Consider the following 54,383-nt stretch of genomic DNA (forward strand, 5'->3'; position numbering starts at 1 on the left):
TCGACCCGAGCCAGCAGCCGCTCTTCCCGCTCGTTAGTCATTACCACTCCCGCTGCACCGCGCACAAAAGCGTCATTGTCCGTCAATGCCTGCGGTGCAACAAGCACGCCGCCACCTGATACCATGAGCCATTGCCCATAACAGCCATAACGAGCCCGTGATGAACCAACCCTGGAGCCCTGAAAGCTGGCGCGCCCTGCCCATCCAGCAGCAGCCGAGCTACCCCGATGCCGCGCACCTGGCCAAGGTCGAGCAGACCCTCGCCAGCTATCCGCCGCTGGTGTTTGCCGGTGAAGCGCGCGAGCTGCGCCGGCAATTCGCCGAGGTCACCCAGGGCCGGGCGTTTCTGCTGCAGGGCGGCGATTGCGCCGAGAGCTTTGCCGAGTTCTCCGCCGCGAAGATCCGCGACACCTTCAAGGTGCTGCTGCAGATGGCCATCGTCATGACCTTTGCGGCCGGTTGCCCGGTGGTCAAGGTCGGGCGCATGGCCGGGCAGTTCGCCAAGCCGCGTTCGGCCGGTGACGAGACCATCGGCCAGGTAACCTTGCCAGCGTATCGCGGCGACATCGTCAACGGCATTGGCTTCGACGCACCCAGCCGCATCCCCGACCCCGAGCGCTTGCTGCAGGCGTATCACCAGTCCACCGCCAGCCTCAACCTGTTGCGCGCGTTCGCCCAGGGCGGTTTTGCCGACCTGCATCAGGTGCACAAGTGGAACCTCGACTTCATCGCCAACTCAGCCCTTGCCGACAAGTACCACCAGCTCGCCGACCGTATCGACGAGACCCTGGCGTTCATGCGCGCCTGTGGCCTGGACAGCGCGCCGCAGCTGCGCGAAACCAGTTTCTTCACCGCCCACGAAGCGCTGCTGCTGAACTACGAACAGGCGTTTGTACGCAGCGACAGCCTGACCGGCGATTTCTATGACTGCTCGGCGCACATGCTGTGGATCGGCGATCGCACCCGCCAGCTCGATGGCGCGCATGTCGAGTTTCTGCGCGGTGTGCACAACCCGATCGGGGTCAAGGTCGGCCCGAGCATGGACCCTGAGGAGTTGATTCGGCTGATCGATGTGCTCAACCCGAGCAACGATCCAGGCCGTCTGAACCTGATCGTGCGCATGGGCGCAGGCAAGGTCGGCACACACCTGCCGGGGCTGATCCGTACGGTAGAGCGCGAAGGCCGCCAGGTGCTGTGGAGCTGCGACCCGATGCACGCCAACACGATCAAGGCCAGCAGCGGCTACAAGACCCGCGACTTTGCGCAGATCCTCGATGAGGTGAAGCACTTCTTCCAGGTTCATCAGGCCGAAGGTTCGTACGCTGGCGGCATTCACATCGAGATGACCGGGCAGAACGTCACCGAGTGCATTGGCGGTGCGCGACCGATCACCGAAGACGGCTTGTCCGATCGCTACCACACCCACTGCGACCCGCGGCTGAATGCCGACCAGTCGCTGGAGTTGGCATTCCTCATCGCCGAAACCCTCAAGCAGGTCCGTCGCTGACCTGCTCCCGCGCAGTCACTGCCAGCCAGTGACTGCGCGACCGGCTTACAGCTCGTAAGCCAGCAGCACGGCGCACACCACCAAAAAGCCACAGAACATCATGCGCAGCACGCGCTCGGGCAAGGCGTGCGCGAGCTTCACGCCCCAACTGATGCTGAGCAGCCCGCCCACGGCCAGGGCAGCGCCCATCTGCCAGTCAACACTGTGGTGCAGGCCGTAGGTGAGCAAAGTCACCGAGGTGCTCGGTGCCGCCAATGCCAGCGACAGGCCCTGGGCGACTACCTGAGTGGTGCCGAACACACTGGTCAGTACCGGTGTGGCAACCACCGCGCCGCCAACCCCGAACAGCCCGCCCATGGTCCCGGCAAAACAGCCGAGCACACCCAGCCACGGCCACGGATAACGCAACTGGCTGCTGGCCGGTGCGGTGCGCATGAACATCCGCGCCAGGTTCCACACCACCAACGCCAGCAAAAAGCCGACAAAGCCCAGGCGCATCGAATGGGCATCGATGCCGACCGCCCAGATCGAGCCCAGCCAGGCGAACAACAGACTGCACAGCGACAACGGCAAGGCGTAGCGCAGTTCGATGCGGTTGCGCTGGTTGTAGCGCCACAGCGCCAGCAGCACATTCGGCACCACCATCACCAGCGCGGTGCCTTGCGCGAGTTGTTGGTCCAGACCGAACAGCACGCCCAATGCCGGGATCGCGATCAAGCCGCCACCGATGCCGAACAACCCGCCCACCGTGCCCAATGCAGCGCCCAGTACGATATACAGCAACCACTCGATCATCAGGGCCTCATCTGCCTGTTACACAATGTGTACATGCTAACCACTGCGGGCTGGTAGGGAAACGCACAGCAGCGCACAATGGCTTTGCGTATCTCGCACAAGCAGAGCCTGAATGAACCCCGATGCCCTTACCGAACAGCTGAGCCTGTTCCTCGACGTGCTCGACACCGGCAGTTTTTCCGCCGCGTCCAGGCGCCATCCTCTGACCCCATCAGCCGTAGCTCGGCGCATCGACAGTCTCGAGGCAGCAGTGGGCAGCCGGCTGTTCGTGCGCAGCACCCATGCCGTACGCGTGACTCCCGCCGGCAAGGCCTTTGCCGAACGCGCGCGACGCATCATCGAAGAGCTGCGCCTGGCCCGCGCCGAAGCGGTCTCGCTGAGCAACGCCCCTGAGGGGCTGATCCGCATCGACGCCCCGGCCGCCTTCGGCCGCCTGCACCTGGCCCCGGCGATTGCCGACTTTCTCGCGGCGTATCCCGGGCTGGACGTGCGCCTGCGCCTGATCGACAGCTTCGTCGACCTGCACGGCAGCCACCTGGGCGAGGTAGATCTGGTGTTGCGCGCCGGCCCCTTGGCCGACACCCGCCTGGTTGCTACACCACTGGCCTATATGGTCCGCGTGGCCTGCGCCAGCCCGGCGTATCTGACCAACCGTGGCCTGCCCAACTGCCCCAGCGAACTAGCAGAGCACGACGGCCTCGACTGGGACGGCCTGGCGCCACCGTTTGCCTGGCGCTTCAACGTCGACGGCCAACTGCGCCTGTATCGGCCCAGCCGCATGCGCATGTCAGCCAACAACGCCGAGACCCTGCTGTGCGGCGCCCTGGCCGGTTTGGGAGTGGCACATCTGCCGACCTGGCTGATCAGCGAGCACCTGCTGCGCGGCGACCTGGTGCCGTTATTCTGCCAAAACGGCCTGCCTGCAGCCGAGACCAGCGGTATCTATGCATTACGCCTGGAACATGAAACGAACTCTCGCAGCCGCTTGCTGCTCGAATTCCTCAAGAGCCGGTTCAGTCCGTTGCCGCCGTGGGATCTTGCCCTGCGCAGCGAATTACGCTGGTAGTGAGCGCGCCAGCTATCAGCGTGCTAGATTTTAAATCTGAAGAATTCAAGGACCTGCATGAACGCCGACACTAAAGCCCCCTGCGACGAGCTGCTGCTGAACAACCAGGTCTGTTTTGCCCTGCACTCGACCTCGTTGCTGATGACCAAGGTTTACAAGCCCTTGCTGCAGGCGCTTGGCCTGACCTATCCGCAATACCTGGCGATGCTGGTGTTGTGGGAGCAGGACGGCCTGACCGTAGGTGAGATCAGCAATCGCCTGCTGACCGACCCTGGCTCGCTGACCCCGCTGCTCAAACGCCTGGAAAGCGAGGGCCTGCTCAAGCGCACCCGCAGCCGCGAGGATGAACGGGTGGTACTGGTGCAACTGACCGACAAGGGCCATGCCCTGCATGAGGATGCCAAGCGCGTGCCGCAGTGCATTCTGCAGGCCAGCGGGCGCAGCCTGGAGCGGCTGCAGCAGTTGCAGGCCGAGCTGTTGGACCTGCGCGCCAGCCTGCAAAAAGCCGTATAGCAACTAGGCTGTGACAGCATCTCCGACAAACGGCCAGCTATTTATCTTGCGCACTAACTAATTGCGCGCTAATTTAAATCCCACACCAACCAGCGCCACGGCGCGCAGCACATTACGCGAGGCTAGTCATGCAAAAGGTCACTCCGCTGTACATTGCCCAAGCCACTTCTACCGGTGGTCGTGATGGCAAATCCCGCTCGGACGACGGCAAGCTCGAAGTCAAATTGAGCACGCCGAAAGAGCTCGGCGGCGCCGGCGGTGAAGGCAGCAATCCCGAGCAGCTGTTCGCTGCCGGCTACTCGGCCTGCTTCATCGGTGCCCTGAAGTTCGTCGCGGGCCAGGCCAAGCAACCGTTGCCAGCAGACACCACGATCACCGCCAAGGTCGGCATTGGCCAGATTCCCGGTGGCTTTGGCCTGGACATCGACCTGGAGATCAACCTGCCCGGCCTGGAACAAGCCGCAGCGCAGGAGCTGGTCGACAAGGCACACCAGGTCTGCCCGTACTCCAATGCCACCCGCGGTAACGTCGATGTACGCTTGCATGTGAACGTCTGAGTAATCTTCAGGCATAAAAAAACCCGGCCAGCGCCGGGTTTTTTTGCGTTCGGCAGAAGTGATTACTTCTTCGAACGGCCTTTGAAGCTACCGTCACGGGTGTCGATATCGATCATTTCGTCGATTTCGATGAAGTCAGCAACCTGAACTTCAGTACCGTTGGACAGCTTGGCAGGCTTCATGACCTTGCCCGAAGTGTCGCCACGCGCCGAGTTCTCGGTGTAGACAACTTTACGGCTGATGGTGGTCGGCAGTTCAACCGAAACCAGACGGTCTTCGAAGAACACCGCTTCGCAGACGTCTTCCATGCCTTCTTCGATGTACGGCAGAACGGCCTCGATGTCTTCGGCGTTCAGCTCGTACATGGTGTAGTCGCTGGTGTCCATGAAGGTGTACGAGTCACCGCTGATGAACGACAGGGTCGCTTCTTTGCGATCGAGGATCACGTCGTCCAGCTTGTCGTCTGCACCGTATACGGTTTCAGTCTTGTAGCCGGTCAGCAGGTTTTTCAGCTTGGTCTTCATGATCGCGCTGTTACGGCCCGACTTGGTGAACTCAGCTTTCTGAACCAGCCACGGATCGTTATCGATGCGCAGAACGGTACCGGGTTTGATTTCTTTACCAGTTTTCATTGCGAAATATCCGAATCTGGATGGATTTATAAAAATCGAGGCCGCGTATCATAGCGAATTTCGGCAAAAGTGTACTAGCGCTGTGGCGAGGTCCGGCTGAGCGGCTTGCGCGACAGCCCATTCGCGGGCATGGGTTTGCAGTTCGTCCCAGTATGGCTGCAGCGCTTGCCAGGCCTGGCCCATGTCGCCGTCGATGTTCCATGCCCGCCACAATGCGGTCAGCGCCACGCTGGCCGGGTCTGACAGACCCTGGCGATAGAGCGCCAGGAACGCTTCGAGTTTTTCCCAGTGGGCATTCTCGTCCTGGACGTAGATATGCCACAGCATCGGCACGCCGGCCCACTGCGCACGCACGAACGAATCTTCACCGCGCACGGCATTGAAGTCGCAGGCCCACAGCAGCTTGTCGTAATCACCCTGACTGACGAATGGCACCACCTGCACAGTCAGCGCGCCGCGCTGATGCAGCGCACCCGGCGCCAACGTGGCAACCTCGAGCCAGGCCGCCAGGTCCGCCAGAATTCGCCCCTGTGGCACCAGCAGGTGAGTCGCTTGCGCCCCTGCCGCCAGCGCCTGCAGCCAACTGCCCAACTGGCGGTTCTCATAAGCGAACAGCGACAGCAGCCGGCTGCCGGATGCGACCTGCACGCCCAGCCCTGCCAAAAACTCTGCCCGTTGCTTTGGCGCTGACTGCAGGCTGTCGCGGCTCGCCAGCAAACCGGCCTCGCGCAGCAGGCCGCCGGTCCTGGCGGTGAAACCCGGGAAGAAAAACACCTTGCGCAGGCCGTTGGGCTGGGGCGACGGCAAACCGTGGCAACCCTCGACCCAGTCTTCGGCGCTCAGGTACTCGAGGTTCAGCCACAACGGCGGCGTCGCTTGCGCGCTCATCGCTTCAATGTAGGCCGGGGGCAGTTGGCAGGCAAAAGCACCGATCACCACCTCGGCTGGTGTAGTGGCCGGCCATGCCGCCGGCCAATGGCGCACGTCGACCCCCTCGTGCCACTGCTGCTCGGCGTTGGCGTCAGCGGCTGGGCACAGTGGCACGAAGGCGTTCAGGTCGTCGACCCACAAGCGAACAGCCAGGCCATGTTCAGCCACCAGTTGCCGGGCCAGGCGCCAGGTCACGCCGATATCACCGTAGTTATCCACAACGGTGCAAAAGATATCCCAGCTGGCTTTCATCGCCGCTCCCATGCTGCGCGGTAAAACCCGCGATTTTGCGGATAAACGCCTGCCGACAAAAGCACCGCGCTGAATATTTGTCGGCGGCCATGCGACAATGCTCGCCACCCCGCCCTGCCAGGAGGCCGCCATGTACCGCCGCCGTGAACTGAAGATTACCCTCAAGCCCGTGCAACTGGTGCTGTGTATTGCCTTCGGCCTGTGGCTTGGCGCCGTCGCGATTGCCGTGAGCCTGTGGCTGGCGGCGCGGTTGTGGCCCGAACAGGTGCAGCCGGTCGCTCAGGTGCTGGCACCGGCAATCGTAGCGCCAGCACCGGCCGCAGCCGGCGATGCCCAGGCGCAGATGTTCGAGCGCTACAAGGACATTCTGCACAACCAGGAAGCCGAGCAGGCCGCCGCAGCCGCGCAGGGCAACCCGCGTAACCTGAACAAGCCCAAGTGCCAGTTCTGGCTGCAGCAGAATCGCACCGCGCCGACCGACAAGAGCCAGGCCAACGTACTCGAGTTCTGTTACTGATGCTGAACAAGAATGAAGTCCTCAGCGCCATCGTCACTGCCCTCGAAGCCGACGTCGAGGCACTGCGGCGGGCCGCGCAGATCGCCTATGAAGCCGCCACCGCCGAAGAGAACAAGGCCGAGAACAAGTACGACACCCTCGGCCTCGAGGCTTCTTACCTGGCAACCGGCCAGGCCCGTCGCGCTGCCGAGATCCGCCAGGCGCTGCTGACCTATCAACAGTTGGTGCTGCGTGACTATGACCCCGCACGCGGCATTCAGATCAGCAGCCTGGTCACGCTCGAAGACGAACAAGGCGATCAGCGTCGGGTGTTCATTGGCCCGGAGGGCGCCGGCCTGAAGATTGGCCACGGGCCGCAGCAGGTGACCGTGATCACCCCGCGCTCACCACTGGGGCAAGTGTTGATCGGCAAGCGGCTGGACGATGAAGTGAGCCTGGTGGTGGCAGGCGTGGCCCAGGTGTCCGCCGTGGTTGCTGTCGTCTAAAGCAGCTCCAGCGCATCAAAGGCGCTGGCCAGGCCCTGCTCGGCAAACTGCTCGACGACAAAGTCGATGAACGCGCGGGTCTTGCCCGGCAGCAGCTTGTGCCCAGCGTAGTAAACGCTGATGTTGCCATCGTCCACGTACCAGTCCGGTAGCACCCGTTGCAGCAGGCCAGCGCGCAGGTACGGCACGGCAAACGGCAGGCTGACCAAGGCAATCCCCAGGCCTTGCTGGGCCACCGCGCAGGCAGCATCGGAGTCGCTCATGGTCATGGCCTGACGCAACTGCAGCGGTCGTTGCTCACGCCCGCGACTGGTCAATGGCCAGGCCCGCACGCGGCCGGTCTGCGGCGAGCGGATAAGAATGCCGGGCAACTCGAGCAGATCTTCCGGCTGATTGATCGCGGCGCGCCCTTGAATAAACCCAGGCGCCGCGACCAGCACCCGATGCGCTGGAGTCAACCGCCGCGCCACCACCCCCGGCGGCAGCTCGAAGCCGCCGCCGATGGCCGCATCGAAGCCCTGGCCGATCAGGTCGACCTGGCGGTTGTCGAAGTGCCAATCCGGCGTGATCGCCGGGAAGCGCTGCAAGAACTCACCCAGCAGCGGCAGCACGTACAGGCGGCCGAACACCGTGCCCATGCTCACCCGCAACAGCCCCGCCGGCTGCCCCTGCGCGCTGGCCAGGTTGGCCATTGCCGACTGGATAGTGCCGAAGCTGTCCTTGACCTCGCTTAAAAAGCGTTGGCCGGCTTCGGTCAGGGTCAGCTTGCGGGTGCTGCGCTGAAACAGCCGCACACCCAGGCGCGACTCCAGCTGGGCAACGTTCTTGCCCACTGCGGCCGGAGTCAGGCGCAGCCGCCGAGCCGCTTCGGCGAAGCTGCCAACCTCGGCGCTGCGGATAAAGCATTCCAGCGTACTGAATGACTCGATGGCCATGATTAGCAACCCAGGGTTTACTCTGCTGATCGTGATTAGCATCTTATCAGTAGCTAATCGGCAGCGGATACTGCGCCCATGCCAAGGCCTTTCGCCTTGCCCACTAGCAGGAGTTCGCCCATGTCCAGTTCCCTCATCCTCACCGGCAAAGTCGCTTTGGTCCAAGGCGGTTCGCGTGGCATCGGTGCAGCCATCGTGCGCCGTCTGGCGCTGCAAGGCGCACACGTCGCGTTCACCTACGTCAGCTCCGCCGGGCCTGCCCAGGCCCTGGCCGAAGAGATAAATAGCGCCGGCGGCAAGGCCTTGGCGCTGCGCGCAGACAGCGCCGATGCCAGCGCCGTCCAGCAAGCGGTAAAGAACACCGTGGAGACTTTCGGCCGGCTGGATATCCTGGTCAACAACGCCGGCGTGCTCGCCGTTGCACCTGTCGCCGAGTTCGATCTGGCCGAGTTCGACCGCATGCTTGCGGTCAACGTGCGCAGCGTGTTCGTAGCCAGTCAGGCTGCAGCGCCGCACCTGGGCCAGGGCGGGAGGATCATCAATATCGGCAGCACCAATGCCGAGCGCATGCCGTTTGCCGGCGGCGCCCCGTATGCCATGAGCAAGTCAGCGCTGGTTGGCCTGACCAAAGGCCTGGCACGCGACCTCGGCCCGCAGGGCGTGACCGTCAACAACGTGCAGCCAGGGCCAGTGGATACCGACATGAACCCGGCCGATGGCGACTTTGCCGACAGCCTGATCCCGTTGATGGCCGTCGGCTGTTATGGCCACGCCGAGGAAATCGCCAGCTTTGTCGCCTATCTGGCCGGCCCCGAAGCGGGCTACATCACCGGCGCCAGCCTGACCGTGGATGGCGGCTTTTCGGCCTGAGTACCTGCCCCGTTGCGCCAGACAGCGCGACGGGGTCGCCTGGTAATCGCTACCATGCAGCAATTGAATTGGGATGGGGCCAACGCAGCCCCAATACTCGATGTACTTTTTACTGCCAGCAAAGGACCTGCCATGCCCTCCCCGACCTTGAGGCGCGCCCTCATCCTGCTGATGGCGACCGCCACCGGCCTGGCCGTTGCCAGCAACTATTACGCGCAACCTTTGCTGCACAGCATCGCCGAACAGTTTGGCCTGAGTACGGCCAGCGCCGGCACCATCGTCATCGCTGCGCAGCTCAGTTACGGCGCCGGCCTGCTGCTGCTAGCGCCGCTGGGCGACATGTTCGAGCAACGGCGGCTGATCGTGTGCATGATTGCCATCGCCACGGTCGGCCTGGTCATCAGTGCCTGCGCTCCGAACCTGGCCTGGTTGCTGGTCGGCACCACGCTGACCGGATTGTTTTCGGTAGTGGCGCAGATTCTGGTGCCGATGGCCGCCAGCCTGGCCGCCCCCGAACAACGCGGCCGCGCGGTCGGCACCTTGATGAGCGGGCTGCTGCTGGGGATCCTGCTGGCGCGCACCGCTGCGGGCTTCATGGCCGAGCTGGGCGGCTGGCGCAGCATCTATGTGCTGGCGGCAGTGTTGATGGCGATCAGCGCCATCGCGCTATACCGCAGCCTGCCGCAGCACAAGAGCCACGCTGGGCTGAAATACCCGGCACTGATTGGCTCGGTGTTTCGCCTGTTCGCCGAAGAGCCGGTGCTGCGCCTGCGCTCGTTGCTGGGGCTGTTGGCGTTCAGCCTGTTTGCGTTGTTCTGGACCCCACTGGCGTTTTTGCTGGTGCGCGAGCCCTACCACTATGGCGAGGCGGCCATCGGCCTGTTTGGCCTGGCCGGGGCTGCCGGTGCCCTGGCAGCGAACTGGGCCGGGCGCCTGGCCGACCGCGGCAAGGGTGCCCTCGGCACTACCGTGGGCCTGAGTGCGCTGGTGCTGTCGTGGCTGCCACTGGGTTTTGCCGAACAGTCGCTGGTGGCCCTGCTGATCGGTGTGTTGTTGCTTGATCTGGCGGTACAACTGGTACATGTCAGCAACCAGAACGCCGTGATCAGCCTGCGTCCCGAGGCCCGCACCCGGCTCAATGCCGGCTACATCACCTGCTACTTCATCGGCGGCGCGCTGGGCTCACTGCTGGGGACGCAGTTGTTCGAGTACAGCGGCTGGAAAGCCATCGTCGTCGCCGGGATCCTGATCGGCACGCTGGCCTTGCTGGTGTGGGTTCTGGCCGAGCGCAGGCGCAAGCTGCAGCCGCCGCGCCCGTCGGCTGCCGCGAGCTGAATTATCTGCCAGCTCAATCGTTTCTCTGAACGGGCGCCTCTGAAATAGGGGCGCCCGGCGCTGCTGCGCCTGCTACCATGGCGCCCCTTTTTCGCCTGCCTGGCGCAATACCAGCAGGCTGCCCGCTGCCGCTGCCACGCCTCGCCTGCCCTCGGCGCAGCGGTGCCGCGCGCGCGTTTTTCCAGGAGCCCTGCATGACCTCGCTTCGCCCTCGCCTGCCCCTGAGCCTGCTCAGCCTTGGCCTTGCTCTGCACAGTGGCCAGGCGTTGGCTGACGGCGTGACCCTGGCCCCGCTGCAGGTGACCGATGTCTCGGCCAGCGACGGTTATCAGGTGCGTCAGGCGCAGGTAGCCGGCTGGCAGCCAGCGGCGCTGCTCGACACCCCGGCCTCGATCAGCGTGTTCAGCCAGCAACTGCTGGAAGACCGCCAGGTGCGCAAGCTCAGCGAAGTGCTGCAAAGCGATGCCTCGGTGGGCGAAAGCTATGCGCCGATTGGCTACTACGAAAACTTCAACGTGCGCGGCTTCGAGCTCAATGCTGCCAGCAGCTACAAGATCAACGGCCAGACCATCGCCGGCGAGCAGAACGTCGCACTGGAGAACAAGCAGCAGGTGGAACTGCTCAAGGGCTTGTCGGGTTTGCAGAGTGGCGTCTCCGAGCCGGGCGGCCTGATCAATTACGTGACCAAACGCGCCGCCGATGTGCGCAGCGTCAGCGTCTCGACCAACGAACACGGCGAGCGCTATCTGGCCACTGACGTTGGCGGCTGGTTCGGCAGCGAGCGCCAGTTCGGCCTGCGCGCCAACCTCGCCCACGAGGACATTCGCTCGTATGTCGACCACGCCGACGGCAAGCGTGATTTTGCCTCGTTGGCGTTTGACTGGCAGATCAGCAGCAACGCCACCTTGCAGCTGGACGCCGAGTATCAGCACCGCGAGCAGCGCTCAGTGCCGGGTTATCAGCTGCTTGGTGGCAGCGCAGTGCCGCATGGGGTCGATCCGAGTGATCGGCTTGCTTATCAGCAATGGGCCAAGCCCGTGCAGAACGATTCGCTGAACCTTGGCGGGCGCTTCGAGTACCGCTTCAATGACGACTGGAGCGGCACGCTGAGTGCTTCGCGCAGCAAGGTGGTGATCGACGATTACAGTGCGTTTGCCTGGGGTTCGAGCGAAGGCGCGTTCTTTGCCGGCAATGGCGATTACGACATCTATGACTACCGCAGCCCGGACGACACCCGTCGTACCGATGAGGCGCAGGCAATGCTCAATGGTCGCTTCGATGCCCTGGGCCTCGGCCACGAATTGACCGTAGGTGCCAGTGCGCAACGCCGTACCCTCGACCAACGCCCGTACTACAACGAATGGCTCGGCAGCGGCAATATCGATACCGGCGCGCCGCCACTGGAACCGTCGAGCAAGGCCGTTGGCGCCAGCGAGCGCCGCCTCGACAGCCGCCAATACGGTGTGTTCTTCAGCGACCGCATCACCTTCAACGAGCAGTGGCAAACCGTGCTCGGTGCCCGCGAAGTGCGCCTGGATGAGAAGACTTGGGACGAGACTGGCATTGCGGGCCGCCACACGCAGCAGTATCAACTGCTGCCAAATGCTGCGCTGATCTACAAGCCGCAGCCTGACACCACCGTCTACGCCAGCTACTCCAAAGGCCTTTCGGCCGGGGGCACGGCACCGTGGTTCACCAGCAACCTGGGCGAAATCCTCGCCCCGACGCTCTCAAGGCAACTGGAACTGGGCATCAAGCATGACTGGCAAGGCATGAGCTTCAGCGCTGCGCTGTTCCAGATCCGCCAGGCCTACCAGTATGCTCGCCCTGAGGTCGGTGGCTTTACCTACGTCCAGCAAGGCCAGCAAAAAAACACCGGCCTGGAGCTCGGCGCCAGCGGTTGGGCCACCTCGAAGTTGCAACTCCAAGCCAGCGTCGCAGCTATTCGCGCGCGGGTCGAAGACAGCGGCACCGACGCTTACGAAGGCCACCAGGCGATCAACGTGCCGAAGGTGCGCGCCGCGCTGCACGCCGAATACACCCTGCCGGTGCCAGGCCTGGCCCTGCTCGGCGGCGCCCGTTACAGCGCCAGCAAGTACGCCAGCCAGGCCGGTAACGTCGAAGTCGGCGGCTACACCGTGTTCGATCTCGGCAGCCGCTACCGCACAGCCATTGGCGGCTATGACACGGTACTGCGCCTGACCGTCGACAACCTGTTCGACAAACGTTACTGGCGCGACACCGGTGATTATCTGGGCGACAACTATCTGTTCCAGGGCGCCCCGCGTACGGCTCGGTTGTCGGCTTCGGTGAGTTTTTAACCCAGCGTCTACCTGCACGCGGTCATCAACCGCGTGCAGGTGAAGTACAGCCCGCTAAACCGCGCCCAAAACAAAAAGCCCCCGAACTTTTCAGTTCGAGGGCTTCTCGTAGAATGTGGCGGTGAAGAAGGGATTTGAACCCTTGATACGATTTCTCGTATACACACTTTCCAGGCGTGCTCCTTCGACCACTCGGACACTTCACCGTTTCTCTTCAAGCTATTCAGCCTGTCGAGGCGCGCTAATTTAGTCGAAGAGCCGGCTATTGGCAAGCGCTTTTTTCAGAATTTTCATGCGCTTAAGCAAACCCGAGGATCGCTGCAGGGGCCGATGGCAAAGCTGCCATTGTACCCGGCGCTTTTCCCGCGCAACGGCGGCCACGGCCGCAACCCGTGGCCGCGATGGCCGCAGCTGACTGGCCGGTCAGCCTTGCTGCTTTACCTGCGCAGCTGCGCTGGGTAACGTCATCGCCACGCCACTTAAAGGACTCTGCCATGAACGAGCTGATCACTTACCACGCCGAAGACGGCATCGCCACCTTGACCCTGAACAACGGCAAGGTCAACGCCATCTCGCCAGACCTGATCACCGAATTCAACGCCGCCCTTGATCGTGCGGTAGTGGAGCGCGCTGTGGTGATCATCACCGGTCAGCCCGGCATCCTCTCCGGCGGCTACGACCTCAAGGTAATGACCTCGGGCCCACAGCAGGCGGTCTCGCTGGTCACCGCAGGCTCGACCCTGGCCCGCCGCCTGCTCGCGCACCCATTCCCGGTGATCGTCGCCTGCCCCGGCCATGCCGTGGCCAAGGGGGCGTTCCTGCTGTTGTCGGCCGACTATCGCATCGGCGTCGAAGGGCCGTACAAGATCGGCCTCAACGAAGTCGCCATCGGCATGACCATGCACCACGCCGGCATCGAACTGGCCCGCGATCGCCTGCGCCGCTCGGCCTTCCACCGCTCGGTGATCAACGCCGAGATGTTCGACCCGCAGGCCGCCCGCGAAGCTGGCTTCCTCGATGCGGTGGTACCCGCCGAGCAATTGCTTGAAGCCGCCACCAGCGCAGCCCATACGCTGAAAAAACTGAACATGAATGCGCACAAGAAAACCAAGCTGAAAGTGCGCAAGGACCTGCTCGATGCGCTCGACGAAGCGATCATCCTCGACCAGGACTTTGCCCTCTGAGCCCGCGCCGAGGTTGCCTGCGCGGCGCAGACCGACCAAGCTGTCCGACATAGTCAACCGAACAAGCGGACAGCCATGGGTCGAGTCGTCGCAGCGGCGGTGTACAGCGCCGGAAGAAAGGTCACCAACATCAGCATCGACGAGGGCAGTGAGTGGGCGAAAAAGCCCGGCCACTTCGTCTGGATCGGCCTGGAAGCGCCCAGCGCCGAAGAGCTGGCCAGCCTGCAGTGCCAGTTCAACCTGCATGAGCTGGCCATCGAGGACGCGCTGGAGAAACACAGCCGGCCCAAGCTGGAAACCTTCGGCGATGCGCTGTTCATCGTCACCTATTCGCCGGTGCGGCAGGACGGCAAGCTGGAATTCATCGAAACGCACATCTTTGCCGGCAACGGCTACATCATCACCTGCCGCAACGGCCACTCCAAATCCTACGCGCTGGTGCGCCAGCGCTGCGAAGCCCGACCGTTGCTGCTCGATCACGGTGAAGACTTCGTGCTGTATGCCCTGCTCGACTTCGTCACCGAGAATTACCAGCCAGTCAGCGAAGCGATCCACGGCGAGATCGAGGAGCTGGAACAGAGCGTGCTCAGCAGTTCGCTGATGGAAGACGACATCCGCCGCCTGCACAGCCTGCGCCGCGACATCCTGCGCCTGCGCCGCTACGTGGCGCCGATGGTGGAAATCAGCGAAGAGCTGCAGCGGCTGAGCTTCCCCTTCATCGACAAAAACATGCGCCCGTATTTTCGCGACGTGCAGATCCACGTCACCCGGCAGATGGAAGACCTGGTGAGCATTCGCGATATCGCCAGCCAGACCATCGAGATCGGCATGCTGCTGGAGTCGTCACGCCAGAGCATTACCCAGCGCAAGTTCGCCGCGTGGGCAGCGATCCTGGCGTTCCCGACGGCGATTGCCGGGATCTACGGGATGAATTTCCAGAATATGCCCGAGCTAAGCTGGCACTACGGCTACTTTGCCGTGCTGAGCGTGATCGGCCTCGGCTGCACCGGGCTGTTCGCCAGTTTCAAGCGCTCGGGTTGGTTGTAGCGGGATAAGCAGGAGCCGCGCTGGCGGCGCCTGACAACTGCCTCAGGCGGCGCTTTCCTTGGCGCTCGGTGCGTGCGCAACAAAGCGCAGCATCCACTCGCCAACCAGATCGCCTTGGTGCTCCAGCTTGAGGCTGGCAATGGCGCGCTGGTAAACCTCGTCCCCCAAATGCTCCTGGCGGGCATCGAGCAGTGCCCGCGAGTAATCATGGACAAACTCAGGGTGGCCCTGGAAGCACAGCACCTGATCGCCCACATGGTAGGCAGCGTTCGGGCAGAAATCGCTTGAAGCAATCACCGTGGCGCCTTTGGGCAGCTGAGTGACCTGATCCTGGTGGCTGATCAGCAGGGTCAACTCGGTTACCTGCGGGTCCATCCATGGCGCATGCGCAGCCAGGGTGTAGCGGTGCACGCCCACGCCCCAGCCACGGTCGGCACGTTCGGCCTTGCCGCCGAGCACCAGCGCCAGCAGTTGGTGGCCAAAGCACACACCGAGCAACTTGTCGCCACGCTCGTACAGCTTGAGCAGGTACGCCTTGAGGGTCTGGATCCACGGATCATCGCCGAATGAGTCGGCCTTGCTGCCGGTCACCAGATACGCATCGAAGCGCTCGCCCTCGGGGGGATAGTCGCCGTTCATCACGTTGTACACACGAAACTCGGCCTGGTTGACCGACTGACGCAAGAACAGCTGCTCGAACATCCTGCCGTAACCCTGGTACTGCGCCGTCAGCTCTGGCCGCAGGACGTCGGTTTCAAGGATGCAGATGCGTAACGACATAGCGATAGTCCTGAACGACACAAGGAGGGTTTGGCTGTAGAGACTGCCGCGAAAGACACGTACAAGCAAGTAGGCTGTACTGACGAACGGTAAGGGGTGTCACCCTTGGTAACCCCCATCGCGCAGCGGTCTAGCCCAGACATATCGGGCTGCTGGCAAGTGGCCTTAAATGAAACTTGAATGACAAAGCCCGCACTTAGAACAAAGGGTTCTCAAACATGCATAACCTACACCCTACTGTTGGATGTATACCCAAAAGCAGGAGGCCAGCAGAACCGGCGTGTAGCCACGCCGCTGTGATCGACCCGACCCGGCAAAGGGAAGCCAACGGCTATTCAGGAATAACAACAAGAAGGCGGTCCGCCATGTTCAGACAATCAAAAGTACGCCAAGCCGGACTCATATTGTTCGCTACCACCTTGCTGCTGATCTTGCCGAACCTTTCTCGGCTGTTTGGCTGACAGCTTGTGTGGCTATTTCAGACACTGCGTAGGTAATCTGCCGATCTCACCGGTTGGAGATTACCTATGCGCATCACCTTCGCCCTGCTGGCACTGCTGCTCAGCCTGCCCGTGGCTGCGGCGCAGCTGAACCTTGAGCTGGGTGAGCGCACGCGCCATTGGCAAACTGCTGAGCTGCTTGCCCATCCGCAGGCACGTGATATCGACATTCCGGCAGACGTCGCCTACAAGCGGCCCATGCATTACCGCGTAGTGCCCTTGGCTGTGTTGCTCGAGGGCGTGCAGCCAGGCGAACACCTGCAGGCCATTGCGCTGGATGGCTTTGCTGCCGAGATGCCCGCTACGCCGCTGTTGGCCAATGGCCCCGCGCAGGCGTGGCTGGCGGTAGAGGACAGCGCCAAGCCATGGCCCGCACTGGGTAAAGACCAGCCGAGCGCCGGGCCGTTCTATCTGGTCTGGAGCAACCCTAAGGCCAGTGCCATCCGCCCGGAGCAATGGCCCTTCCAGATCGCCACCATTCGCCGCCTGGCAGCGGTCGAGCAACGCTTCCCGGCACTGCTGCCCGAAGCCAGCCTGCCCAGTGACGACCCGGTACGCCAGGGCTTTGCCCTGTATCAACAGAACTGCATGGCCTGCCACCGCCTCAATGGCGCCGGTGATGCGCAGTTCGGCCCGGACCTGAATCGCCCCTACAATCCTACCGAGTACTTCCAGCCGGCGTTTTTGCGCAAATACATTCGCGACCCACAAAGCTTGCGCCAGTGGTCGCAGGCAAAAATGCCTGGCTTTGCCGAAAGTGTATTGAGTGAACAGGAACTGGACGCGCTGCTGGCGTACCTGACGCACATGAGCAAGCGCAAAGGGTGAGCCGCAGGTAGAGCCATTCGCGAGCGCACTCGCGAATGGCCATGGCACTTAAGCGGTTTGCCGCTCGTGCTTGACGCCCCAGCCTTCGACTTCGCCACCGAGGGGCGAAACCACCCCCTCGAAGGCCTCTTCGAAGGCACCGATGCCGCGGTAGGTTGCATACATGATCTTGCTCAACTCAAGGTTCCAGCCGCCATCATCACGTTCTCGTACCTGAGCATTCAACGACTCGCCACGAAACCGCCCGGCCGCCTGGCGGGCGCCGCTTTCATCTGGAAATACCGCATAGAACTCGATGGGGTGGATCTGGGTGAAGTCAAAACCGCCAGCTTTCATCTGGCGCAGGACATTGCTGCTGATGTCGTCGTTCTGGCTGCTCATGAATCGTCCTCCTGAATAATGCAATGGATAGACTTTCCGTGCACTACGCACCTGCCGGCGCCGGTAAGGGCCGCAAACAAGCCGAGCTGATCGAGCTGATGCAAGACGCGAAGAAAACCGCGTCGGCCCGCAGAAGAGGCCGATGCGTGAGACTAGCGTAGTGCTTATCGCAGCACTACGCCAGAGGGGCTGCTCAAGGCAGTTCGCGGATGTCGCTGATGGTTACGCCGTTCTGCTCTTTGAGCCAGCGTGCCGTCGGCGCGTCGCTACGGTCCTGGAAGTCATTCAAATCCAGTTCATTCAAAAGCGGAAAAAGCTTGGTGCGTATTGCGCGTGCCGCCTCTTCATCACTGGGACGCTGATCGCCGGTAAGCAGCAGCGTCGTCGGTTCACCTTTCTGGTCGGCAAAGATGACTTCCCACTCTTTCATCGAATAACCCTCGGTGGATACGGAATTGACTGACATCCGTTCTAGCTTGACCACTGGCTGCAGAAGTTGTTCAGCGCGCTCGCCAGGCGCACATGAAAAAGGGCCCGCCGGTTACCCGGCGAGCCCTTCACGGTGCCTCAGCGCGCCCTATTTGGGCGTGCCGTGGACCACGCCTGCGGTGTTGTCGAGCAGGCTCTTGGTAGCGGTCTGGATGTAGGCTTCGAGGTTTTTCAGCAGTTCGGGCTGATCCGGGCTTTCGATCAGTTCGGCCTTGAACTCGCGGCCCAGCTGGTAGCGGTACATGCGCGGCGTCATGTCCTTGGACTCGATCAAAATCCGGTCGCCCTTGACCAGGCCGACGATCTGCTCGCTACCCGATGGCTTGATCATGCCCATGCCCTGGTCGCCTTCCGGCAGGTTGAGCAGGTCACGGCCCCAGCACTGATGACGGGTCTGACCACCCAGGCGGCCCATGATGGTCGGCACGATGTCGACCTGGGTGCCGACGGTGTGGTCGACCGCGCCGAACTTCTCCTGGATGCCCGGACCGATCAACAGCAGCGGCACGTTGAAGCGGCCCAGATCGAGCTCGGTGACCTGTTGATGGTTACCAAAGCCGTGGTCGCCAACGATGACGAACAGGGTCTCCTTGAAGTACGGCTCTTTACGCGCCTTCTCGAAGAACTGGCCCAGCGCCCAGTCGGAATAACGCATGGCGGTCAGGTGCTCGTCGAGACGGCCCTGGCCGGTCACAGGCTCAACCGGCAGGTCTTTGGGCAGCGCGTACGGCGTGTGGTTGGAAAGCGTCTGTAGCAAGGCGTAGAACGGTTTCTTGCCGTAGTTTTTTGCCAGCTCTTCGGCACCACGGTCGAACATGTCCTGGTCGGACACACCCCAGGTTGGATCGGAGAACACCGGATTGACGAAGTCGTTACGGCCGATAAAGGTGGTCATGCCCTGGTTGCCGAAGAAACCGGACTGGTTGTCCCAGGCAAAGTCGCCGTTGTAGACGTACACATCGTCGTAGTCGCGGGCACTGAGCAGTGCCGGCAGGCCAGACAGTTTGTGGCCACCCTCAGGGGTCTGCATCAGGTATTCGAAGCCCGGCAGGTTGGGGAAGCACGCCATGGTGGCAAACATGCCCTGATGGGTATGGGTGCCGTTGGAGAAGAAGCGGTCGAACAGCAGACCCTCCTTGGCCAGCTTGTCGAAGTACGGCGTGATGTTGTTGGGGCTGCCCAGCGCGCCCACCGAGTGACCGGCAAAGCTCTCCATCAGGATCACCACGACGTTCTTGATCGGCAGGGTGCGCTCGGCTGGCGGTACGAAATCACGACGGATCGCAGCTTCGTCGGCATCGACCAGGGTGTCGTGCGGCGTCAGCAGCAGGTCACGCACAGTTTGCTGTGCCACTTGCTGATCGAGCACCGGCTTCCAGACATTGGCGCGATCTTCGCCGAAGCGGCTCTTGGCAGCGTCGATCAGGGTCAGGGTGCCATTGAGGCCCAGCTGGTTGATGAAGTTGGAGTCGGTGGTGAAGGCGTCGCCCCAGCGCATTGGCGGGCCTTGGCGCAGGGTGCCACGGGCGGCAATCACGGCAATCAGCAGGATCACCATGAATACGGCCAGGCGGTAATACCAGGCCACAGGCGGGCGCGGGTTGCCGTGGAGCGCGCCGCTGGCAGGCCGGGTCAGCCGATCGATGCCTTTGAACAACAGGCTCAGCAGCCAGGTGCCGATCACCCAGGCGAGCAGATAGCGCACCACCGGGAAGCCGTACCAGAGCATGCTCAGGACGGTTTTCGGGTCTTCCTTGACGTACTGGAACACCAGGCCGTTGAGGCGCTGGTGGAACTCGCGATAGAAGTCCAGCTCCATCAGGCCAAGGAACATGACCACGCTCGAGGCGATCGTCAGCCACACGCGGAATACACCACGCGCTGCCATCGCGGCCGGGCTGAGGATCGCCAGCAGCAGCGGGATGCTCAGGTACACCACCACCCGCAGGTCGAAGCGCAGGCCATTGAGGAAGCCCTCGGCAACCGTGGAATACGGCGTATCGCCGATCATGTCGCTGTTGTAGACCAGCAGGCCAAGGCGTACCAGGCTGAGCATCAGCATGATGACCAGGCCGCAGAGCAAGGTGTAGGCCAGGTGCGATTGCAGGGTTGGCGCGGAACGAACCGGCACGGCCCGTTGTTTCAAGGCATCCGTGTTAGCCATGAATGGGGAGATCCTAGGAGTTTGCGGGAAGGCGACAGCGCCCATAAGCCCTGCCAGCGGTCGTGGCGATAGGGCAAACGCGGCATTGTGCGGCGCGGATTCTGGTTAATCCAGTGTGAAAATTGTGTCACGAAGCAGCGACTGCGCAGTCAGCCCCGCGCTGACACGGGGCTGAATGCCGCCAAGGGTCAGACGCGCACGTTGCCGCGCGGTCCGGCGATGGCCCAGATGATCAGGCCCACTACCGGCAGCACCAGAATCAGCAGGATCCAGAGCAATTTACTGCCCGTGGACCCGCCGCTTTTGACCACGTTGATGATCGCCCAGATATCCAAGGCAAGAATGATCAGGCCGATCAGGCCATTGAATGTAGATCCCATGCAGGTACTCCCCATAAAGTCATGTCCGGTGAGCATAGTCGCCTATCACGTCGATAGAAGGGAATCCTTGGCGAGCAGGCGCGGTCACTGCTTAGACTGCTTCATCCATTGCCCAGAGGTTCGCATGCCCCCCGCTCACACCGACAGCGCCGTCGACAGCCCGACCGTTTCCCGCCTGTTCAGTAGTCTGCGCCAGCATGCGCAGGCGTCGCCGTGGCTGAGCTTCGGCCTGGGGGTGGCCTTGCTGGCCATCCTCGGCTTGCTCGGCGCCAGCATGTGGAATGCGGTCAATGGCGATCACTCGGAGAACCTGCACCTGGCCGTCCTAGGTGGCCTCGCCGGCTTTGGCGCGACGGCGCTGGGTGCGGTATTGGCGGTGGTGCTGCGCGATGTCAGCTCGCGTAGCCAGGATGTGATGCTCGGCTTTGCCGCCGGCATGATGCTCGCGGCCAGTTCGTTCTCGTTGATTCTGCCGGGGCTGGAAGCAGCCCGGGAAATTACCGGCAACGGCGCAGCAGCAGCACTGACCGTGGTGGTCGGCATGGGCCTGGGCGTGTTGCTGATGCTCGGCCTGGACCGCTTCACCCCGCATGAGCACGAAACCGTCGGCCGGCAAGGGCCGGAGGCCGAGCGGATAAATCGGGTGTGGCTGTTCGTGCTGGCGATCACCCTGCACAACCTGCCCGAGGGCATGGCCATCGGCGTCAGTTTCACCAATGGCGACATGGCTGTCGGCCTGCCGCTGACCAGCGCCATTGCCATTCAGGATATCCCCGAAGGCCTGGCAGTCGCCCTGGCCCTGCGCGCGACCGGGCTGTCGAACTTCAAAGCGGCGCTGGTTGCTGTCGGCTCGGGCTTGATGGAACCGCTAGGCGCGGTGATCGGCCTGGGCATCTCTACCGGCTTTGCCCTGGCCTACCCGATCAGCATGGGCCTGGCGGCTGGCGCGATGATCTTTGTGGTGTCCCACGAAGTGATCCCCGAAACCCACCGCAATGGCCACCAGACTTCGGCAACGCTGGGCTTGATGGGCGGCTTTGCGGTGATGATGTTTCTCGATACCGCGCTGGGCTAACCCCGGCGCGCGATCCCCGGCTCAGACGTGGACGGCGACCTTCAAGGCTTCCAGTGCCGGCTCGACCTTGATATTCAGTTGCTGGCCCAGCTCCAGCACCCGCGCCAGGTCATGCTGGCCAACCATGACCATCTGCAGCTCCTCGTCCAGTAACTGGCTGAAGTTGAGCAGTACATAGCCGCCGGCTTCCTTGTTCAAGGCAGCCATCTGCACCTGAATGCGGTTGAGCGCAGTCAGCGCCTCGGTCTTGGCCAGTTGCTTGGGCTTGAGGTTGAGGGCGACGCTGCTGTCGAACGACTCGCTGATCGCCTGGAACAACTCCTGATAGCTGTCACCGATGAACACCACCGTCTCCGGCAAGCTGCCGAGCACGATCCACTCGCCCAGCGGCATCGGGTAGCTGTCGTCGTAGTTGATATCTGGGTTGGCAGCGAGGAATGCGGCGGGGTCGGCGTAGGCCTGAGCGGCCTCGTCGGCAATGCGCTCGATCTCGTCATCGGGCATGCAGCCGGCACCGATGAGGCTGATGAATTCGCGCAGTTGGTCTTTCATGTGGGGGCTCTGCAAGGTGAAAAATGTCACCAAGGATAGCCGCAAACGCCCCCTGAGGGTTAGCCGGCGAGCGCCTGCAAGCGTGCTGCGGTGTCGGCCGCACCCATGGTCTGCGCTGCTGCCAGGGCGTTGGCACCGCGCACATCCTGGCGTACCGGGTCTGCGCCCTTGGCCAGCAGGAACTCAAGAATTTCGCTGCGGTTGAACATTGCCGCCAGCATCAACGCCGTACGCCCGTCGGCAGCGGCGGCATCCACCGGTACCCCATGCTCGATCAGCAGCTCGATCATCGGCAGGTCACCCTTGAACGCCGCGCCAGCAATCGGCAACTGGCCGTTGTCGTTGGCAATCAGCGGATCGGCGCCGTGCTCGAGCAGCACGCGCACGGCCTGATGATGGCCGTGGTAGCTGGCAAGCATCAGCAGGGTATCGCCCTTGTGGTTACGCAGGTTGACCGGCAGGCCGCTGTCGAGCAGGCGCCCTAACATGTCGGCGTCGCCACGGCGGGCGCGGTCGAACACCTCGTCGGCAAATGCGGCTGCTTCATCGTCATTCATGGTGGCGGGCTGTTGGTCGGACATCTGTAACCTCCTGGAAAAATGGATGGCCCAAGTGTTGGTGAGGCACTGCCAGTGGGTCAAAGGTTCAGATTCTATGGGGGCAAGAGGCTGCGGCTATGACCTTGCAAAATGCACTGTGCAAATTGCATGACCTTGCACACTGCACGAGGCGCAAAATCAATAATAGGTTCAAGCTGCTGATTTTAAAGGGTTTTTTTACATGGCAAAAGCTGGCACGGTCACTGCAACCATCAACTCAACGTCTGCACACACATTCAGCCAGGAGTTGATATGGACCTTATTCAGCAAAAATTCGCCTCGGTCTTTTCCGCCTACTCGGTCAACACTCAGCCACGCCCTGACGGCGGTATCCTGCTGACCCTGCGTGCTGCCGATGGCAAAGTTACCCGCCGTGTACTGACCTACGGTCAAATGCACAGTGCCGAGCAGCTGTCGTGGGCCATCAGCGCTATCCGCCGCGACCTGGCTGAACAAGCCAGCGAACTGCCGATGATCAACATGCTGCAAAGCCAGCAGCGCTTTGCACTGCCGACTTATCGCTAAGCAAAAAGCACCTGCGCGAAGCTGATCCTGCACAGCCTGTTCAGGCCTTACAGGAGCAGCCTTGCAGCGCTGGCGAGGGCGCAATCCTCGCCAGCACTATCCTTCAGAGTTCGTCCATCCCCAAAAATTCCCTTGCTTCCGGATCCCCGGTGAATTGTGCTTGCACACCTTGCTGATCGCGGAACAATCGCGCCGCCAGGCAAAACGGCGAGTTACCCAGATCAATCCAGCGTCGCGTCTGTGCCGGCACGTGCAACACATCGCCCTTCTCACATACCACCGCAAAAACAAATTCGCCTAGACGCAGAGCCATTTGAGCACGTCCGCTGATTACGGCGAACAGCCCGTCGCTGCTGTGCACATGCTCGTCGCGCAGGTCGATCTGCGACTCGATGGCACCTGCCTGATTGAGCAGGCTGACCGCGCTGAAACCGTTGGCGGTCAGCAACTGATCGAGCGGCTCACGCCAGGCATCGAGCACCTGATCATCCGGCGTACCCGGACGAATACGTACATCTGCAGGTTGCCGGGCAAAATGCACGCCGTGCTCGGCCAAGGTGGCGGCGATGTCGTCGTGGTGGGTCAGAACCTTGTTCGGCTGGCCGGGGCTGGACGGGTGGAAAACACTGAGGATGCTCATCAGGGGCTGTTCCTGCTATCGGTCATTCGAGTGGCAATGATACCGGCTGCGGCAAAGGCTGCGACGCTGGCCATACCAAAGGTGAAGTTGGGGCCCAGCAGGTTCCAGCTGTAGCCCGCATACAACGCGCCAAGCGCGCCGCCAGTGCCGGACAGCGCCGCATACAGCGCCTGGCCCTGGCCTTGCTGGCGGGCGCCGAAGCTGGCCTGGACGAAGGCGATCGAGGCGGCATGGAAGCAGCCGAAGGTGGCCGCGTGGAGCAACTGCGAAACGATCAGCACGCCAGCATGGTCGGCCAGACTACCTAACAGCAGCCAGCGCAAGCCCGCCAGAACAAAGCTGACCAGCAGCACCTGGCGCACCGAGAAGCGCGCGAACAGTCGGCTCATGGCCATGAACATCAACACTTCCGCAACAACCCCGAGTGCCCACAGCAAACCGATGCTGCCGCGGCTGTAACCCAGATGCTCCAGGTGCAGGGTGAGGAAGGTGTAGTACGGGCCGTGGCTGAGCTGCATCAACGCCACGCACAGGTAAAAGGCAATCACCCCTGGCGCCAGCAGCTGGCGGCCGAAGCCCCCTGCCCTGCTGCGTTCGGCGTTCTCCACCGGCTGGGCATTAGGCACCCACAGGCTGGCGCCGAAAATCCCGGCCATGATCGCCACCAGCGCCAGCGGGTAGATATCCAGGCTCAGCCATTCGAACAACTGGCCCAGTCCCACCACCGCCAGAATAAAGCCGATCGAGCCCCACAGCCGCACCTGGCTGTAGCGCGAGGTCTGGCCATGTAGGTGGGCCAGCGTAATCACCTCGAACTGCGGCAGTACCGCGTGCCAGAAGAACGCATGCAGGGCCATCACCAGCGCCAGCCAGGCGTAGCTCTTGCCGAAGAAGATCAACGAGAAACTGGCCAGGGTCGCCAGCGCGCCGAGGCGCACGATCAACAGCCGCTGACCGCTGCGATCACCCAGCCAACCCCACAGGTTGGGCGCCACGCAGCGCATCAGCATGGGGATCGCGACCAACTCGCCGATCCGCGCCGGAGAAAATCCCAGATGATCGAAATACAGCGCCAGAAACGGCGCAGTAGAGCCGAGCAATGCGAAGTAACAGAGGTAGAAACTGGACAGGCGCCAGTACGGGATGGGCGGCATGGGCGGGGTCGTCATGTACTGCCGTTGGCGGCCCGCACGCAGGCCGCCCGTGGCGAGCGAAATTTACAGCTGGCGCAGGACCGGCGTCGTTACCTGCACATTGGCGTTTTGCGCGCGGTGGCGCAGCAGATGGTCCATCAGCACCAGGGCCATCATCGCCTCGGCGATCGGCGTGGCGCGGATGCCAACGCACGGGTCATGGCGACCCTTGGTGATGACCTCCACCGGATTGCCATGGATATCGATCGACCGGCCTGGGGTGGTGATGCTCGAGGTCGGCTTCAAGGCCAGGTGGGCGACAATCGGCTGGCCCGAGGAGATCCCGCCGAGAATGCCGCCGGCATTGTTGCTGAGGAAGCCTTGCGGGGTCAGCTCGTCACGGTGCTCGGTGCCGCGCTGGGCGACGCTGGCAAAGCCGGCGCCGATTTCCACGCCTTTGACCGCGTTGATGCTCATCAGCGCGTGGGCAAGTTCGGCATCGAGGCGATCGAAGATCGGCTCGCCCAGGCCAGGCATGACGCCTTCGGCAACCACGGTGATCTTGGCCCCGACCGAGTCCTGGTCGCGGCGCAGCTGGTCCATGTAGGCCTCGAGCTCCGGTACCTTGTCCGGGTCGGGGCTGAAGAAGGCGTTGTCTTCGACGCTGTCCCAGGTCTTGAACGGGATTTCGATCGGGCCGAGCTGGCTCATGTAGCCACGCACGGTGATGCCAAGGCCGGCCAGGTATTTCTTGGCGATGGCACCTGCCGCTACACGCATGGCCGTTTCGCGGGCCGAGCTGCGCCCGCCACCACGGTAATCACGCTCACCGTATTTGTGGTGATAGGTGTAGTCAGCGTGGGCCGGGCGGAACAGGTCCTTGATCGCCGAGTAGTCCTTGGACTTCTGGTCAGTGTTGCGGATCAGCAGGCCGATCGAGCAGCCGGTGGTGCGCCCTTCGAACACGCCGGAGAGGATTTCGACTTCGTCCGGCTCCTGGCGCTGGGTGGTGTGACGGCTGGTGCCAGGCTTGCGCCGGTCGAGGTCGCGCTGCAGGTCGGCCTGGGAAATTTCCAGACCTGGCGGACACCCATCGACAATGGCGACCAACGCCGGGCCATGGCTTTCGCCAGCGGTGGTAACAGTGAACAGCTTGCCGTAGGTATTGCCGGACATGGACGCTCCGCGAAATCAGCCTGAATGGGGTGCAGCGGGCAGTATACGGAAAGCAGCCGCCTTGCGACGAGTCTGCGGGCTGATTTGTTGCCTGCAGCCGCCAGAACCTTCGTCAGAGCGCTGGGTCAAACCGTCAACTCACTACGAAGCCCTGCCCATGCTGCGCCTCACCGCCCTGCTCGTGCTGCTGTGCAGCACCCTCGCCAATGCCGCCGCCCCGACCGTTCTGCAACGCCCGATCGAACTCGATACTGGCCATGGCGTGCTGTACGGCAGCCTGCTGTTGCCACAACAGGACACCCCGCCGCCGGTGGTGCTGATCATTGCCGGCTCCGGGCCGACCGACCGCGATGGCAACAACCCGGCGGGCGGGCGCATCGACAACCTCAAGCGGCTGGCCTTGCTGCTGGCCGGCGAACACATCGCCAGCGTGCGCTTCGACAAGCGTGGCGTGGCCGCCAGCCAGCCGGCGACTCCAGACGAACGCAACCTCAGCGTCGAGGCATATGTGGCCGATACCGTGGCCTGGGCGCACGAGCTCAAGGCCGACCCGCGCTTCGGCCCGCTGATTCTGCTCGGCCACAGCGAGGGCGCGCTGATTGCCACCCTGGCCGCTGAGCAAGCCGGCGCCAGCGCCGTGATCAGCCTGTCCGGCAGCGGGCGACCGGTGGCCGAGGTCATCCGTGAGCAACTGGCCCAGCGCCTGGGGCCGGCGCAACTGGCCCAGGGCACCGCATTGCTCGACAGCCTGCAGGCCGGGCAGACCAGCCTCAACGTACCGGTGCCACTGCGCCAGGTATTCCGCCCGACCGTGCAGCCGTACTTGATCTCGCTGCTGCGTCAGGACCCGGCCGCAGCGTTCGCCCAACTCAAGGTGCCGGCGCTGATCATCCAGGGCCGCAACGACGTGCAGGTGGATGTGGCCGACGCCGAGCTGCTCAAGGCGGCCAAGCCCGATGCGCAACTGGTGTTGATCGATGGCATGAACCACACCCTGCGCATCAGCCCGCGGGACATCAGTGGCCAGCGGGAAACCTACCAGAATCCAGAGCTGCCGCTGGCGCGCGAACTTGGCCAGCGGATCGTCGCTTTTATCCGGCAATTGCCACCAGCCTGAGTAGATCGCCCTCAGGTCTTGCCTGCGCCTGCCGATAAGCAGGCATTGGCCCGCGTTTGACTGGCCGACCCCGATTCGAGGACGACCGTGATGACCGATGCCCCAGCCGCCGAAGCGACCGCAGAGCCGCAAGCCCCGGAGAGCGCCCCGCTGCCTTGGGCGGATCTGGCCGCCGAGCACTTCCAGTTGCTGCGCTTGGCACCATTGCCCACCGACCGCCACACCGGCCCGCGGCCGCTGCGTTTCGTGCAGTTTGGCTATGCCGAGCGCCACAGCAAAGAGCACAGCCTGCTGCGCATGCAGATCACCCTGCCGGGACAAAAGGTGCGCAAAGAGCAGAATCAGCTCGACATCCGCGTCGATCACCAGCTGCAACGGGTGTCGATTGGCAGCGAAAACGGGCTGCAGATGGAGCCGCTCAACCGCGGCCTGGGCCGGTTTCTGTTCGCCCAGGCGGTGCAGTGGCTGCAGGCCAACTGGTCGCATTACCAGATCGAGACGGTGGCACTGCCAAACAAGGACGCACTCAACGAAGACACCCGCCTGCGCCGCGATAATGTGCTGCGCTGCGTCGGTGTTGAAGTCGAGTACGTAGAAGGGCAACTGCTCAAAGGGCGCACGCCCGCGCTTGCCGTCAGCCAGCTCAAGGGCGGCTGGAACACCGAGAAAGTCCAGCGGGTGGACATCCTCGAATCGGCCGGCATGCTGCAACAGGCCGAGCAGACCTTGCTGGAGAAAGAAGCTCAGATCCGCGAGCGGGATGAACGCGTGGCCAAGTACCGTCGCGAAGACGGCGGGCTGCGCTTCACCATCACCTGTCTGGTGGCCTTTGCGGTGTTCCAGGCAGGCCTGCTGATCTGGATCGCTACACGCTGATCGGCTAGCCAGGCGGGGCCGCTTTGCGGCCCTTCGCGGGCAAGCCCGCTCCCACAGGTTACGGCGGCGCTGCAAAATCCTGTGGGAGTGGGCTTGCCCGCGAAGGGCCGCAAAGCGGCCCCAAAACAATCAACTCAGACCCGCGCCTGGAACAGCTCCTGGTGCTGACGGCACTGCTCGGCAGTCAGCATGAACACGCCATGGCCGCCCCGCTCGAACTCAAGCCAGGTGAAATCAACCTCGGGGTACAGCGCCTCGACGTGGACCTGGCTGTTGCCCACTTCGACAATCAGCAAGCCCTTGTCGGTCAGGTGCTCGGCCGCTTCGGCGAGCATGCGCCGCACCAGGTCCAGGCCATCGTTGCCGCAGGCCAGGCCCAACTCAGGCTCGTGGTGATATTCAGCCGGCATGTCGGCGAAGTCTTCGGCATCGACATACGGCGGGTTGGACAGGATCAGGTCGAAGCGCTGCCCCGGCAGACCGGCGAAACCATCGCCCTGCACGGTGAACACCCGCTGATCGAGGCCATGCCGCTCGATGTTCTGGTTGGCCACTTCGAGAGCGTCGAAGGACAGGTCGGCCAGCACCACCTCGGCCTCGGGGAACACGTCAGCCGCGACGATACCAATGCAGCCAGAGCCGGTGCACAGGTCGAGAATGCGCGCAGGCTCCTGCGCCAGCCATGGCTCGAAGCGCTTTTCCAGCAGCTCGCCAATCGGCGAACGCGGCACCAGCACGCGCTCATCGACAATGAACGACATACCACAGAACCACGCTTCGCCGAGCAGGTAAGCGGTCGGCACGCGGTCTTCGATGCGGCGCTTGAGCAGGTGCAGCAGGCGCACGCGCTCATCGTCTTCCAGGCGGCAGTCGAGGTAGCTGTCGGCGATTTCCCACGGTAGATGCACCGAGCCCAGCACCAGCAGGCGGGCTTCGTCCCAGGCATTGTCGGCACCGTGGCCGAAGAACAGCTCGTTCTCGTGGAAGCGGCTGACCGCCCAGCGAATATGGTCGCGCAGAGTGCGCAGGCGTGAAGTGATCACGGGGGACTCCTTTTCAGACAGCCTGAAAGTCTAACAGGCCCACCCGCTGAAATGTTCCACCAACGCCCTGCCGGTGGGACAGATGCCAGTAATTGCATCGCTTGCAATGTCAACCATTCCCATTGGTCGCCAAGCAGGGGACAATAGCCCGACAAAAGCCCTGCTCAAGGAGCCCTTGATGTCTGTTCCAACCACGATGTTCCGCCTCAGCGGCCGCGACTATCCGCCGGCCAAGCTGGGCAACGCCAGCCTGATCATCATCGATGCGCAGAAGGAGTACCTCAGTGGTCCCCTGCAACTGTCGGGCATGGACGAGGCCGTGGCCAACATCGCCAGGTTGCTCGACGCGGCGCGCAAGGCTGGCCGGCCGATCATCCATGTGCGCCACCTGGGCACCGTTGGCGGCCTGTTCGATCCACAAGGCCCGCGCGGCGAGTTCATCGAAGGCTTGGAGCCACGCGGTGACGAGATCGTCATCGAAAAGCGCATGCCCAATGCCTTCAAGAACACCTCGCTGCACGAAACCCTGCAGAACAAGGGCCATCTGGACCTGATCGTGTGCGGCTTCATGAGCCATTCCAGCGTCAGCACCACGGTGCGCCGCGCCAAGGACTATGGTTATCGTTGCACGCTGGTCGAAGATGCCTCCGCCACGCGCGATCTGGCGTTCAAGGACACGGTCATTCCAGCGGCACAGATTCACCAGGGCGAAATGGCCGTGATGGCCGACAACTTTGCCTGTGTTGCACCGACTGCCAGCCTGGTCTGAGCACGGTTAGGCGCCTGCCGGGCGGGCGGAACCGGGTGACTGCAGGTGGGTCGAATGGCCGATAGCGCAGAGGAAATCCGCAATGAAGCTTTCTGACAGTTTCGACGCCAAGCGCCTGCGCTCGCGCCCGCCGCGCAACTGGACGGCGCGGTTGGGCGCTGGCCTGTCTGTGCTGATCGCGACCTTGGGCATCCTGTTGATGATGGCCGGGTTTGCCGGTTTGCTGGGCAACTATGCAGCGCTGGCGGATTTGAATGCCAACCGGCCGCTGGCAGCGACCGTGCTGGGTGGCGGCGTGTTGTTGCTGTGGCTGGGGGTTTGGTTGTGGCGGCGCAGCCGGATTAGGTTGCGCCGTGGCCGTGAATTGAACATTGCCCCGCACTTGATGAAGAAGCACGACTGACGTTCCTCGGGGCCGCTTTGCGCCCCTTTCGCGACACAAGGCCGCTCCTACAGCGACCGCGTCAGGCTGGGTGGACGCGGCCCCTGTAGGAGCGGCCTCGTGTCGCGAAAGACCAGCAAAGCTGGCCCCTGCTGCCTCCCGCTGATCCGCAGACTCGCGTAAACTCCCCGGCCCACGTGGAGGCCTGCATGCAAGACGATGACTTTTCCCTGTTCCATGCCGAAGTGCGCGGCGTAAAGCCGATCAAGCATGACCGCGCCGAGGTCGGCAAAGCCAAGCCTGACCGCAAGCAGCTGGCCGGCCTGCGCCAGTCCGCCACGGTACGCAGTGATCAGCCGCTGGTGGTTGACGGCATGTCTGACCAGTTCGTCATCGACGTAGCCGCCGAAGACGAGCTGTCATGGCGCCGCGATGGCGTGCAGGAAAGCCAGCTGCGCAAGCTCAAGCTCGGCCAGATCGCCTTTGAAGGCAGCATCGACTTGCACGGCATGAGCGTCGAGAAAGCCCGCGAGATCCTCTGGGCGTTTCTCGCCGAAGCCACCAAGCTGGAAGTGCGCTGCGTGCGTGTGACCCACGGCAAGGCGGCGCGCCTGGACGGCAAGCGGCCGATGATCAAGAGTCACGTCAATACCTGGCTGCGCCAACACCCCCAGGTACTCGGCTTCACCTCATGCCAGGCGCGCCACGGCGGCACTGGCGCGGTATACGTGATTCTGAAACGAACCATGCTCGACGGCCGCGACGAATAACGCCGCGCTTGCAGCGCCGTCGTTGCCGCCGTACCCTTGCGTATTTGCGTTTACTCCCACAGGTAGATCCATGTCCCTGGAACAGAACTACACCGAGATCCTCAGCCAGATTGGCGAGGACGTCTCCCGCGAAGGCCTGCTCGACACGCCAAAGCGGGCCGCAAAGGCCATGCAGTACCTTTGCCGCGGTTATCAACAGACCCTGGAAGAGGTCACCAACGGCGCGCTGTTCACCTCCGACAACAGCGAGATGGTGTTGGTGCGGGACATCGAGCTGTATTCGATGTGTGAACACCACATGCTGCCGTTCATTGGCAAGGCGCATGTAGCCTACCTGCCCAAGGGTAAAGTGATCGGCCTGTCCAAGGTCGCGCGGATCGTCGACATGTACGCCCGCCGCCTGCAGATCCAGGAAAACCTCAGCCGCCAGATCGCCGAGGCGATCGAGAAGGTCACTGGCGCTGCCGGCGTGGCCGTGGTTATCGAGGCCAAGCACATGTGCATGATGATGCGCGGCGTCGAAAAGCAGAATTCGAGCATGATCACTTCGGTGATGCTCGGTGAGTTCCGCGCCAATGCCGCGACTCGCAGCGAGTTTCTCAGCCTGATCAAGTGATCGGCTGGTGATCCCGAACCGACCCTGATGGGTCGGTTTTTTATTTGTTCAGGAGTTGCCCATGATCGTCAAAGCCCTGCGGGTCGGCCTCGGCCAGCTTATCGTGTTCGGTGACTTGATCAGCCGCCCAGCCAAGCGCAAGCGCAATGCCGCTGCCCAGGCTGCGGTCGAGCAGCAGGCCAAGGGCCTGGCTTTGTACCAGTTTCATGCCTGCCCATTCTGCGTGAAGACCCGGCGTAACCTGCATCGGTTGAACGTGCCGGTGGCGCTGCGTGATGCCAAGAACGACCCGCAGCATCGCCAGGCGCTGCTCGAAGGCGGCGGCCGAGTCAAAGTACCGTGCCTGCGCATCGAAGAAGCCGGGGAAGTGACCTGGATGTATGAGTCCAAGGCGATCATTGCCTATCTGGATCAGCGCTTCGGTACAGTCTGAGGCTGCCGGGGCTGGTTCGCAGCCCCGATCTACGCTGCCCTCACTCCCCCATCGGCACATGCCGCGGATGCTCGGCCACCCGCGCCAGCCACTCGCGCACCGCAGGGTAGCCAGCCAGGTCAAAGCCGCCCTGATGCGCCACGTGGGTGTAGGCATACAGCGCCACATCGGCAATCGAATACTGCTCGCCGACCAGGTATGGGGTCATCTCCAGCTGCTTGTTCATCACCTTGAGCGCCTTGTAGCCGCCCTTGTGCAAGCCTTTGTATTCTTCCAGGCGGTCATCCGGCAGGCCCAGGTAGTACTGAATGAACCGCGCCACGGCGATGTACGGCTCATGGCTGTACTGCTCGAAGAACTGCCACTGCAACACTTGCGTTCGCAGGCGCGGCTCGGTCGGCAGGAACTCGCTGCCATCGGCGAGGAAGTTGAGAATCGCGTTCGACTCCCACAGGCAGGTGCCGTCTTCAAGCTCGAGCACCGGCACCTTGCCGTTAGGGTTCTTGGCGAGAAACTCCGGGGTTTCGGTCTCGCCTTTGAGAATGTCCACCGGGTGCCATTCAAATTCATGCCCGAGCAGGTTCAGCATCAACTTGACCTTGTAGCAGTTGCCCGATTTGTAATCGCCGTAAACCTTGTACATCGCCCCTTCCCCTCTGCGCAGTTGTCGACCGTGGGCCAATAGTTGGCGACTGTACGGCTAAAAGCAATGGTCGCTGTATGGCAAGGATCAAGCTTGGCCGCGTTAGCCTGCAAAAAATACTTACATGTACAAGGACAGCACCATGACCGATGCCACCTCAGCGCGCCTGCGGCCCTTGGCAGACAGCTCCCCCTCGGCGGTGGTCGCCGGCTTCATCGCCATGCTTACGGGCTACACCAGCTCGCTGGTGCTGATGTTCCAGGCCGGCCAGGCGGCCGGGCTGACCACCGCGCAGATCTCATCGTGGATCTGGGCGCTGTCGATCGGCATGGCGATCTGCAGCATCGGTTTGTCGCTGCGCTATCGCACACCGATCACCGTGGCCTGGTCGACCCCAGGCGCGGCGCTGTTGATCACCAGCCTCGGCGGCGTCAGCTACGGCGAAGCAATCGGCGCCTACATCACCTGCGCCGTGCTGGTGTTGATCTGCGGCCTGACCGGCAGCTTCGAGCGCCTGGTCAGGCGCATCCCGGCATCGCTGGCTTCGGCGTTGCTGGCAGGCATCCTGTTCAAGATCGGCAGCGAGATCTTCGTCGCCGCACAACACCGTACCCTGCTGGTGCTGGGCATGTTCTTCAGCTATCTGCTGGTCAAGCGCCTGTCGCCGCGCTACTGCGTGCTCGCTGCGCTGGTGGTCGGCACGGCGTTGTCGGGGGCGTTGGGCCTGCTCGACTTCAGCCACTTCAACCTGCAGGTGGCTACACCGGTGTGGACCACTCCAAGCTTCTCGCTGGCAGCAACCATCAGCATCGGTATCCCGCTGTTTGTGGTGGCGATGACCTCGCAGAACATGCCCGGCGTGGCCGTGCTGCGCGCCGACGGTTACCAGGTGCCGGCCTCACCGCTAATCACCGCCACCGGTTTCGCCTCACTGCTGCTGGCGCCGTTCGGCTCGCATGGGGTCAATCTGGCGGCCATCAGTGCGGCAATCTGCACCGGCCCGCATGCCCATGAAGACCCGAGCAAGCGCTATACCGCGGCAGTCTGGTGCGGGATTTTCTACGGCATTGCCGGGGTATTTGGCGCGACCCTGGCCGCGCTGTTTGCCGCCCTGCCCAAGGAGCTGGTGCTGTCGATTGCGGCACTGGCGTTGTTTGGCTCGATCATGAACGGCCTGAGCGTGGCCATGAGCGAGCCACGCGAGCGCGAGGCGGCGTTGATCACCTTCATGGTCACCGCCTCGGGGCTGAGCCTGTTCTCGATCGGCTCGGCGTTCTGGGGGATTGTTGCCGGGGTGATTACCCTGCTGATCCTCAACCCGCGCAGGGCTTGATACGGCCTGTCTTCTTGAATGCCGGTCAGCAATGCTGGGGCTGCTGCGCAGCCCTTCGCGGGCAAGCCCGCTCCCACAAGGTTGGCGGAGCCCTGCCGCTCTCGGGCAATGCAATACTCTTTGGGAGCGGGTTTACCCGCGAAGGGTCGCAAAGCGGCCCCGACGATCTCAAGCCATTCAGGAGAACCTACAAACGGAAATGCCCAACCATCCCCTTGAGCTCATCGCCCAACTGGGCCAGCTCGACACTGGAGCGGGCATTGCCCTGCATCGCCAGCGCGGCCTGATCGGCGCTGCCGCGGATCTGCGTGACGCTGCGGCTGATCTCGTCACTGACCGAGCTCTGCTGCTCGGCGGCAGCGGCAATCTGCTGGTTCATCTGCTGGATCTGTGACACCGCCACGGCGATGCTGGCCAGGGCGCTTTCAGTCTGCAAGGTGTCGGCCACTGCCAGGCGCACCAGCTCGGTACTGCCACGAATCTGCGCCACCGACTGCTCGGCATTGCCGCGCAGGCTGGCGACCAAGCGCTCAATATGCTCGGTGGATTGTTGCGTACGCTTGGCCAACGCCCGCACCTCATCCGCGACTACCGCAAAACCGCGACCCTGCTCGCCCGCCCGCGCCGCCTCGATGGCGGCATTCAGCGCCAGCAGGTTGGTTTGCCCAGCAACGCTCTTGATCACTTCAAGCACATCGCCAATGGTATGAATCTCGGCACTCAAACTGTCGATGCCGGCGCTGGCCGCTTCTGCCGCCACGGCCAGCTGCTCGATGCGCTGCAGGCTCTGACGCACCACCTGCTGGCCCGAGTCGACCTTGCCGTCGGCGACTTCGGCCGCCTGCGCCGCCTGCTCGGCATTACGCGCGACATCGTGCACGGTCGCGCTCATCTGCTGCATGGCGGTGGCGACCTGCTCGGTCTCCTGCTGCTGGCTGCCAACTTCACGATTGGTCTGTTCGGTGACCGCCGACAACGACTGGGCGCTGCCGGCCAATTGCTCGATACCCTGTTGCAGGCCGCTGACAATGCCACTCAAGCCCGCCGCCATCTGCTGCATCGCCAGCAGCAGTTGGCCGACCTCATCGCGGCGCGGCACCTCGGCGTCGCCGGCCAGGTCACCGGCAGCAATCCGCTGGGCGCGACGGATGACTCGCTGCAACGGGCCGACGATCGCCCGGGTGATCAACCAGGCCGCCAGCATGCCGACCAGCAGCGCCAGCGCGGTGGCAATGGCAATCGCCACGCCGTTGCGCTTGAGCTCGCTGTGCATGGCCTGCTCCTGGCTGGCGTAAGCCTGGTCGACCGCGCTGGTGGCCTGATTGGCGCGCGCCTGCAACTGCGCCTTGATGCCCTGCTCTTGCGCAAGCAGGTCGGTGTATTCATTGAGCTTGTCGGCAAAGCTGGCGATATGCCCGGCGACCTCAGCGAGCACACCTTGATAGCCGCTGTCGGCAACTGCGCTTCTGAGTTGCTCGACCAGGCTGGCCGCCTCGACGGTCTGGGCGATGCGGCCACTGTTGACCTCCTCGCCTTTGCGGCTTTGCTCCAGGCGCACACGGGCCTCGTCCATCGCCTGCAGCATCAGGCGCGAGACGGCTGCCACCTGCGTGGCCTGATCGAGGAACTCGCTGCCTTGCTGGCCCTGGGATTGTTTCAGGGTGTAGGCGCCGTCATCAGCCAGGCCGGCCTGGAGCACGTCGAGGTTGTTGGCCACGCTTGAGACCGACCAACTGGCCGTGTCCAGCGCCAGCTCCTTGGCCTGCACCGCCTCGACAAAGGCGTCGAACGCCTGGCCATAGGCGCTCAGATCCGCTTCGGTGGCGCTCAACTGGGGCACGCCGCGGGCTCGCTCAAGAAGATTTTGCAGGCCGTTGCGCAGTTTGTCGGCCTCCTCGCTGTCGGAACGCAAGGCAAAACCCTGCTCATGCTGGCGCAGGCGCAGCAGGTCGCTGTTGAACTGAGTCATCTGCCGCAGGCTGTCGAAGCGCTGGCTGACGCTGTACAGCGAAGCCACGCCAATCGCCGCCACCGCCAAGGTCAGCAGCAGCACCAGGGCAAAGCCCAGGCCGAGTTTGCGGGCCATGCCCAGGTTGGCCAGAACACCGTGCTTGCTCGCCGTCATTGCTCATCCCCCGGTTGCGAAGGCCAAGAGTGACAACGCCGCCAGCCCCCTCACAAGGGATTGACGCCACAATAGTGTCAAATAGCTATGTGATGTCGCCCAGAGCATGATCGAGGTCGCCTTTGGCCTCACCCGCCGCGCGCAGAAACCCCTGGGCGCGCACGTCCTGAGCATAGGCGACATTGATCCGCAGCCAGTCGCTGCTGTCCCCCTGATAATCGAACGCAGCACCCGGCGTGAGCAGCACCGAATGCGCCAGCGCCAAGCGCTCGAGGCTGGCAAAATCGTGCCCGGGCGCCCGCACCCAGACGAACATGCCGCCATTGGGCTCGGCGAATACCTGCCAGCCATATGCCTCGAGCTGGGCCAACAGCCTGGCCCTGTGCTGACCCAGACGCACACGCAGGCGCTGGGTGCTCTTGCGATAACTGCCGTTGGCCAGCATCTGCGCCAGCACCTGCTCGGCAAACCGGGAAGTGCCGATGCCGCTGACCATCTTCAACTCGGCCAGGCACGCGATCAGCGCTGCATCGGCGACCACATAGCCGACCCGCAGCGAACTGCTCAGGGTCTTGGAAAAGCTCGCCAGGTAGACTACCCGCTGCTCACTGTCGAGAGTCGCCAGCCGTGTCGCCGGGCCTTCCTGAAAGTCGGCATAGATGTCGTCTTCGATGATCCGCAGGTCATGCTCGCGGGCCAGTTCCAACAGGCGATAGGCGACCTTGGGCGTGAGGCTGGTGCCGGTCGGGTTGTGATACAGGCTGTTGATGAACAGGCAGCGCGGCCGGTGCTCGACCAGCAGGCGCTGCAGCGCGTCCAGATCCGGACCATGGACGGTGCGCGGCACGGCAAGCATGTTTACCTGGTGGCTGCGCAGCAGGTTGAACAGGTTGTAGTACCCCGGGTTCTCCACCAGCACCGTATCGCCCGGACGCAGCAACGCGCGCACCAGCAGGTCGAGCGCCTGGCTGGCGCCGTGGGTGGTGACAATGCGCTCGGTGCCTGCGGCGATATCCAGCCGTTCCAGACGCTTGTGCAACTGCTCGCGCAGGCTGGCCAGGCCGAGCGGCGGCGCATAGTCGAACAGGTCGGCCGGGTTGCCACGGCTGACCTGGCGAATGGCCTGGGCCAGTTCATCTGCGGCGCGCCAGGCCGACGGCAACCAGCCGCAGCCGAACTTGAGCAGTGCCTCCTGGCCTTCATCGAACTGCCGCCACTTGCCATCGACCGTCTCGCCCCACAGCGCTGCGTCCTGCTCAGGCAGCCCGGCCTTGCGCTCAGCGACGAAAAAGCCGGTGCCGTGGCGCGCCTCCAGCCAACCGCTGGCCACCAGCCGATCGTAGGCCTCGATCACACAGGCGGCGCTGACCCCGTGGGTTTTCGCCAAGGCCCGGATCGACGGCAGCCGCGCGCCCGGACGCAGGCGTTGCTGCTCGACCCACGCTTGCAGCTGGGTGGTGAGTTGCTGAACCAGCGACACGGCGCTGAGGCGATCGAGGGTGAGGTGCATAGATCAACTGTTCGCGATTTTTATGCGAACAGTTAAGCATAAATGGCTGCCCGCTGTGCCTTGTTGCGCGCCCACAGCAAGCGCAGCCTGCAGCCAGTACCCGTTCAATCAAGGACCTGCGTCAATGCGCGACCGCCACGCCCCCGCCCTGCTCGCCTTCGCCCTGGGCATCATCACCCTTGCAGTCAACCTGCAGGCGCCGCTCTACACCACCTATGCCGAACTCTCCGGGCTGGGCGCGACGGCTACCGCCGTGGCGTTTTCCGCCTATGTGCTGGGCGTGCTGCCGGTGCTGCTGGCTCTGGGCGGGCTTGCCGACCGGATTGGCCGGCGGCCGATGATCATCGCCGCGTTGAGCTTGTCGATCATTGCCACCCTACTCGCGCTCAGCCTACCCAGCCTGTACAGCATTGGTGTCGCGCGGCTGCTGCTGGGTATCGGCACCGGCCTCGCCTCGGCTACCGCTACGGTGTACATGAGCGAACTGCTGCCTGCCGAGCGCAGCAGCAGCGCCGCCAGTTGGGTCACTGCCAGCACCTCACTGGGCTTCGGCCTGGGCGCTGCGCTGACCAGCCTGTGCCTGCTACGCGGGCCCAGCCTGAGCCCGGCCAGCTTTTATCTGCACCTGCTGCTGGCCGCGCTCGCGCTGATACTGGTCTGGCGCCTGCCGGAGCCACGCCAGGCAGCACGCGCGGCCATGCTGCGCCTGCCTTGCTACCCGCCCGGCAGCCTGATGTATGGCTGCGCCATTCTGCTCGCCTGGGCCTGCGTCGGGCTGGTCACCGGACTGCTGCCGGCAGTACTGCGTCAGCATGATTTGAGCGCCTGGTCAGGGTTTTCCACGTTCTGCGTGATCAGCTGCGGTGTGCTGTTTCAGCCCTTGGCCAAGCGCCTGCCAAGTGCCACGGCGGTGCTGCTCGGGCTGGTCATCCTGCCCTGCAGCTATGCGCTGCTGGCCTGGGGCGCAGAACGCGGCGCGCTGCTGGCGGTACTGCTCGGCGCCGTCGCCGCCAGCAGCGCCTGTTACGGCTTTATCTACCTGGGCGGGCTGGCCGCGGTGAATGAACTGGCCAGCGAAGAAAAGACCCGCGCCACTGCTGGGTTCTTTTTGTTGGCCTATGTCGGCTTCAGTTTGCCGGTGATCGTTACCGGCTTGATCGGCGACTGGCTGGGCATGCGCATGGCGTTGGTGCTGTTCGGCATGGCATTGCTGGCGGGCAGTGTCGCTATCGCCGTCGCGCTGGCTCGGCAACACAGCCAACGTCTTGGATCCAAAAAAGAGCACAGTGCCTATAGGACAAATCTGAAAGAAATGTGAAAATAGTGTGAATGTTTGTAAAACCGATCTATTCAGCAAGGATGCAGTGTGTCACCGGACCCAAGTACCTGGCCAAAAGAGTACCCCTACACTCTCAAGCATCGCCGGACCACGCTGCACTTCCAGACGCCACTGGCAGAGCACACCCGTACGGCCCTTGAACGCCTGGTCGAGCGCGCCCGCGTGCCCGGCGCCAAGCGCATCAGTGCACCGCTGGACTGTGAGCGCAGCCAGCTGTTCGCCAAGCGCGAGCAGCTCGACAGCCTGAAGAAAAAGTGGCGCGTGCAGCGCGGCGCGGCGCGCAGTGATGGCACCTATGACTGGGCCGTCGAAGAAATCATCAATACCTACAAAGCCCATCAACGCGGCGCCCCGGTGCCCGAGCTGGTGGGCTTTGGCTACACCCGCTCCCGGCTTGGGCTGGTGCAGGACCTGTTCGTCATCACCCGCCTGCTGCAGGGCTACAGCGATGGCCTCAGCGTGCTGCAGCAAGACCCCAGCAGCGTCTACCGCGTGCTCGATGCCTCGACCGAACTGATGTTCAGCCTGCACAAGCAAGGCATCACCCACATGGACCTGTGGGCCGGCAACGTCATGCTCTGCGACAGCCAGGCAGGCGCGCCGGTAGCAATTGACCTGGAAAACAGCTTCTTCGTGCCCAGTGCGTTTGCCAGTGAAACCCTCGGCTTCCAGTTTGGTTTTCTCTACCTGCGGGAAATCTACCGTTACATCACCGAAGCCAAGTACGACGCGTGGGTGGACATTGCGCTGAACAACTTCGCCCCGGTGATTGATAAGGCCGCCTTCCGGCGGGTTTATGAATACGCCAAGCATGAGCACATCGGGCGCCTGGATCGTCGCGAGATCTTCCTTAGAGGCCAGGTGGCCGGCTGCTGAGCAGCGTTTTCAGACTTGTTTGTCGGAGCACTCCATGCGTCACCTCAAGCACCTGACTGGCGCCTTCACGCGCCAGCGTATTCAGGGCAACACCTTTCATCTCGATCCAGGCCAGAGCCAACCACTTGCCTCTGCGATCACGGCGTTTCTGGCAGCGCCCGAGCAACACCAGACGCTCGATATCCCCGAAGCCACCCGCGGCGTTTACCTGCTGCACGGAGAACGCAAATGGGTGCTCAAGCACAACCGCCTGCAGCACTGGAAAAAGCGCCTGCAAAACTATCTGGGCCTGAAAAAGAGCTACGGCCTGCACGACCTGACCAACGAGTTCATCAACCTCTCGGTGGCCGGCAGCAAGTCGCAACTGGTGCCCAGGGTAGCCGCCTTTGGTTACCAGGCGCGCTTCCCATTCCTGCGCGACGAGTACCTGCTGATCGAGTTTCTCGACGACCACAGCAACGTCGATGAGCGCCTCAGCGCCCACCCCGATACAGCGGCAACGTTGCTGCCACAGGTGTTCGCGCTGTTCAGCCAGATGCTTGCCGATGGCTTCGTGCACATGGACCCGCACCCGAAGAACATCCTCATCAGCCCGAGCGGCGAGCTGCGCCTGATCGATTTCGAGTGCTGCGCGCACACGGTGATCGACCCGGACTTCAGCCTGGGCTTTCTGATAGGTTACTTCTACCACTTCTGGATCAAGCGTTTTGTCGCACTGGACGACTACCGCGCGTACAGCGAGGCGTACCTCGCAGCCACTCAACCGCACTTGAACAGAGCGGTATTCGAGCCCGTCTTCGAACGCTTTCTGACTGACAAGGTCTCTCGTACCACGCGCTATTCGATCCTCACCAGCGCGCCCGCGCAACTGGCATTCAAGGCCAGCCTGCGCGGTTGAGCCACGCGCACAGGTTGCAGCGGGGCCGATACCGGCCATCACCCTGATGGATCATCGGCCATTCGCCCCGCGCACAAGCCTTGCCAGCGGCTGTCCGTACCTCTATCAAAGGCAGTGTCCATTTTTCAGTGAGAGCCCCCATGACCCAGACCAACCGCCGCTTCCTGCTCGCCAAACGCCCTGTCGGCGCCGTCACCCGCGAAGACTTCAGCTTTGAGCAAGGGCCCGCCGCCGAGCCTGCCGAGGGTCAGATCCAGGTCCGCAACCTGTACCTCTCGCTCGACCCGGCCATGCGCGGCTGGATGAACGAAGGCAAGTCCTACATCCCGCCGGTGGGCATTGGCCAGGTCATGCGGGCCCTCGGCGTCGGCGAAGTAACTGCCTCCAAACACCCTGACTTCAAGCCCGGCGACCACGTCAGCGGCGCCCTTGGCATCCAGGACTACTTCACCGGCGAGCCGCAGGGCCTGCACAAGATCGACCCCAATCTCGCCCCCCTGCCCCGTTACCTGTCGGCACTGGGCATGACCGGCATGACCGCCTACTTCGCCCTGCTCGACGTCGGCCAACCGAAAGAGGGCGAAACCGTAGTCATCTCCGGCGCTGCCGGCGCGGTTGGCAGCATCGCCGGCCAGATCGCCAAGCTCAAAGGCTGCCGTGTAGTCGGCATCGCCGGTGGCAAGGACAAGTGCCAATACCTGCAGGATGAACTCGGTTTTGACGGTGTCATCGACTACAAGGCCGAAGACGTGCTGGCCGGTCTCAAGCGTGAATGCCCGAAAGGTGTCGACGTGTACTTCGACAACGTCGGCGGCGACATCCTCGATGCCGTGCTCAGCCGCCTGAACTTCAAGGCCCGCGTGGTCATCTGCGGCGCTATCAGCCAGTACAACAACAAGGAAGCGGTCAAAGGCCCGGCCAACTACCTGTCGTTGCTGGTCAACCGTGCGCGGATGGAAGGCTTTGTGGTGATGGACCACGCCAAGGAGTATGGCAAGGCCGCACAAGAGATCGCCGGCTGGATGGCCAGCGGCAAGCTCAAGAGCAAAGAGCATGTGGTCGAGGGGCTGGAGACCTTCCCGGAAACCCTGCTCAAGCTGTTCAACGGCGAGAACTTCGGCAAGTTGGTGTTGAAGGTCTGATCAAGTAGCCACTGGATGGCGGGCGAAGCGCCTTTGGGCGTTACCCCGCCATCAGCTGCTGCTGGGGATGCTCAGCGTTGAGTGACCTTGGCCTGGCACCACCTTTGCGGAAAACCATCGAATGCGCTTGCTCGACAGTGATCTTTGGGATCACCGAAGCCGGGATGCGTGACGCTGCAGACAGGTTGAACACGGCAAAGCGCTCATCTATCACCCGCTCGGCCATCAGCTTGAGCGACGGCAATACCCGCCCTTCATAATGCTGATCAAGCCCACAGGGCGACTTGGCAGAGTCGGCTGTTTCATAGAAGCGTCCAGCGGCCTGGTTCAAGTCTACCCCGACCAGGAATACCCTACTGAAGCCCAGATGATAAGCGAGCTGCAACGCCGCATATGCCACTGTGCGCGCATCGAAAAAGCCTTCACTGAGGTCCTTGCTGAAACCGATCGAGCGTGCACGCGCATTCCAGGCAAAACGAGGGCGCACGCACGCGGACTGGCCTTGCGACATCGACTGTTTCAAGGAAAATCCAGCGGCTTTCTGCAACGGATACAGTTTGGCAGAGCAAGTACCGGCCACCTCGGCGATCTGCTCCGACCACAAGGCTACATGCTGGCTGCTGCTCAACGCCTGGGAGAATAACTCGGGCTGCTGCTTGGGGAAGCTGGTGTCGGTGCAGATATAGAAGAACGGCTTGATCGCCGTGTCGGCGAACATCGAGATGGCGCCGTTCATGGTGATTACCGGCACACCGGCGAAGCGCTCCAGCGGGAAGTCCTTGGCGGAGCTGCCCGAGGCCATGATGATGACCGAGCCCTTGGCGATGTTGCGCACATCAGCAAAGTCACCAATGACTGGCTTAGAAGTCTCAGTACCGCCCGATGTAGCCGCCAAAGTGTCTGCCTCAATCCGGATTTTCGGATAATTCTGACAGAAAAAACGGCACGGAGTTCAGGCGCTGGTCGTAGTTCCCCCGGAGACTATGAAATAAAACTCATCTACCGGGGGGGCTGTGCAGGACTTTATTCAGCCGCGAATCTCGGCAACAACTGCCGCAAGTGCCTGGGCGGGATCGGCCGCTTGGCTGATCGGGCGACCAATAACCAGGTAATCAGACCCAGCATCCAGTGCTTGGCGCGGGGTGAGAATGCGGCGCTGATCGTCTTGTGCGCTGCCGGCAGGACGAATCCCCGGGGTGACCAGTTGCAGCGACGGATGGGCCGCTTTCAGTGCAGTGGCCTCCAGCGCCGAGCAGACCAGCCCGTCCATCCCTGCCTTCTCTGCCAATGCCGCCAGACGCAGCACTTGCTCCTGTGGCTCGATATCCAGACCAATACCGGCCAGGTCCTCACGTTCCATGCTGGTCAGCACGGTCACACCGATCAGCAACGGCTGCGGCCCACTACGCTTGTCCAGCACATCGCGGCACGCCGCCATCATGCGCAGGCCGCCCGAGCAGTGCACGTTGACCATCCACACGCCCATCTCGGCCGCGGCCTTGACTGCCATCGCCGTGGTATTGGGGATGTCATGGAATTTGAGATCGAGGAACACCTCGAAGCCCTTGGCGCACAACGTCTCGACGATACCCGAAGCGCTGCTGGTGAACAGTTCCTTGCCAACCTTTACCCGGCACAGTGCAGGGTCGAGCTGGTCGGCCAACTGCAGGGCAGCTTCACGGGTAGGGAAATCCAGGGCGACGATCAGGGGCGTCTGGCAAGCAGGCATTGGCAGGGTCTCATGGCGGGTCGTAAACGGCGCGCATTGTAAACCAAGTGGGGTGCGCTTTGCAGGCCGCAGGTCACGAGAATGGCCGGGGTTGCGAGGGCTATAATGGAACCAAAGGGCGTTGCGTCCGCTCGTAATTGGTACTAGCGACGCTTTTTACTGCCCGTAGGAGAATGACGATGCCTTGGTATGCCTGGTTGATATTGGTCGTTGCCATCGGCTCGATCGTGGGTGGTTTGATGATGCTGCGGGATACGGCGAAGAAGCTGCCGTTGACAGAGGAGCAGCTGCGCAAGGTGCATGAACGTAACGCGCAGATGGATGCCAAGGAATCCAAAGACCTATGAATCATTGATGGCCGGCGCAAGGCCGGCCATCGCTTGCGGGTTTACTCCAGGGTGAGCCTGTCGCGGTTACGCTCCATAAGGGCGTTACCGATTCCCTTTATCTCCAATAGCTCATCAACTGACTGGAACGGGCCGTTTGCCTCGCGGTAGGCGACGATGGCTTGCGCCTTGGCCTGGCCGATGCCGTTGAGTTCGCGCTGGAGGGTGGAGGCGTCGGCGGTGTTTAGGTTGGTTTTGGGTTGGGCTGTGGTGGTTTGGGTGACGATTGGGACGGGCTCAATGGGCGCCGCTGGCGCGGCACTTGCTGAGAATGAAAGTCCTGCGAACAGTGGGAGTAGAAGGTAGGAAAGAACGGTATTTCGCATTGGGGACACTCCTGTCGTATGGGACGTTTTGGTGCAGCGTTCCTTGGCTGCAGGCAAAAGGTAAACAAGGACGTTCGTCAGCGAAACTCGATTATTTTGTCCAAACATTACCTACATAATCTGAAACCATTGCAATGCGATAGAGCAGTGACGATTTTGCCTTTTCGCATGTGGGACGCCGGAGCATCTGTTGGAAACCAATGATGAGTAAGTGCCTGTTAGTCACTATAACCACTGGCGCCCAAACTCTTATGCTCTACCACTACTAAGGCCGAAAGCGCCGAGTTCATCGGCTAATTAAGGGTTAAATAATGATCGTCTAGGTTTTATTTTTTCGCCGTTGGTTTTCCGATTCGAAATTAAAGCTGAGAGCGTTCTAACTGCCTTGGAGCAGATATTCTGTACTGGGCATAGTTCAGGGCTAGGGTCGCAAGGCCGGTCGAAAGCATGAGTTGGGCTAGCGGCATCTCCAACTCGAAACACGCGACAGCGATGCAGACATAAACGTGAGAATTTGTTAGCGAGCCGCCATCTAGATTGCGCTGGAAATTCAACCCAGCAACCTACTGGGTTGGCGCTTGACAGTCTGCAATCATCTCGAGGGATGGCTTCATCTGGTGAACGCTTCCCGGAACCAGTAGGGTCACACCTTTACCCGTCCTAGGCTGATCAAAGACGGCGCTCAGCACAGGCAAGCTCGGCCGAGCTACGGATTCACATGTCCTGCGATCAGGTCACAGAACGTGAACCTTCTGAACGATGCGAAATAGCATCGAGCCGCTGTCGCTAGGCAGAACATATATCGCTCAGTTTCAGGTAGAATCGCGACCGTTCGCCCACTCTGTCAGGATTGAAAATGTTTGCGAAAATCAAGGGACTGGATGGCCTTCGTGCCATATCCGTGCTGCTTGTCATCATGTCTCACGCTGAAGGATGGCAGGCGCTAGGCATAACCAGCAGCGCAGTGCGTTCAGCTTTGAGCGCTCAAGCCGGAGTTAACGTTTTTTTCGTGCTGTCTGGTTTTTTGATCACATACCTTCTGATAAAAGAGATGGATGCAACTGGAAAAGTTGACATTGTCGCCTTCATCAAAAGGCGCGCACTCAGAATTTTCCCCTTGTACTACCTCGCCATATTTTTCCTCATGTATATGGACTACACCGGGAAGGCCAACATACCAAACTGCTCGTTCAGTTACGCCTTAACATATACAGTAAATTTCTACCCAAAAGAGTGCGCATACTCCGCGATGTCACACTTTTGGTCACTATCAGTCGAGGAACATTTTTACTTACTCTGGCCCCTGATATTTTGGACCGGTAAAAAAACCGCAATAATTACTGCGAGCGCTGCCGCTATCGCGTGCGTATGGCTCGGAACTTCTGCCTTTCCGGAAACGCAGCGCTTCTACCTAAACCGCTGGACTTTCCCCGCAATGCTTCCAATCTTAGCAGGATGTTTACTCGCTTTCATCTGCACACTACCGTGCCTCAAGCGCGTTATGGCGAATAAATCAACATCAGGTATTTTACTGATCCCCATACTATTCGGCTTAGCCACTCCAGCCTTCATAAATTCGGATGTGCTTTGGCTAATCTCGGTAAGTTCTCTTGTCCTCTACATTTTTCACAATCAGGAATCATTACTTGTGAAAATACTTGAGTTCAAACCGCTTGCCACCCTTGGCATTATTAGTTATGGGCTATATGTATGGCAGGGCGTTTTCACCGGCAATGGACCGTATCGCTCAGGTGGCGCGTTCCCACCCGCTGTAGATATTGGTGTCTGGTTGACCTTCATTGCAGCCCCACTGAGCTATGTCTTCTTTGAAAAACCATTTATGAACCTGAAGCATCGTTACACTTGGAGAAAAAACGAGCCGACAATCAGCCATAACATAACATCCTGATCAACATCATAAATACAGCAACAAAGTTAAGCTTCCAATGGAAGTATTGACGTGACACCGAAGACACGGACGGCAAGGAACATGAAAAAACATATATACATCATATTGGGTTTGTTAGCTCTTTCTGCCTGCGACATCAGCAAGGAACACTGGCCTGAGCACGCGCCAAGCCAGTCGCAAAAAAATCTAGGTCTATCAAACGCATTTCAGTACAGGAAACAAGGCCTGAATGCAGACCTCCGATCTCAGAGCTACTCGTCGACAGGGGATTACCTGAATTATGGTAAGACGGTCTTCCACCGGCCTAGCAAAACCCTAGAACTGGATGACCAAGGAATTCCAATGGTCTTCCAAGGTGGCAAGTTTAACTACTCTGCTGGCACTGTCGCAATTGCTGCCTTGGCTGAGCATGGTCGTTCACTCGAGAGCAAAAATGATAAGCAGTTCTTTATACTGGCTCACAAATTGCTCACGCTGATGAGCGACGACGGCGCATTACGTTACGCCTACCCATATCGTCATTACACCTCGACACAGGCGATGGCTGCTGGCTGGACATCAGGCATGGATCAGGGAATGGCAATGAGCGTTTTCGCCAGGGCCTATTCAATTGATAAAAATCAGAAGTGGTTGGAAGCTGGAAACCGTGCCCTCAAGTTCTTACAGACTCCATACCCGATGGGGCCGATGTCTACTTTGAAGGATCTCGACCCTTCACTAGCGAACCGAATTTTTTTCTTGGAGTATCCTGCCGAACCAAATGTATTCACGCTGAACGGATACATGTTCACTTTGCTTGGGTTGTATGACTGGGCAACCGAAGCAAAGTCATCGGAAGCTAGAGACATATTCGATGACGGAATTGCAACACTAGAAAAAATCTTACCGTATTATGACCTAGGTACTTTTTCAGCGTACGACCTGAGTTATATCACACACTCGAGGCTCCCATATCTCCAGCCTAGAGCACCGCACATTGCGCCTAGGTATCATGCTATTCACATTGCCCAGCTTCGCGCATTGAGCTCAGTAACGGGCGAAAATTTACTTAAAGCTAGGGCAGATAAATGGCAGGGCTACGCAGAGGGTAAACAACTTTAAGAGTATAGCCCCGAGCCTCCGGGGCTTTTCACTTTACCGAATGCGCGAACAGTGCAACTTCTCTATGTATCTCATGCTCAAGTCATAGATCCAGTCGACGCTGCTGGTAAACCCAATCCACGATATCACCGGAGGGAGTGTAACCGCTTACAGTATTCCGCAGAATCTGCCGTACCCTCGCGTAATCTTCCGCAGACATTGCCTTAAGCAGTTCACCGAGTTGGTTCTTGAGGTCCTCCCATGATAGGAAGTCCTCATCTGCGCTCATTATCATAGGGTGTGACGTAGAGGCGACCCCATCACCGATCAACAGCTCTTCATAAAGCTTCTCACCGGGACGCAAACCCGTGAACTCAATCGCTATATCGCCAAACGGATTTTTCTCGGAGCGTACGCTCAGACCGGATAGGTGGATCATCTTTTCAGCTAGCTGGGCTATTGCTACAGGCTCACCCATATCCAGCACGAAGACATCCCCTCCTTGCCCCATTGAGCCTGCCTGAATAACCAACTGAGCGGCTTCCGGAATTGTCATGAAGTAGCGGGTGATTTTAGGATGGGTGACCGTAAGTGGCCCACCGCTCTTGATCTGTTTATGGAACAGAGGAATAACCGACCCTGATGAGCCAAGCACATTGCCGAACCGAACCATGGTGAAGCGTGTTTTATTGACACTTGCAACGTTTGCCGCATCGCCATACAACACCGGTGCCACTTCGCGGCTCAGCGCTTGCAGGACCATCTCTGAAAGCCGTTTGGTGCTACCCATGACATTGGTAGGACGCACCGCCTTGTCGGTCGAGATCAAGACAAAGTTCTCGACATTGGCCTGCAGTGCAGCCTGAGCTGTGCACAACGTGCCTATTGCGTTGTTGGAGATACCTTCAGCGATGTTGTGCTCTACCATCGGCACGTGCTTGTAGGCGGCAGCATGATAGACCGTGGTTACTCGCCACATGCTCATGAGGTCAAACAGCTGCTTTTGGTTGCGCACCGATCCCAGCAGCGGTACCACCCGCACCGAAAGCGACTCACGGGCAACCCGTTGCTCAAGCTCACTGAGAATACTGTAAAGGTTGAACTCACTGTGTTCGAACAACAGTACGGTGGTGGGCCGCAAGGAAAGTATCTGGCGGCATAGTTCAGAACCTATAGAGCCGCCGGCGCCGGTCACCATGACCACATGCCCAGTAATGCAGCGTGCAAGCAGATCATCCTGCGCAGGCACCGGATCACGACCCAGCAAGTCAGCGATGTCTACTTCCTGGAGGTCATCTACCTTGACCCGGCCGCTGGCAAGGTCCATGAAACCTGGAATACTACGCACATGCAGCGGAAACTTTTCGAGGTAGCTCAAGACCTCTCTACGACGGGCACGACTGGCAGATGGAATAGCCAATAGCACTTCATCCGCACCCGTTACATCGATCAACCGCTGAATATCACTGGCCCGGTAAACCTGGATCCCAGAGATTACCCGATCTACCAGGCCTTCATCGTCGTCAATGAACGCGACAGGATGCATCACTCGGCCCATCCGCAGGGCGACCGCCAATTGGTTGCCAGCAGCACCTGCACCGTAGATTGCCACTTTGGGCAAGCCGTTGTCGCGATTGGTAAACGGCACATGCTGGGTGGTGACATACCAGTCGCCGAGGAAGTATTGGCGCATCAGCAACCGCAGACCGCCCAGCAGAACAAGGCTCAGCCACCAATAGTTGAAGATTATCGAGCGCGGTACCACAACCGTATGATTACTGTACCAATACACCAACAGGGCCAGAATCAACGCCGACAGGCTGACAGCTTTGATGATCAGGATCAGCGCGTCATTGCCGAAGTAGCGCATCACCGCGCGATACATACCAAAGCGGATAAAGATTGGAATGGCTACGACTGGTGCGGCTGCAAAAAGCCACAGATGGCTCTTGATCGGATTGACCAGTTCGTCAATGCCAAGCCGAACGACAAATGCCATATACATTGCCACCCAGACCAAGATGACATCAGTCACTACCTGAAGCGCGCGCTTGTGCCGACGCGGCAGCGACAACATCCGTGATCGTAATTTATCCATCGTCCCTTACACCCTCAACTGAACGCCCAGCCCGGTGAGCAGCACCGAGAGAGCAGTCTTGCCAGTTTACATCAACCCTCAGCCCCACATGCGGCTCAGGCCTACTCCAGCGTGCCGGCCTTATATCTGACAGCCAGAAGACAAAGCGGTATATAGGCGATCAAAGTGCCAACCAGCCCAGGAATCCAGCCCAGGGCAACTGCTATCGCCAGAGGTAGCAGCCATGCGGTATTGATCACAAGTACACCTAGTGTGACGGGCAAATGTCGACCGTGATGCCGCGACGCAAACTGATAGCCATGACTGCGATGTGCTTCATAGACCTTTTCCCCCCGCGCCATCCGGCGAATCAAGGTGTAGGTCGCATCGACCACAAACACGCCAAGCAGGATCAACCATGACCAGAACAGCGCGGGCAAAGCCCACGCAGCCTGGATGGAGAGCGCAGCGATGGTGACGCCCAAAAAGCCACTTCCAGCGTCCCCCATAAAAATCTTGGCTGGAGGAAAATTCCATACGAGGAAACCAGCTACGGCGAATGCCAGTAACAGCGTGGTGCCCGCAAGGTCTGGATGCCCCGTCAGCCAGTAGATCAATGCGCCGCCGCCGCACACACCGATAGCCTCGACGCTGGCGATGCCATCGATACCATCCATGAAGTTGTACAAATTGAGCATCCACACCAGGTACAGCACTGCAAACAGGTGGCCTATCCAGCCCAATTGATAAGACTGGCCAAACAGCTCGACTGCGGGAAAACCGCCCACCCAAAGCAACACCCAGATCGCCGCCGAGAAGTGCCCCAGCAACCGCCAGCGGGCGGCGATATGCCCGTGGTCATCAAGAAACCCAAGCAATGCGACGAAGGCACCAGCGCCGATAAGCGCCCAGCCCCAGTTGGCGGCGATGCTGCCGCTGGCAGTCGCCCACGTCAAACCCAACAGAAACACCACAACGATTGCTACACCGCCGCCTCTAGGGGTAGGGATGGTATGTGAGCTCCTGGCGTTGGGAACATCGATCAACTTGGTTGCCAATGCGTAACGGCGCAAAGCCCACGTGGCAACAAAGGAACAAAGCAAAACCGCCAGGCACGCGATCAACCAAATCTTCATCAAAATGGAAACCTTTTCATCCGTTACAAGCGTATGGAGCTGGCAACTTCGTTAATTGAGACGCTTACGACGTTCTTGGTAGATCCGGCCCGCTCGTTCAAGGCCCGCCTGAGTGGTTTCCACAGACGACCACCCCAACAGCGCACGTGCTTTGCCAGCGTCCACCTGCAGAGATCCGCAGAGCTGCTCGTAAATGGCAGCCTTACCAAGCATGCTCGAGGCCATCTTCAACAAGGGCAAGGAAAAAGCAAAAAGCGCGGCTCGTTTACCCATGCCAGCGCTGATCGCTCTGACCATATCGGCGGTTGAAACATCCTCGCCGTCGGCAATCAGGAACGTCTCGCCAGCGGCTGCAGGATGCTCGACACACAGTTGAAGAAAACTCAAAAAGTTGTCTCTGGAGAGCAAACTTCGAGCATTTTTGACAGCCCCAAACGGCAGCGGCACCCCGCTGGAAACAAGCTTAAGCAACCGGCCGAAGTTTCCCGGCGCATCGCCGGCATAGATTAAAGGCGGTCTGACAATCACCAGCTCCATTGCGGTTGCATGGAGCATGGCCTTCAATTCGTTCTCGGCCTCCAACTTGGACAGCGCGTAGTCTGCGCAAGGTGCTGGTGAAGCGGCTTCAGTAAACGCCCCTGCCAATGTTCGATTGCCATTAACGCCAATGGAGCTGACAAAAATGAATCGTTTCACCCCTGCTTTCAGGGCTTGCTCAGCCAGTCGCAGCGTCGCATCTCGATTAGCCGCACGAAAAGCCGAGAGCGGATCGCTGGCGCTTTCCTGCAAAACATGCGCGCGCCCTGCCAGATGTATTACGCAATCAACCGGCGGAAAGCCATCGGCAAACTGGTCGGCATGGAGCAAGTCCGCCTGGATATAACTTACCTGAGCGACTTGCTGGTCAAGCCGCCGCACGACAGCAATCACGGCATAACCTGCCTGGATCAACTGCCGGCACAGCGCTGCACCTACAAAACCTGCAGCGCCGGTAACCATCACCGTCTTCATAAGCTTTTCCCGCCGCCGACGCCATCCAGAAGTGTCTTTGCCAATCGCTCATAGGTGTACTGCTGGAGCACTGCGTCGCGGCCGCGGATCCCCATCTCCACACGCTCATTGGCACTGAGTTGGGCAAGCTGAAGAATAGCCGAGGCAATACTTTCAGCGGACTCAGGATCGGTGGAAACGCCGCAGCGGTTATCACCCACAGGGTCGTTGCCAGCCTGGCAGGCAAAGATCACCGGCAGGGCAACCAACATGTAATCCCACAGCTTGTTCGGGCTCACCCCAAATCGGAAAATCGGCTCTGACTTCAACGAGATGTAGCCTGCGGAGGCGTGCTTCAGCGCCGCCATCACGATCTCCTTGGGCTGCTGGCCAAAGAACTCCACCAGTCCACTACCGTCAGCGGCAGCAATTGCTTCAAGCTCGGCTTTTCGCTCGCCTTTGCCGACCAATATGATCTTTACATCGGCACCGTTCAGCTTGAGGATCGCTGCGCTACGAACCAAACCTTCCAAAGAATTTGGGTCACCATGCGCGCCAGCATAGATCACCACAAAAGCGCCACGGTCTCGAAGGGACTTCACATACCGCAGAAACTCGTTACTGTCATCGGCCACGCTTGCCTGGATGTCGGCACTGTCAACGCCGTTGGGTACCCAAAGAAACTTACCGGTACGCAAGCCTTTACTGACCATATGCGGTTCCGCACATGGCAACAGGCTGACAACTTTATCGGCTCGAGCATAAGCGAAGCGCTCGATCCAGCCGGTGATACGTACCAGTGGATTGCTGGAAGCCAGCCCCCCAAGCTCGGTCAGACTCAACGGCCAGATATCGCGCACTTCAAACACGAACTTGGCTCGCAGGAAGCGCGCGGCAAGCCAGCAGGTGACCACTCCGAAGGGGTGTGGCGACGAATAGATAATCACATCTGGGCGGCCACGCTTAATGGCTTGCAGCAGGCAAAACGGTAGCAGCATCAGGGAAAAGATTAGCATGGACAGCATTCTGCCTACGCCGTTTCCGAGGTACCGAAGGGTTGGCACGTACGCGTACTCAGCCCCCTGAATATTCACATTCCCGCTACGTTTCCGATCTGGCTCAAGCAGGTGGTGATAACCAGCAGAGATCACCACAGATTGGTGGCCTGCTTGGTTCCACAGCTTTGAGAAATAGTAGGGCCGCCAATAGCGCCCAACCCCAGGCCCACCTGCGTAGGGATGCACATACCAGACTTTCATGTGACTAGACAATTCCTTTGCATGGAGACGGCGCACTCACAGTTTTGCCAGATATTCAGCAATTTCGTTAGCTGCCCGCCCACCGCCATACATCTGCTCGGGGTCATTGATGGTTTTACCCATGCTGGCCACAACTGACTCGATAATCTTATCGCGGTCGGCTCCTGCAAGCAGGTTGGCGCCACAGTGCACCAACTCAACCCACTCGGTCTGGTCGCGCATCGTCACACAAGGTTTACCAAAGAAAAACGCTTCTTTCTGTACGCCGCCGCTGTCGGTAAGCACGAGGCCGCACCGCTGCAAGAGCCAGATCATTTCGAGATAGCCGACGGGGTCGATGACCTTCACTTCCAAGCTCAAGCCCAATCGCTCGATCACTCCCCGAGTGCGCGGGTGCAGCGGCAGGATAACCGTACCGACGGTGCGATTGATCTCGTTAAGCGCCCCAACGATCGCCGTCAGCCGAACCGGATCGTCAGTGTTTTCTGCGCGATGCAACGTAGCCAGAATGTACCCAGCATCGGCATCAAGCCCTGCCGGTGCTGCTGCGCGTTGAGCGAAGAACAGCGCGCTGTCCTGCATAACATCGCCCACGTTCAGCACCTTGGCCGCTTTATGCTCGAAGCCTTCATTCTTGAGGTTTTCAACCGCCACTTTGGTAGGACAGAACAGAATGTCACTTACCTGGTCAGTGAGGATGCGATTGATTTCCTCGGGCATACGCATGTTAAAGCTACGCAGGCCCGCCTCGATGTGCGCAACAGGAATATTTAGCTTGGAAGCAGCCAGTGCGCCGGCCAACGTGGAGTTGGTATCACCGTAGACCAACACGCGGTCAGGTTGCTCATTAAGAATAACCGTCTCGATTTCCATCAACATACGCCCTGTCATCTGACCGTGCGTGCCACCGTTGATATTTAGCTGATGATCTGGCTTGGGAATCCCTAGCTGGTCAAAGAAAATCTCTGACATGTTCGCATCAAAATGCTGGCCGGTATGCACAATGACTTCGCTCAGGTTGGCCTGCTCACCGATAGCTTGGGAGACAACACTTGCCTTGATGAACTGAGGACGCGCCCCGATAATCGTCAAAATTTTCATTGTGGCTTACCTGCACTTAGAAGAGTTGAATAGAAGGCGAGCAAACGGCTGGCCTCCTGATCCCAGTTGTAACGTTCGTTGACAGCACGTTGGCCGTTGCGACCCAGTTCAGCTGCAAGTTCCGGGTGTGTAACGAGGTGGTCTATTGCTTGGCCAATTGCAGCGGGGTCAAGTGGATTCACGCAGACGCCGCAGTTGCTGCCTTCAATGATCTCGCGCCACAGCGGAAAATCCGAGGCAATGACTGGAATACCCGCAGACATATACTCGAACATCTTGTTCGGCTGTGCATCAATGTGATTGGGCATTGGATGAAATGTCACCAGTCCGGCAAGGGAATTGCCGAGGAC

At 61.1% G+C, this 54,383-nt stretch carries 57 protein-coding genes, 1 tRNA gene and 1 pseudogene (2 of these 59 only partly in view); 29 read left to right on the top strand and 30 right to left on the bottom strand.

All coding sequences use genetic code 11. The features are described 5' to 3' along the window. Window positions 1-41, bottom strand: partial view of a spermidine synthase gene (locus tag K3F44_RS12790; protein WP_188036499.1) — the start only. Its footprint begins 715 nt before the window's first position; 41 of the gene's 756 nt are visible here — the first part of the coding sequence; it begins with the start codon at window positions 39-41; its stop codon lies beyond the left edge, outside the window. A 119-nt stretch (window positions 42-160) separates the two neighbouring features. Between K3F44_RS12790 and K3F44_RS12795 the strand changes: the two genes are divergently transcribed. After that, the gene (locus K3F44_RS12795) at window positions 161-1,507 is read left to right on the top strand and encodes a class II 3-deoxy-7-phosphoheptulonate synthase (RefSeq protein WP_101321563.1); all 1,347 of its coding nucleotides are present in this window, start codon (window positions 161-163) and stop codon (window positions 1,505-1,507) included. Window positions 1,508-1,552: 45 nt separating this feature from the next. On the opposite strand, the gene K3F44_RS12800 is transcribed toward K3F44_RS12795, so the two are convergent. After that, window positions 1,553-2,302, bottom strand: coding sequence for a sulfite exporter TauE/SafE family protein (locus K3F44_RS12800; RefSeq protein ID WP_103438148.1), 750 nt, complete (start codon window positions 2,300-2,302; stop codon window positions 1,553-1,555). 112 nt (window positions 2,303-2,414) lie between these two features. Here K3F44_RS12800 and K3F44_RS12805 point away from each other — a divergent pair, with 112 nt between their 5' ends. The 3 genes from K3F44_RS12805 (at window position 2,415) to K3F44_RS12815 (ending at window position 4,438) form a co-directional block, all read left to right on the top strand. Further along, on the top strand, window positions 2,415-3,368 hold the full coding sequence (locus K3F44_RS12805) for a LysR family transcriptional regulator (RefSeq protein WP_220632371.1): 954 nt from the start codon (window positions 2,415-2,417) through the stop codon (window positions 3,366-3,368). Between the two features lie 57 nt (window positions 3,369-3,425). Next, window positions 3,426-3,881 (top strand): MarR family winged helix-turn-helix transcriptional regulator, encoded by a 456-nt coding sequence (locus tag K3F44_RS12810; protein WP_101321569.1) that lies wholly within the window; start codon window positions 3,426-3,428, stop codon window positions 3,879-3,881. A gap of 128 nt (window positions 3,882-4,009) precedes the next feature. Next, complete coding sequence (locus K3F44_RS12815) at window positions 4,010-4,438, top strand: organic hydroperoxide resistance protein (protein ID WP_150570117.1); 429 nt, start codon at window positions 4,010-4,012, stop codon at window positions 4,436-4,438. Between the two features lie 62 nt (window positions 4,439-4,500). Here K3F44_RS12815 and efp read toward each other — a convergent pair whose 3' ends face one another. Further along, the gene (efp, locus tag K3F44_RS12820; protein WP_101321573.1) at window positions 4,501-5,070 is read right to left on the bottom strand and encodes an elongation factor P; all 570 of its coding nucleotides are present in this window, start codon (window positions 5,068-5,070) and stop codon (window positions 4,501-4,503) included. Window positions 5,071-5,118: 48 nt separating this feature from the next. Further along, the gene (gene earP / locus K3F44_RS12825; protein WP_220632372.1) at window positions 5,119-6,252 is read right to left on the bottom strand and encodes an elongation factor P maturation arginine rhamnosyltransferase EarP; all 1,134 of its coding nucleotides are present in this window, start codon (window positions 6,250-6,252) and stop codon (window positions 5,119-5,121) included. Window positions 6,253-6,382: 130 nt separating this feature from the next. On the opposite strand from earP, the gene K3F44_RS12830 reads away from it, so the two are divergent. Further along, on the top strand, window positions 6,383-6,769 hold the full coding sequence (locus tag K3F44_RS12830) for a hypothetical protein (protein ID WP_150570115.1): 387 nt from the start codon (window positions 6,383-6,385) through the stop codon (window positions 6,767-6,769). Then, a complete protein-coding gene (locus tag K3F44_RS12835) occupies window positions 6,769-7,254 on the top strand; it encodes a GreA/GreB family elongation factor (RefSeq protein ID WP_371918883.1) in 486 nt (161 codons plus the stop codon). Before K3F44_RS12830 ends, K3F44_RS12835 begins: the two co-directional genes overlap by 1 nt. Here K3F44_RS12835 and K3F44_RS12840 read toward each other — a convergent pair. After that, window positions 7,251-8,189: a LysR family transcriptional regulator gene (locus tag K3F44_RS12840; protein ID WP_101321577.1), complete on the bottom strand. Its 939-nt coding sequence runs from the start codon at window positions 8,187-8,189 to the stop codon at window positions 7,251-7,253. The two genes, K3F44_RS12835 and K3F44_RS12840, sit on opposite strands and share 4 nt — an antisense overlap. 120 nt (window positions 8,190-8,309) lie before the next feature. On the opposite strand from K3F44_RS12840, the gene K3F44_RS12845 reads away from it, so the two are divergent. From K3F44_RS12845 to K3F44_RS12855, 3 genes are all read left to right on the top strand, one after another. Next, complete coding sequence (locus K3F44_RS12845; RefSeq protein WP_220632373.1) at window positions 8,310-9,059, top strand: 3-oxoacyl-ACP reductase family protein; 750 nt, start codon at window positions 8,310-8,312, stop codon at window positions 9,057-9,059. A gap of 132 nt (window positions 9,060-9,191) precedes the next feature. Further along, a complete protein-coding gene (locus K3F44_RS12850; protein ID WP_101321579.1) occupies window positions 9,192-10,394 on the top strand; it encodes an MFS transporter in 1,203 nt (400 codons plus the stop codon). A 194-nt stretch (window positions 10,395-10,588) separates the two neighbouring features. Next, a complete protein-coding gene (locus K3F44_RS12855) occupies window positions 10,589-12,715 on the top strand; it encodes a TonB-dependent siderophore receptor (protein WP_220632374.1) in 2,127 nt (708 codons plus the stop codon). 116 nt (window positions 12,716-12,831) lie between these two features. Here the strand turns inward: K3F44_RS12855 and K3F44_RS12860 are convergent. Next, window positions 12,832-12,921, bottom strand: a tRNA-Ser gene (locus K3F44_RS12860). A 288-nt stretch (window positions 12,922-13,209) separates the two neighbouring features. On the opposite strand from K3F44_RS12860, the gene K3F44_RS12865 reads away from it, so the two are divergent. Both K3F44_RS12865 and K3F44_RS12870 read left to right on the top strand, forming a co-directional pair. Then, window positions 13,210-13,899, top strand: coding sequence for a crotonase/enoyl-CoA hydratase family protein (locus K3F44_RS12865; RefSeq protein ID WP_150570110.1), 690 nt, complete (start codon window positions 13,210-13,212; stop codon window positions 13,897-13,899). A gap of 75 nt (window positions 13,900-13,974) precedes the next feature. After that, entirely contained in the window at window positions 13,975-14,946 is a 972-nt protein-coding gene (locus tag K3F44_RS12870) for a magnesium and cobalt transport protein CorA (protein WP_101321582.1), read from the top strand. Window positions 14,947-14,988: 42 nt separating this feature from the next. Here K3F44_RS12870 and K3F44_RS12875 read toward each other — a convergent pair whose 3' ends face one another. Continuing rightward, window positions 14,989-15,726 (bottom strand): amidotransferase, encoded by a 738-nt coding sequence (locus tag K3F44_RS12875; protein ID WP_103438161.1) that lies wholly within the window; start codon window positions 15,724-15,726, stop codon window positions 14,989-14,991. A 527-nt stretch (window positions 15,727-16,253) separates the two neighbouring features. Here K3F44_RS12875 and K3F44_RS12880 point away from each other — a divergent pair. Beyond that, window positions 16,254-17,054, top strand: coding sequence for a cytochrome c (locus K3F44_RS12880; RefSeq protein ID WP_150570109.1), 801 nt, complete (start codon window positions 16,254-16,256; stop codon window positions 17,052-17,054). A gap of 48 nt (window positions 17,055-17,102) precedes the next feature. Here K3F44_RS12880 and K3F44_RS12885 read toward each other — a convergent pair whose 3' ends face one another. The 4 genes from K3F44_RS12885 to K3F44_RS12900 form a co-directional block, all read right to left on the bottom strand. Then, a complete protein-coding gene (locus K3F44_RS12885; RefSeq protein WP_101321585.1) occupies window positions 17,103-17,435 on the bottom strand; it encodes a ribonuclease E inhibitor RraB in 333 nt (110 codons plus the stop codon). A 193-nt stretch (window positions 17,436-17,628) separates the two neighbouring features. Beyond that, window positions 17,629-17,865 (bottom strand): hypothetical protein, encoded by a 237-nt coding sequence (locus K3F44_RS12890; protein WP_101321586.1) that lies wholly within the window; start codon window positions 17,863-17,865, stop codon window positions 17,629-17,631. A gap of 147 nt (window positions 17,866-18,012) precedes the next feature. Further along, on the bottom strand, window positions 18,013-20,088 hold the full coding sequence (locus K3F44_RS12895; protein WP_220632375.1) for an LTA synthase family protein: 2,076 nt from the start codon (window positions 20,086-20,088) through the stop codon (window positions 18,013-18,015). A gap of 188 nt (window positions 20,089-20,276) precedes the next feature. After that, window positions 20,277-20,468 (bottom strand): PLDc N-terminal domain-containing protein, encoded by a 192-nt coding sequence (locus tag K3F44_RS12900; protein WP_101321588.1) that lies wholly within the window; start codon window positions 20,466-20,468, stop codon window positions 20,277-20,279. Between the two features lie 124 nt (window positions 20,469-20,592). Between K3F44_RS12900 and K3F44_RS12905 the strand changes: the two genes are divergently transcribed. Next, the gene (locus K3F44_RS12905) at window positions 20,593-21,543 is read left to right on the top strand and encodes a ZIP family metal transporter (protein WP_101321589.1); all 951 of its coding nucleotides are present in this window, start codon (window positions 20,593-20,595) and stop codon (window positions 21,541-21,543) included. Between the two features lie 21 nt (window positions 21,544-21,564). Here the strand turns inward: K3F44_RS12905 and K3F44_RS12910 are convergent, their stop codons facing one another. Both K3F44_RS12910 and K3F44_RS12915 read right to left on the bottom strand, forming a co-directional pair. Then, the gene (locus tag K3F44_RS12910) at window positions 21,565-22,095 is read right to left on the bottom strand and encodes a hypothetical protein (RefSeq protein ID WP_101321590.1); all 531 of its coding nucleotides are present in this window, start codon (window positions 22,093-22,095) and stop codon (window positions 21,565-21,567) included. Window positions 22,096-22,154: 59 nt separating this feature from the next. Next, the gene (locus K3F44_RS12915) at window positions 22,155-22,676 is read right to left on the bottom strand and encodes an ankyrin repeat domain-containing protein (protein ID WP_101321591.1); all 522 of its coding nucleotides are present in this window, start codon (window positions 22,674-22,676) and stop codon (window positions 22,155-22,157) included. 270 nt (window positions 22,677-22,946) lie between these two features. Between K3F44_RS12915 and K3F44_RS12920 the strand changes: the two genes are divergently transcribed. Next, window positions 22,947-23,219, top strand: a complete 273-nt coding sequence (locus tag K3F44_RS12920) for a DUF3509 domain-containing protein (protein ID WP_101321592.1) — start codon at window positions 22,947-22,949, stop codon at window positions 23,217-23,219. Between the two features lie 103 nt (window positions 23,220-23,322). Here K3F44_RS12920 and K3F44_RS12925 read toward each other — a convergent pair whose 3' ends face one another. The 3 genes from K3F44_RS12925 to aroC all read right to left on the bottom strand — a co-directional run bounded on the left by K3F44_RS12925 (window position 23,323) and on the right by aroC (window position 26,168). Then, window positions 23,323-23,859, bottom strand: a complete 537-nt coding sequence (locus tag K3F44_RS12925) for an oxidase (RefSeq protein WP_220632376.1) — start codon at window positions 23,857-23,859, stop codon at window positions 23,323-23,325. Then, complete coding sequence (locus tag K3F44_RS12930) at window positions 23,859-25,013, bottom strand: MFS transporter (protein ID WP_101321594.1); 1,155 nt, start codon at window positions 25,011-25,013, stop codon at window positions 23,859-23,861. Before K3F44_RS12930 ends, K3F44_RS12925 begins: the two co-directional genes overlap by 1 nt. A 63-nt stretch (window positions 25,014-25,076) precedes the next feature. Next, complete coding sequence (gene aroC, locus K3F44_RS12935; RefSeq protein ID WP_150570105.1) at window positions 25,077-26,168, bottom strand: chorismate synthase; 1,092 nt, start codon at window positions 26,166-26,168, stop codon at window positions 25,077-25,079. Window positions 26,169-26,325: 157 nt separating this feature from the next. Between aroC and K3F44_RS12940 the strand changes: the two genes are divergently transcribed. Both K3F44_RS12940 and K3F44_RS12945 read left to right on the top strand, forming a co-directional pair. Continuing rightward, window positions 26,326-27,285 carry an alpha/beta hydrolase gene (locus K3F44_RS12940; protein ID WP_150570104.1) on the top strand — a complete coding sequence of 320 codons (960 nt, stop codon included), beginning with the start codon at window positions 26,326-26,328 and terminating at the stop codon, window positions 27,283-27,285. A gap of 90 nt (window positions 27,286-27,375) precedes the next feature. After that, entirely contained in the window at window positions 27,376-28,161 is a 786-nt protein-coding gene (locus tag K3F44_RS12945) for a hypothetical protein (protein WP_101321597.1), read from the top strand. Between the two features lie 134 nt (window positions 28,162-28,295). On the opposite strand, the gene prmB is transcribed toward K3F44_RS12945, so the two are convergent. Then, a complete protein-coding gene (prmB, locus tag K3F44_RS12950; protein WP_101321598.1) occupies window positions 28,296-29,204 on the bottom strand; it encodes a 50S ribosomal protein L3 N(5)-glutamine methyltransferase in 909 nt (302 codons plus the stop codon). Between the two features lie 178 nt (window positions 29,205-29,382). Here prmB and K3F44_RS12955 point away from each other — a divergent pair, with 178 nt between their 5' ends. The 5 genes from K3F44_RS12955 (at window position 29,383) to K3F44_RS12975 (ending at window position 32,174) form a co-directional block, all read left to right on the top strand. Next, a complete protein-coding gene (locus K3F44_RS12955; RefSeq protein WP_101321599.1) occupies window positions 29,383-29,973 on the top strand; it encodes a cysteine hydrolase family protein in 591 nt (196 codons plus the stop codon). Window positions 29,974-30,055: 82 nt separating this feature from the next. Beyond that, window positions 30,056-30,376, top strand: a complete 321-nt coding sequence (locus K3F44_RS12960; protein WP_101321600.1) for a hypothetical protein — start codon at window positions 30,056-30,058, stop codon at window positions 30,374-30,376. A gap of 188 nt (window positions 30,377-30,564) precedes the next feature. Beyond that, window positions 30,565-31,125 carry a Smr/MutS family protein gene (locus K3F44_RS12965; protein WP_101321601.1) on the top strand — a complete coding sequence of 187 codons (561 nt, stop codon included), beginning with the start codon at window positions 30,565-30,567 and terminating at the stop codon, window positions 31,123-31,125. Window positions 31,126-31,195: 70 nt separating this feature from the next. Further along, complete coding sequence (gene folE, locus K3F44_RS12970; RefSeq protein ID WP_101321602.1) at window positions 31,196-31,741, top strand: GTP cyclohydrolase I FolE; 546 nt, start codon at window positions 31,196-31,198, stop codon at window positions 31,739-31,741. 61 nt (window positions 31,742-31,802) lie between these two features. After that, entirely contained in the window at window positions 31,803-32,174 is a 372-nt protein-coding gene (locus K3F44_RS12975; protein WP_188036511.1) for a glutaredoxin, read from the top strand. A 40-nt stretch (window positions 32,175-32,214) separates the two neighbouring features. Here K3F44_RS12975 and K3F44_RS12980 read toward each other — a convergent pair whose 3' ends face one another. Then, complete coding sequence (locus K3F44_RS12980) at window positions 32,215-32,817, bottom strand: glutathione S-transferase family protein (protein ID WP_207073721.1); 603 nt, start codon at window positions 32,815-32,817, stop codon at window positions 32,215-32,217. A 142-nt stretch (window positions 32,818-32,959) separates the two neighbouring features. Here K3F44_RS12980 and K3F44_RS12985 point away from each other — a divergent pair, with 142 nt between their 5' ends. Then, window positions 32,960-34,150 carry a benzoate/H(+) symporter BenE family transporter gene (locus K3F44_RS12985; protein ID WP_220632377.1) on the top strand — a complete coding sequence of 397 codons (1,191 nt, stop codon included), beginning with the start codon at window positions 32,960-32,962 and terminating at the stop codon, window positions 34,148-34,150. A gap of 187 nt (window positions 34,151-34,337) precedes the next feature. Here K3F44_RS12985 and K3F44_RS25120 read toward each other — a convergent pair whose 3' ends face one another. The 3 genes and pseudogenes from K3F44_RS25120 to K3F44_RS12995 form a co-directional block, all read right to left on the bottom strand. Then, window positions 34,338-35,210 (bottom strand): methyl-accepting chemotaxis protein, encoded by an 873-nt coding sequence (locus K3F44_RS25120; protein WP_371411618.1) that lies wholly within the window; start codon window positions 35,208-35,210, stop codon window positions 34,338-34,340. Next, window positions 35,199-36,275: pseudogene (locus K3F44_RS25125) on the bottom strand (HAMP domain-containing protein); the annotation flags it as partial. The gene K3F44_RS25120 and the pseudogene K3F44_RS25125, both read right to left, overlap by 12 nt. 85 nt (window positions 36,276-36,360) lie before the next feature. Then, window positions 36,361-37,785 carry a PLP-dependent aminotransferase family protein gene (locus K3F44_RS12995; protein WP_220632379.1) on the bottom strand — a complete coding sequence of 475 codons (1,425 nt, stop codon included), beginning with the start codon at window positions 37,783-37,785 and terminating at the stop codon, window positions 36,361-36,363. A gap of 124 nt (window positions 37,786-37,909) precedes the next feature. Here K3F44_RS12995 and K3F44_RS13000 point away from each other — a divergent pair, with 124 nt between their 5' ends. The 4 genes from K3F44_RS13000 (at window position 37,910) to K3F44_RS13015 (ending at window position 42,040) form a co-directional block, all read left to right on the top strand. Then, on the top strand, window positions 37,910-39,103 hold the full coding sequence (locus K3F44_RS13000; protein WP_220632380.1) for an MFS transporter: 1,194 nt from the start codon (window positions 37,910-37,912) through the stop codon (window positions 39,101-39,103). Window positions 39,104-39,151: 48 nt separating this feature from the next. Further along, the gene (locus K3F44_RS13005) at window positions 39,152-40,000 is read left to right on the top strand and encodes a lipopolysaccharide kinase InaA family protein (protein ID WP_220632381.1); all 849 of its coding nucleotides are present in this window, start codon (window positions 39,152-39,154) and stop codon (window positions 39,998-40,000) included. A gap of 34 nt (window positions 40,001-40,034) precedes the next feature. Continuing rightward, a complete protein-coding gene (locus K3F44_RS13010; protein WP_220632382.1) occupies window positions 40,035-40,898 on the top strand; it encodes a phosphotransferase in 864 nt (287 codons plus the stop codon). A 140-nt stretch (window positions 40,899-41,038) separates the two neighbouring features. Continuing rightward, window positions 41,039-42,040: an NADP-dependent oxidoreductase gene (locus tag K3F44_RS13015; RefSeq protein ID WP_188036518.1), complete on the top strand. Its 1,002-nt coding sequence runs from the start codon at window positions 41,039-41,041 to the stop codon at window positions 42,038-42,040. A gap of 40 nt (window positions 42,041-42,080) precedes the next feature. On the opposite strand, the gene K3F44_RS13020 is transcribed toward K3F44_RS13015, so the two are convergent. Both K3F44_RS13020 and pyrF read right to left on the bottom strand, forming a co-directional pair. Then, entirely contained in the window at window positions 42,081-42,842 is a 762-nt protein-coding gene (locus K3F44_RS13020) for a lipopolysaccharide biosynthesis protein (RefSeq protein ID WP_409077675.1), read from the bottom strand. 225 nt (window positions 42,843-43,067) lie between these two features. Then, complete coding sequence (gene pyrF / locus K3F44_RS13025; protein ID WP_103438183.1) at window positions 43,068-43,769, bottom strand: orotidine-5'-phosphate decarboxylase; 702 nt, start codon at window positions 43,767-43,769, stop codon at window positions 43,068-43,070. Window positions 43,770-43,948: 179 nt separating this feature from the next. Between pyrF and K3F44_RS13030 the strand changes: the two genes are divergently transcribed. Further along, window positions 43,949-44,116 carry a DUF2897 family protein gene (locus K3F44_RS13030; RefSeq protein ID WP_103438184.1) on the top strand — a complete coding sequence of 56 codons (168 nt, stop codon included), beginning with the start codon at window positions 43,949-43,951 and terminating at the stop codon, window positions 44,114-44,116. A 41-nt stretch (window positions 44,117-44,157) separates the two neighbouring features. On the opposite strand, the gene K3F44_RS13035 is transcribed toward K3F44_RS13030, so the two are convergent. Continuing rightward, the gene (locus tag K3F44_RS13035; RefSeq protein WP_220632384.1) at window positions 44,158-44,481 is read right to left on the bottom strand and encodes a ComEA family DNA-binding protein; all 324 of its coding nucleotides are present in this window, start codon (window positions 44,479-44,481) and stop codon (window positions 44,158-44,160) included. A gap of 856 nt (window positions 44,482-45,337) precedes the next feature. On the opposite strand from K3F44_RS13035, the gene K3F44_RS13040 reads away from it, so the two are divergent. Together K3F44_RS13040 and K3F44_RS13045 are read left to right on the top strand one after the other, a co-directional pair. Then, complete coding sequence (locus K3F44_RS13040) at window positions 45,338-46,390, top strand: acyltransferase (RefSeq protein WP_220632385.1); 1,053 nt, start codon at window positions 45,338-45,340, stop codon at window positions 46,388-46,390. A gap of 81 nt (window positions 46,391-46,471) precedes the next feature. Continuing rightward, entirely contained in the window at window positions 46,472-47,491 is a 1,020-nt protein-coding gene (locus K3F44_RS13045; RefSeq protein ID WP_220632386.1) for a D-glucuronyl C5-epimerase family protein, read from the top strand. Window positions 47,492-47,573: 82 nt separating this feature from the next. Here K3F44_RS13045 and K3F44_RS13050 read toward each other — a convergent pair whose 3' ends face one another. The 6 genes from K3F44_RS13050 to K3F44_RS13075 all read right to left on the bottom strand — a co-directional run. Next, window positions 47,574-49,568, bottom strand: coding sequence for a nucleoside-diphosphate sugar epimerase/dehydratase (locus K3F44_RS13050; RefSeq protein ID WP_220632387.1), 1,995 nt, complete (start codon window positions 49,566-49,568; stop codon window positions 47,574-47,576). A gap of 101 nt (window positions 49,569-49,669) precedes the next feature. Then, window positions 49,670-50,683, bottom strand: a complete 1,014-nt coding sequence (locus K3F44_RS13055) for a glycosyltransferase family 4 protein (RefSeq protein ID WP_220632388.1) — start codon at window positions 50,681-50,683, stop codon at window positions 49,670-49,672. 51 nt (window positions 50,684-50,734) lie between these two features. Further along, window positions 50,735-51,694 carry an NAD-dependent epimerase/dehydratase family protein gene (locus tag K3F44_RS13060; protein WP_259406993.1) on the bottom strand — a complete coding sequence of 320 codons (960 nt, stop codon included), beginning with the start codon at window positions 51,692-51,694 and terminating at the stop codon, window positions 50,735-50,737. Then, window positions 51,691-52,932: a glycosyltransferase family 4 protein gene (locus K3F44_RS13065; protein ID WP_220632389.1), complete on the bottom strand. Its 1,242-nt coding sequence runs from the start codon at window positions 52,930-52,932 to the stop codon at window positions 51,691-51,693. Before K3F44_RS13065 ends, K3F44_RS13060 begins: the two co-directional genes overlap by 4 nt. A 36-nt stretch (window positions 52,933-52,968) precedes the next feature. Further along, entirely contained in the window at window positions 52,969-54,033 is a 1,065-nt protein-coding gene (gene wecB, locus K3F44_RS13070) for a non-hydrolyzing UDP-N-acetylglucosamine 2-epimerase (protein ID WP_181088697.1), read from the bottom strand. Next, window positions 54,030-54,383, bottom strand: the final stretch of a protein-coding gene (locus K3F44_RS13075) for a glycosyltransferase family 4 protein (protein WP_181088698.1). The gene runs 768 nt beyond the window's last position; the window shows 354 of its 1,122 coding nt (coding positions 769-1,122); the start codon falls outside the window, past its right edge; its stop codon occupies window positions 54,030-54,032. The genes wecB and K3F44_RS13075 overlap by 4 nt, the downstream gene beginning before the upstream one ends.

It is taken from the genome of Pseudomonas sp. S07E 245, from assembly GCF_019599025.1.
Lineage (GTDB): Bacteria > Pseudomonadota > Gammaproteobacteria > Pseudomonadales > Pseudomonadaceae > Aquipseudomonas > Aquipseudomonas shirazensis.

Excerpts from the sequence above, each read along its gene's own strand:
- K3F44_RS12795 (WP_101321563.1), top strand. The coding sequence starts at position 161 with ATGAACCAACCCTGGAGCCCTGAAAGCTGGCGCGCCCTGCCCATCCAG.
- K3F44_RS12800 (WP_103438148.1), bottom strand. The coding sequence starts at position 2,302 with ATGATCGAGTGGTTGCTGTATATCGTACTGGGCGCTGCATTGGGCACG.
- K3F44_RS12805 (WP_220632371.1), top strand. The coding sequence starts at position 2,415 with ATGAACCCCGATGCCCTTACCGAACAGCTGAGCCTGTTCCTCGACGTG.
- K3F44_RS12810 (WP_101321569.1), top strand. The coding sequence starts at position 3,426 with ATGAACGCCGACACTAAAGCCCCCTGCGACGAGCTGCTGCTGAACAAC.
- K3F44_RS12815 (WP_150570117.1), top strand. The coding sequence starts at position 4,010 with ATGCAAAAGGTCACTCCGCTGTACATTGCCCAAGCCACTTCTACCGGT.
- efp (WP_101321573.1), bottom strand. The coding sequence starts at position 5,070 with ATGAAAACTGGTAAAGAAATCAAACCCGGTACCGTTCTGCGCATCGAT.
- earP (WP_220632372.1), bottom strand. The coding sequence starts at position 6,252 with ATGAAAGCCAGCTGGGATATCTTTTGCACCGTTGTGGATAACTACGGT.
- K3F44_RS12830 (WP_150570115.1), top strand. The coding sequence starts at position 6,383 with ATGTACCGCCGCCGTGAACTGAAGATTACCCTCAAGCCCGTGCAACTG.
- K3F44_RS12835 (WP_371918883.1), top strand. The coding sequence starts at position 6,769 with ATGCTGAACAAGAATGAAGTCCTCAGCGCCATCGTCACTGCCCTCGAA.
- K3F44_RS12840 (WP_101321577.1), bottom strand. The coding sequence starts at position 8,189 with ATGGCCATCGAGTCATTCAGTACGCTGGAATGCTTTATCCGCAGCGCC.
- K3F44_RS12845 (WP_220632373.1), top strand. The coding sequence starts at position 8,310 with ATGTCCAGTTCCCTCATCCTCACCGGCAAAGTCGCTTTGGTCCAAGGC.
- K3F44_RS12850 (WP_101321579.1), top strand. The coding sequence starts at position 9,192 with ATGCCCTCCCCGACCTTGAGGCGCGCCCTCATCCTGCTGATGGCGACC.
- K3F44_RS12855 (WP_220632374.1), top strand. The coding sequence starts at position 10,589 with ATGACCTCGCTTCGCCCTCGCCTGCCCCTGAGCCTGCTCAGCCTTGGC.
- K3F44_RS12865 (WP_150570110.1), top strand. The coding sequence starts at position 13,210 with ATGAACGAGCTGATCACTTACCACGCCGAAGACGGCATCGCCACCTTG.
- K3F44_RS12870 (WP_101321582.1), top strand. The coding sequence starts at position 13,975 with ATGGGTCGAGTCGTCGCAGCGGCGGTGTACAGCGCCGGAAGAAAGGTC.
- K3F44_RS12875 (WP_103438161.1), bottom strand. The coding sequence starts at position 15,726 with ATGTCGTTACGCATCTGCATCCTTGAAACCGACGTCCTGCGGCCAGAG.
- K3F44_RS12880 (WP_150570109.1), top strand. The coding sequence starts at position 16,254 with ATGCGCATCACCTTCGCCCTGCTGGCACTGCTGCTCAGCCTGCCCGTG.
- K3F44_RS12885 (WP_101321585.1), bottom strand. The coding sequence starts at position 17,435 with ATGAGCAGCCAGAACGACGACATCAGCAGCAATGTCCTGCGCCAGATG.
- K3F44_RS12890 (WP_101321586.1), bottom strand. The coding sequence starts at position 17,865 with ATGAAAGAGTGGGAAGTCATCTTTGCCGACCAGAAAGGTGAACCGACG.
- K3F44_RS12895 (WP_220632375.1), bottom strand. The coding sequence starts at position 20,088 with ATGGCTAACACGGATGCCTTGAAACAACGGGCCGTGCCGGTTCGTTCC.
- K3F44_RS12900 (WP_101321588.1), bottom strand. The coding sequence starts at position 20,468 with ATGGGATCTACATTCAATGGCCTGATCGGCCTGATCATTCTTGCCTTG.
- K3F44_RS12905 (WP_101321589.1), top strand. The coding sequence starts at position 20,593 with ATGCCCCCCGCTCACACCGACAGCGCCGTCGACAGCCCGACCGTTTCC.
- K3F44_RS12910 (WP_101321590.1), bottom strand. The coding sequence starts at position 22,095 with ATGAAAGACCAACTGCGCGAATTCATCAGCCTCATCGGTGCCGGCTGC.
- K3F44_RS12915 (WP_101321591.1), bottom strand. The coding sequence starts at position 22,676 with ATGTCCGACCAACAGCCCGCCACCATGAATGACGATGAAGCAGCCGCA.
- K3F44_RS12920 (WP_101321592.1), top strand. The coding sequence starts at position 22,947 with ATGGACCTTATTCAGCAAAAATTCGCCTCGGTCTTTTCCGCCTACTCG.
- K3F44_RS12925 (WP_220632376.1), bottom strand. The coding sequence starts at position 23,859 with ATGAGCATCCTCAGTGTTTTCCACCCGTCCAGCCCCGGCCAGCCGAAC.
- K3F44_RS12930 (WP_101321594.1), bottom strand. The coding sequence starts at position 25,013 with ATGCCGCCCATCCCGTACTGGCGCCTGTCCAGTTTCTACCTCTGTTAC.
- aroC (WP_150570105.1), bottom strand. The coding sequence starts at position 26,168 with ATGTCCGGCAATACCTACGGCAAGCTGTTCACTGTTACCACCGCTGGC.
- K3F44_RS12940 (WP_150570104.1), top strand. The coding sequence starts at position 26,326 with ATGCTGCGCCTCACCGCCCTGCTCGTGCTGCTGTGCAGCACCCTCGCC.
- K3F44_RS12945 (WP_101321597.1), top strand. The coding sequence starts at position 27,376 with ATGACCGATGCCCCAGCCGCCGAAGCGACCGCAGAGCCGCAAGCCCCG.
- K3F44_RS12955 (WP_101321599.1), top strand. The coding sequence starts at position 29,383 with ATGTCTGTTCCAACCACGATGTTCCGCCTCAGCGGCCGCGACTATCCG.
- K3F44_RS12960 (WP_101321600.1), top strand. The coding sequence starts at position 30,056 with ATGAAGCTTTCTGACAGTTTCGACGCCAAGCGCCTGCGCTCGCGCCCG.
- K3F44_RS12965 (WP_101321601.1), top strand. The coding sequence starts at position 30,565 with ATGCAAGACGATGACTTTTCCCTGTTCCATGCCGAAGTGCGCGGCGTA.
- folE (WP_101321602.1), top strand. The coding sequence starts at position 31,196 with ATGTCCCTGGAACAGAACTACACCGAGATCCTCAGCCAGATTGGCGAG.
- K3F44_RS12975 (WP_188036511.1), top strand. The coding sequence starts at position 31,803 with ATGATCGTCAAAGCCCTGCGGGTCGGCCTCGGCCAGCTTATCGTGTTC.
- K3F44_RS12980 (WP_207073721.1), bottom strand. The coding sequence starts at position 32,817 with ATGTACAAGGTTTACGGCGATTACAAATCGGGCAACTGCTACAAGGTC.
- K3F44_RS12985 (WP_220632377.1), top strand. The coding sequence starts at position 32,960 with ATGACCGATGCCACCTCAGCGCGCCTGCGGCCCTTGGCAGACAGCTCC.
- K3F44_RS25120 (WP_371411618.1), bottom strand. The coding sequence starts at position 35,210 with ATGCAGCAGATGGCGGCGGGCTTGAGTGGCATTGTCAGCGGCCTGCAA.
- K3F44_RS12995 (WP_220632379.1), bottom strand. The coding sequence starts at position 37,785 with ATGCACCTCACCCTCGATCGCCTCAGCGCCGTGTCGCTGGTTCAGCAA.
- K3F44_RS13000 (WP_220632380.1), top strand. The coding sequence starts at position 37,910 with ATGCGCGACCGCCACGCCCCCGCCCTGCTCGCCTTCGCCCTGGGCATC.
- K3F44_RS13010 (WP_220632382.1), top strand. The coding sequence starts at position 40,035 with ATGCGTCACCTCAAGCACCTGACTGGCGCCTTCACGCGCCAGCGTATT.
- K3F44_RS13015 (WP_188036518.1), top strand. The coding sequence starts at position 41,039 with ATGACCCAGACCAACCGCCGCTTCCTGCTCGCCAAACGCCCTGTCGGC.
- K3F44_RS13020 (WP_409077675.1), bottom strand. The coding sequence starts at position 42,842 with ATGGCCTCGGGCAGCTCCGCCAAGGACTTCCCGCTGGAGCGCTTCGCC.
- pyrF (WP_103438183.1), bottom strand. The coding sequence starts at position 43,769 with ATGCCTGCTTGCCAGACGCCCCTGATCGTCGCCCTGGATTTCCCTACC.
- K3F44_RS13030 (WP_103438184.1), top strand. The coding sequence starts at position 43,949 with ATGCCTTGGTATGCCTGGTTGATATTGGTCGTTGCCATCGGCTCGATC.
- K3F44_RS13035 (WP_220632384.1), bottom strand. The coding sequence starts at position 44,481 with ATGCGAAATACCGTTCTTTCCTACCTTCTACTCCCACTGTTCGCAGGA.
- K3F44_RS13040 (WP_220632385.1), top strand. The coding sequence starts at position 45,338 with ATGTTTGCGAAAATCAAGGGACTGGATGGCCTTCGTGCCATATCCGTG.
- K3F44_RS13045 (WP_220632386.1), top strand. The coding sequence starts at position 46,472 with ATGAAAAAACATATATACATCATATTGGGTTTGTTAGCTCTTTCTGCC.
- K3F44_RS13050 (WP_220632387.1), bottom strand. The coding sequence starts at position 49,568 with ATGGATAAATTACGATCACGGATGTTGTCGCTGCCGCGTCGGCACAAG.
- K3F44_RS13055 (WP_220632388.1), bottom strand. The coding sequence starts at position 50,683 with ATGAAGATTTGGTTGATCGCGTGCCTGGCGGTTTTGCTTTGTTCCTTT.
- K3F44_RS13060 (WP_259406993.1), bottom strand. The coding sequence starts at position 51,694 with ATGAAGACGGTGATGGTTACCGGCGCTGCAGGTTTTGTAGGTGCAGCG.
- K3F44_RS13065 (WP_220632389.1), bottom strand. The coding sequence starts at position 52,932 with ATGAAAGTCTGGTATGTGCATCCCTACGCAGGTGGGCCTGGGGTTGGG.
- wecB (WP_181088697.1), bottom strand. The coding sequence starts at position 54,033 with ATGAAAATTTTGACGATTATCGGGGCGCGTCCTCAGTTCATCAAGGCA.